The following is a 57,671-nucleotide window of genomic DNA, read 5'->3' on the forward strand; positions in this document are numbered from 1 at the left end:
GAAAAGATGGACGAGGTTCTGATCCCAGGTGCAATTGCCGAACTAGAAGCGCTCGGTTGTAGTGTATCGGTGCTTGGCAGCTATCCATATTATCATGAAATAGGGTAAAAAGAAAAGCGTAAGCGCCTTGCTAAGCCCCGACAAGCATAAGTCTAATCACGCAGGAAGGCCTGCCTTCTGGAGAGATTTGGCTTATGACCTAGGAATAATGGCTTTAAATTATTCCCTCGAGGGGCTAGGCGCTGGAGCTGGACAAAAAACCTAGTTGCTTTTACGAGCAACTAGGTTTTTTTATTTTCGATCAATGAGAAATCCGGATTTTCCCAGTGCTTCTTCGACTTGATCAAGGATTTGTTCAGATGGTGCGGAGATGGTGTGAATATGAATCCCTCCTGTTAACTCTGAGAGGTAGGAAGATTTGGTTGATTGCATCTTTTCTAAAAATTGCTTTACTTCTCTACGATTTGACACCATAATTGATGCTGTCAAATCGCCGTATATTGGATGTTCAATTCTTACGTCTTTGACAGTAACTCCATGATCAACGAGCAAATTTAATTCTTCTTCTGCCTGCTCAGGGGGATGTGAACAGGCAATGGTTCGGTAAATAGGAGCATCGTTCACTTGATTGGAAAGATATAAATAGCCCTGGCTCGTTGCCATAATTGGCTCGCCCTTCGCCTTTAAAAGCGTAATGTCCCCAACAATTACTTGTCTGCTAACATTCGTTCTTGTTGAGAGTTCCCCTCCAGTAATCGGTGCACCACTTGATTTTAGCCATTCAAGAATGAGCTCACGACGGTTTTCTCCTAATATCTTTTTCTCATTCATTTTAAACGTCTCCCTTATTGTCAACACTACGATTATTTTACCATACTTGTTATTTGATTATCACGCTGTGGTGCTTCATGGATGATAGCAATAATGGTTTGAGCCAATCCTTTCACATCCGCTTCAGTTGTATGAACCCCGAATGATATACGGATGAACTCTTTTGCTGACTTATCATCTATCCCTAGTGCGAGCATCGTTTTGGAGGGGGTAGTCAGTCCCACTTGGCAGGCACTTCCAGTAGAGATTGCGTATCCTTTACGGTTAGCCTCTAGCATTACCCATTGGCCTTCAAGTCCTTTTATTCGGAGACCTAGGATGGATGGTAGCTGTTCATCTACATTACCATGAATAATGAATTCATCTCTTACTTCCATTAGATGGGAGAGAAACTGTTCACGTAAAGATTTCATGTGTTCAAAATTATGAGTTAAGTTTCTTACACTTTTACTGGCAGCTGTAACCATGCTAACAATTGCAGGAATATTCACTGTTCCTGGTCTCATTCCACGCTCATGTGACGTGTTTGGGTAATAAGAATCAAATGGAATGGATGGTGAAACATATAGCGCGCCAATCCCTTTAGGCCCATATATTTTATGACCTGAGATCGCAAGGCTATCTACGAATGGAGAAATCGTTTTTACATCCAACTTCCCAAAGGATTGTACACAGTCACTGTGTAGGAGAATTCCATTTTCCTTACAAAGCGTACCAATTTCATTTAGTGGTTGTATCGTTCCAATCTCAGAATTAACATGTTGTATACAAGCAAGGACGGTATCATCACGAATAGCGGATTGAAACTGCTGTACATCAATCATTCCATTTTCCATTAAGGGCAATTCAGTTATCTCATAGCCTTTTAACATTTTTAAGGATGAATGGATAGAGGAATGTTCAGCAATATTCGTGATAATATGCTTGCCTTTTTTTGATGATTGGGATAAAAGAGATTGAATTCCAAGAAAATTCCCTTCAGAACCTCCACTGGTAAAATATACTCCTTCCTTCTTTACACCTAGTAATCTTGCAATTTCCTCCCTGCACCCTTCAAGTAAGGTGGATGCTCGACTTCCAATATCATGTAGGCTTTGAGAATTTCCATAATACTCTGTTGATGCCTTAACAAATACTGAGGCAGCTTCGGGGTCCAGTGGACAAGTAGCAGCATAATCAAAATATTTCATTGTTGTCCTCCAAACTACTAGATTTCCTTCATAAAACACTTGTCATAATTGTAATTGTATGTAAATATAAGTGTCAAGACACCTGTAAAATACGGATGGTGATAAAAATGATACACTCCGATGTTTTAATTATTGGAAGTGGAGTGGCTGCTTTGCAATTAGCAAAGAAGCTTAGCTGTGATATGAATGTGATTGTTCTCACAAAGTCACAAGCGGCAGATGGAAATTCTAATCTTGCTCAGGGGGGCATAGCGGCGGCAATAGCTATGGAAGACCATCCAGACAAACATTATCTTGATACGTTGGAGGCAGGAAGGTACACGAATGATCGAGAGCTAGTGAAAGAAATGACAGAAATGGCTCCAGACCTAATTAATGAAATGGTTTGTGATGGATGTACGTTTGACCGAGCGAAAGATGGCAGCTTACTGCTTGGATTGGAAGGTGCACATAGTCATAACCGAATCGTTCATAGCGGTGGGGATGCAACAGGGAAAAATGTAATGAATTTTTTTTTAAAGGAAACCATGCACGTACAAATAATCGAAGAAATGGTTGTTTACGAGTTATTGGTTATAGATGGAAAGTGTATCGGGGTAAAAGCTAAAAATAAACATGGAGAGACAAAAGTTTTTCTTGCAAACCATGTTGTTCTAGCAACAGGAGGACTTGGTCAGATTTATAGTTTTACTTCTAATGCAGAAACAGTAGTCGGGGATGGGATTGCACTAGCATACCGTGCAGGTGCGGAAGTGGCAGATTTAGAATTTATTCAATTCCACCCAACTCTTTTGTTTGTTGAAGGGAAGTGTCAAGGACTAGTTTCGGAAGCAGTTCGTGGTGAAGGGGCATTTCTAACTTTACAGGATGGAACAAGAATTATGAAAAATGTACATCCCATGGAAGACCTAGCACCAAGACATATTGTGTCACAAACGATATTTGATTATTTGCAAGCAGGTGAGCAAGTATTTTTAGATATTCGTAATATAAAAGAATTTACTAAAAAGTTCCCAACCATAACTAAAATGTGTGAGGAGAATCGAGTTGACCTTTCAAAAGGTATTATACCAGTTGTACCTGGCTGCCATTTTTTAATGGGTGGAGTGAAAACCGATCATTATGGACGTACAAGTATCCAGAACCTATATGCAATTGGCGAGGTAGCTTACACAGGAATACACGGTGCCAACCGATTAGCTAGTAACTCCTTATTAGAAGGTCTTTTTTTCGGGGAGAGGCTTGCCGGTATAATCAATCAAACAGTAAAGAAGGATTCATCATTATCTTCCTTCATCGAAAGAAGTTCAAGGAAGATGGGAACCGTTTCTCTCCCGGATAAGACAGTTATACAGGCAAATATGATGAAACATGCAGGGATTGTAAGAAACAAAAAAGATCTACAAGAGCATTTATCTTGGCTAGAGAGCTTCCAAATACAGGAGCTGATTAGTTATTCAATCGATGAAAAATCAAAGGAAGATATCCAAGTGATTTTTATGTTAATTACCGCTTGGTTAGTTACGAAATCAGCACTTCTTCGAGAAGAGAGCCGAGGTGGCCATTTCCGCGAGGATTTTCCATTTGAAGATAGCGGATGGTTAGAGAAAAAAATTATTTTAAAACATAGACAGGAGCAGGGAGATTCCTATGAACAAATTAAAGCTGCGTTTGCAACTTGAGCAATTTTTCCTGGAGGATATTGGGGAGAGAGATACAACAAGTGAATTGATTTTTGGCGATGATGAGCAAGGGGAACTTGTATTTATTGCAAAAGAGAATGGCATATTCTGTGGGGAAGAGATCATCCGGACAGGATTCACCCTTCTAGACAATGACGTGGTTATTGATCTGGAAGTAAGGGATGGAGAACGGTTTAAAAAAGGCCAGAAGCTAGTAACCATAACTGGTCAAGTAACCACGTTATTGAAGGGGGAAAGAGTGGTCCTTAACCTTGTTCAGCGAATGAGTGGAATTGCTACTCGAACAAAAGAAGCTGTAAATATAGTAGATTCTACTTCCACTAGAATTGTAGATACACGTAAAACGACACCAGGTCTTCGAATGCTTGAAAAATATGCGGTTCGATGTGGTGGAGGTTTTAACCACCGCTTTGGTTTATACGATGGAGTAATGATTAAAGACAATCATATCGCTTTTGCAGGCTCTATTTCAAAAGCGGTGGAAAATGTAAAATCCAATTTAGGGCATATGGTTAAAATCGAAGTGGAAATTGAATCGAGGGAGCAGTTGTTAGAGGCGATTGATGCTGGTGCAGATGTGATTATGTTTGATAATCGTACACCTGATGAAATCAAAGAGTGGATCACACTCGTTCCGGACGGAATCGTAACGGAAGCTTCTGGTGGCATTACGTTAGAGAACCTGTATAAGTACAAGCATACAGGAGTCGATGTGATTTCATTAGGATTTTTAACACATACGATTCAATCAATAGATATTAGTGCGAAAGTTCATGTGAAGTAAGAGAGGATGAATGGGATGAATTTATTTGAAGTGGTTGAAAAAAATAAGCTTCTGCCTGATTTATACAAAGAACTAACGAAGGATGAAATGGAAAACAGAGTACGAGCCATTAAAGAAAGATTAGGAAACAAACTATATATCCCCGGGCATCATTATCAAAAAGATGAAGTAATACAATTTGCAGATGATACGGGAGATTCATTAAAGCTTGCCCAGCTTTCTGCAGAAAATCAAGAAGCGGAATATATTGTGTTTTGTGGCGTTCACTTTATGGCTGAAACGGCGGATATTTTAACCAATGATTCACAAAAAGTGATACTGCCTGATATGCGAGCAGGGTGCTCAATGGCAGATATGGCCGATATTTACCAAACGGAACGAGCATGGGCAGAGTTGCAGGATGTATTTGGTGATACGATTCTTCCCTTAACCTATGTGAATTCCACTGCGGCTATTAAGTCTTTTGTTGGGAAACATGGTGGGGCAACAGTCACTTCGTCCAATGCTGAACATATGGTCTCATGGGCGTTTACTCAAAAGGATCGAATTTTATTTCTTCCTGACCAGCATTTAGGGAGAAATACGGCTTTTAATTTAGGTGTATCGTTAGATAAAATGGCGGTTTGGGATCCTATCTCCAATACTTTACAATACAAAGGTGATTTAGAAGAGGTAAAGGTGATTTTATGGAAGGGACATTGCTCTGTTCATGAGAACTTTACCGTTCAAAACATTGCGGATATACGTGCCAATAAGCCTGATATGAAAATTATTGTTCATCCAGAGTGTAAACGCGAGGTAGTGGAGCTATCTGATTTAGCTGGTTCGACAAATTATATTATTCAGCAAATTGAGGCATCACCTGCCGGTTCCGCTTGGGCCATTGGAACGGAGATGAATCTAGTGAATCGAATTATTCAGGACCACCCAGATAAACAAATTGTATCTTTAAACCCGCATATGTGTCCGTGTCTCACCATGAATCGTATTGATTTACCCCATTTATTATGGGCGTTGGAAAGTATAGAGCAAGGTGAACTTCATAATATCATTAAGGTCGAGGCTGAAATTGCAGAGTATGCAAAGCTTGCTCTAACAAGAATGCTCGACCAATCCTAAAATGCTAAAGTCCTCCAATCATTTGGAGGTTTTTTTTGTGAGAAAAAAGTGGACAATTCATATTCTTTTTTAAAATTTCATAAGTTTTTATGTAGATTGTTAGCAATTTGCCCACTCCGACATACAATATATGGACTTACGCATAGGAGGGAAATCAGAGTGAAAATCCATATCGTACAGAAAGGGGATACTCTTTGGAAAATCGCCAAGAAGTACGGCGTGAATTTTGAAGAGCTGAAAAAAATGAATACGCAGCTCAGTAACCCTGATATGATCATGCCCGGTATGAAAATCAAAGTACCAACCGGTGGTGGAATGATAAAGAAAGAAGCACCTATCACTGGAAAGCCGGAAGCGAAAATAAATATGGGTACAAAAAAAGAGATGCCTAAAGAACAGCCAATTGCTCTTGCACCAAAAGAAGCGCCTAAAAAAGAAATGCCGATTGAACAACCGCCAAAGATGGAGGAGCAAATCGAACCAATTGCTGAGGCTCCGAAGAAGCCGTTCAAGCCTAAAATGCCACAGCCAATGATACCTGAAATTGATATTAACAACTATTATATGATGAATATGGCGAATTTATCTGTACAACCGCAACAACCTGCAAAGCCAGTACCGAAGCCGCCGAAACCAGTTAAAGAAGAGGTAAAGCCAAAACAATTGGCGCCTGCCGAATTAAAATCTCAACCAGCACCACAATTTCCAATGCAACCCAAACAGCATCCTGCGGAAATGAAGCCTTTACCAGAGGTAAAACCATTGCCGGAAGTGAAGCCAATTAAAGGTGTGAAACCACTGCCAGAGGCCAATACTGACGTTCCAAACTTTACTCAAGGAGGGGGTTACGAACCCATGAATCCAATGTACCCACAAAATTTCTATCCGTATCCACAAGCTACTCCAGGATTTGGTCAGCCAACAGGTTTTGCTCCTCAAGCACCATATCCTCAGGTTCAAGGTGCAATGACAGGTGCGCCTGCAATGCCAACTATGCCGTATGGAATGATGCCAGGAGTTCCAGGAATGGGCATGCAACAGTTCGATGATGAATCATCATCATTTATGCCGCAGATGCCAATGATGCCAGGTCAAGTGATGGGCGTACAAGATACGCAAATGCCAATGATGCCAGGTCAAGTGATGGGTGCACAGAATGCGCAAATGCCGATGATGCCAGGTCAAGTGATGGGTGCGCAGGATGCACAAATGCCAATGATGCCAAGTCAAGTGATGGGTGCGCAGGATGCACAAATGCCAATGATGCCAAGTCAAGTGATGGGTGCACAGGATGCACAAATGCCATTAATGCCAACAGAAGTAGCTGGAGTTCAAGATACTCCAATGTATCAAGCTCCAATGTATCCTTATCCGCCATATCCTGCACCGCTATTTCATTGTGGACCAGTGATGCCTGGACCAGGATACTACCCACCAGGTTATCCATCTATGGGTATGCCACAACAAATGCCATATAGTCCAATGCCACAAGTGCAAGGGGTAATGGATCAAATGGAATCACCGAGTATGGGCAATCACCAAATGCCTTTAGCACCAAATTATCCAGCTCCAGCCGTACAAGGCGTACAGGATGATTGTGGATGTGGTGGTCCTGCCATGACGCCATACGGAATGGGAGCAGGCTTTGCTCCAGGTATGCCACCAGTGTATGCTCCATCCTACGGGCAACCCATGGCACAGCCGCCATATATGAATCCTTATGGGTACGGACCATCAGCATATGGAATGCCTAGAGGTCAAAATACGAATGATGGAAATGATGAATAATGTTAGTGGAGACGATTTAACTCTAAATCGTCTCTTCTCCTATTTACAGGAAGAGCTCGTCACTCCGATTGAATCCATTCAACCAATTAGGAAGAACGTATATCTGTTAGAAACGAGTAATCAACTTGTTGTGCTAAAGGGGTTTAGTCATTTAAGAAAACTGCAGATCCAAAAGGCTTTTGCTGCGTCTTTAAGACAAGAAGGGTTTAAGTACTCATACATTTTTCAAAACCTCGAAAAGGAATCACCACTTTACTTAGACGATATGTATTACGGATGTCTTGAGCACATACCACTATCCTCCAGCAGTCCTTTTTCTTATGAATCGGAAGAAGAAAGAAAAGATGGGCTTCGTCTCCTTGAAGAATTTCACCAGACTACAGGAAAGCTTTCAAGAAGGTATCAAACGGTACTAAAAGAATACAATCTTACGTTGAAATGGAGAGAACGTGCAGCTCGTTTTATTAATAATTTATCCATTATTAAATTTTTTGTGCAGCAAGAAATATTAAATGAAGTGATGGAATGGGCCGATTTTTCCTTAAAGGGGCTTGAGTTAGAAAATTCATTTTTGAACAATCATGATCAAGTGATTCTTCATGGCGATTTAGCACACCATAACTTTATTCGTGGTATAGACTCAGAACTATATTTAATTGATTTTGACTTAGTTTCAATCGGTAGTCCAGCCTGTGATTACTTACAATATTGCAATCGTATTCTGCCGAGTCTCGATTGGTCTTTACATGATCTTACTGAATACGAGCAGATACAACCCTATTTAAATAATCGTGGATTTTTGTATGCTTTATTATTTCCAACAGATATCTTTCGTGAATGGAATCGACTCATTAAAGATCGTCAATATTCAAGCACATTTCAAGTAAGACAGGTTCTTGATTTAACTGTACGGCAATTTTTTAGTCGGCAAAGCTTTGTAGAGCAGGTAAAGCTTTTACTTGAAGATTAATTGGTCGTAACTGTCAGGATTAAAAAGCCAGAACCCTCACACCCTATAAATGAGCATGATCATGCTCTCAAATAAGCGGAGGGGGTTATTCGCTTGAGTAAAAAGCTTGTTTTACTTCCAATTACTGCTGCCTTAACTTTTAGTTTAGCTGGTTGTAGCCAGGATGAAGCAACTGATGGCGATCAAGCAATAAGCCAACCATTTGGATACTACTCGAATGAAAATCATAACGGTGGTGGAAATGCAAGAATTTACAACGAAAATGATGGTCCATTGGTAGAAATAATGGATCACTCTCTTGGTGAGGAAGGACAGAGAAGCAGAGAGAATCGAAGACAGCATTTAATGCAAAAAGATGAAGCAGGAAATCCTGTTAATCCTACAGTCCCTCGAGCTAAACAGGATAAAAACTTTTTTGAAAAAGATAACCGTTATAGTCATGCAGATGCCAATTATCACGGGCATTTAGATGACCAAACCCGTAAAGCAAGAAGCTCCTATTACACAGCGTATGAAGGAGATTTAGCCGAAAAAATAGGTGATGTTACGGCGAAGGTTCCCAATGTGGAAGATGTTCGTTCCGTAGTATATGGAAGCAATGTATTAATTGCAGTTGATTTAACGAACTACGATCGTGATGTGGAAACAAAGGCAGATATCACTAGAGCGGTTCAACCCTACCTTCGAGGAAGATCGGTACAGGTAGTGACGGATGAAGGAACATTTAGCAGAATCAGAAATATTGATAATGACTTACGTGATGGTGGTCCACGTGAGACTATTGATGCAGATATAAAAGGGATGTTTCGAACATTAAAGGCCCGAATTCAAGGGAAAGAATAGGATTCGAAAGAGTTGATCGAAATGATCAACTCTTTCGTGCGTTAATGGGCATAAATTTGAAAAAAATGGTCATTATATAAATGGAATCATGAAATTAGCTCTTTATTGTAACTTTCAAACGAGGTGATCATTATGAGAACCAAATGGATCGGTTGTTTAGGGATATTGCTTCTCGTATTCGTTTTTCATACAAACTATGTCCTAGCAGAAGATTCAAAAACCACACCAAGATTAGAACCCATTGAAGTAAAGGTGATTCTTGAACGAGTATATCTAGACGGAGAAGTTAGTGAGGAGCAAATGGAGGAGAAGATTTGGTCAATGGAACAGTTCTGGTCAAAATATGATCAATGGCAGGTCGTGGATATGGATGATAAGTCTGTCGTGTTCCGTAAGCATGTAGACGACATTTCTCCACTATTAAAAGCTAATGGTTACTTCGGAATTACAGACGATGGTGTGCTAACGATCTATTACGGAAAACCACAAAAATATAATATTATTCAATCCTTCTTTCAATTGGATATTGGAAAATTAGAAAGTACGAGACATGAAGAACTAAAGGAAGGAATACCGATTAGGAATAAAGATCGGTATGTCGAAGTGCTTGAAACGTTTAAAAATTATACTGTTCAGGAAAAACAAGCGAACTAAAGGAGCCGGAATCGGTTCCTTTTTGTATTTTCATCCTACATTTAGCGGCATGTACTAACATATTGTGATACAATGAGGTACAGCAAATTTAGAGGAGTTTTAGCTACATGTATGATTATATTAAAGGAACGGTCGAATTTATTGGACCCGAATATATTGTTGTAGAGGCAGGAGGCATTGGATACCAAGTATCTACTCCGAACCCTTTTAGCTTTTCAAAGAATATTCACCAAACGATGCAAATTTTTACTTATCATTATGTAAGAGAAGATTTGATCGCTTTATACGGTTTTTCTTCAAGGGAGGAAAAAATTCTCTTTACAAAGCTCCTGAATGTATCGGGAATTGGGCCAAAAGGAGCGTTAGCAATATTAGCGTCTGGCGTACCAGAACAAGTGGTTCAAGCAATTGAAGAAGAGGATGAAGCTTTTTTAGTGAAATTCCCAGGGGTAGGAAAGAAAACTGCTAGACAAATGATCTTAGACTTGAAGGGGAAACTTCCACAAGCACTTCCAGATTATTTTCCTAATTTATTCAATGAGGAAATACATGTGGAACAACCAAAGTATTCAAATCTTGCACTTGAAGAAGCGATGTTAGCATTACTATCGCTTGGATATTCTGAAAAAGAAATAAAGAAAATTACTCCGAAGCTTGAAGTGGAAACACTAGAAACAGAGCAATATATTAAAAAAGCTCTACAGCTTCTTTTAAAATAGAGTTGGAAAAAGGGTGATTGAGTATTGGACGATCGGATTATTTCTGGTGAGGCAGATGTTCAAGATTTATCATTCGAACAAAGCTTACGCCCGTTAACATTAAAACAATATATCGGTCAAACAAAAGTAAAAGAGAATTTAGAAATATTTATAGAGGCTGCCAAAATACGTCAAGAAACGCTTGATCATGTTCTTTTGTATGGACCCCCAGGATTAGGGAAAACGACACTAGCAACGATTATTGCAAATGAGATGGGAGTTAACATCCGAACGACAGCTGGTCCAGCAATTGAGAGACCAGGAGATTTAGCGGCCATTTTAACAGCACTTGAACCTGGTGATATATTATTTATCGATGAAATTCACCGACTTCCAAGAGCTATAGAAGAAGTATTATATCCAGCCATGGAGGATTTTTGCCTTGACATCGTGATTGGAAAAGGGGCAACAGCTAGGTCTGTAAGACTTGATTTACCACCATTTACACTTGTTGGTGCCACAACTAGAGCAGGTTCTCTTTCAGCTCCACTTCGGGATCGATTTGGAGTTTTAAGCAGATTAGAATATTATAAAGAAGATCAGCTGATGGATATCGTATTACGAACAGCCGAAGTGTTCCAGGTAGACATTACAAAAGATGCGGCATTAGAAATTGCCAAGCGTTCAAGAGGGACACCACGTATTGCGAATCGCCTGCTCAGACGAGTTAGAGATTTTGCTCAAGTAAAAGGAAATGGAATGATTGACTATTCATTAGCCGTTCACTCCTTACAACTTCTTCAGGTAGACCCGTTAGGTTTGGATCATATTGATCATAAACTATTAAAGGGTATCATCGAGAAGTTTAGAGGAGGACCTGTGGGATTAGATACAATTGCAGCAACAATTGGAGAAGAATCACATACGATTGAGGATGTATATGAACCGTATTTACTTCAAATAGGATTTCTTCAAAGAACTCCAAGAGGCAGAATTGTTACGAATCTGGTTTATAAGCATTTTCAAATGGAGGTACCTTCAGAATGACTGGTGTTCCAAAGATTCTTATGACATTAGGGGCAATCATTTTTGTCGTTGGATTTCTCATGCAGTTTATAAATATCGGTAGACTTCCAGGCGATATTATTGTGAAAAAGGGAAACACGACTGTGTATTTCCCCATTGTTACCTCCATTCTTGTTAGTGTTATTTTATCTGCCATTTTTTATTTTTTAGGGAAATTTCGTTAATATTTGTAGTGTTTAAGAAGGGTGAAACAGCATGAAAGTAGACTTATTTGATTTTCATTTACCAGAGGAACTCATTGCGCAAACTCCTTTAGAGGAGCGAACAAACAGTAGACTAATGGTATTAGACAAGGAAAATGGAAAGTTAGAGCATACTATATTTAAAAATATCGTAGAGTATATTAGGCCAGGAGATTGCCTGGTTCTAAATGACACGAGAGTCTTGCCTGCGAGATTATTCGGTGAAAAAAAAGAAACCGGTGCCAAGATTGAAGTATTACTTCTCAAGCAGTTGGATGGAGATCGTTGGGAAACTTTAGTAAAGCCAGCGAAAAGGGTTAAGGAAGGAACAGTCATTTCATTTGGAGATGGACTCTTGACGGCCGTGTGTGTCGGGGAAGCCGAGCACGGAGGAAGAACTCTTGAATTTAACTATGAAGGAATTTTTTATGAGGTATTAGAGCAGTTAGGAGAAATGCCACTCCCTCCCTACATAAAAGAACAATTAGACGATCGAGAACGATATCAAACGGTATTTGCTAAAGAACGTGGTTCAGCTGCAGCTCCGACTGCGGGTCTTCATTTCACAGAAGAGCTTTTAGAAGAAATTCGCTCCCGTGGGGTTCATATCGCCTTTATTACACTTCATGTTGGACTAGGGACATTTCGACCTGTCAGTGTAGATGACATTTTAGAACATGATATGCATGCCGAGTTCTATCAGATGACAGAAGGAACCGCTCGATTACTAAATGATGTAAAAAAACAAGGTGGACGAATCATTTCTGTTGGAACTACCTCCACGAGAACATTAGAGACAATCGCGTCGAAGCATAACGGGGAGTTTGTCGCAGAAAGTGGATGGACCGATATTTTTATTTTTCCCGGATATACATTTCAAGGAATTGACGGGATGATTACAAATTTCCATCTTCCAAAATCCACATTAATCATGCTTGTAAGTGCACTTGCGGGAAGAGAAAATGTTATTCATGCATATGAAACAGCAGTAACTGAGAAGTATCGTTTCTTTAGTTTTGGCGATGCGATGCTTATTGTTTAATTACTTACTAGGAGTTGACTATTTTTGACGGCTATTCGTTACGAATTAATAAAGACATGTAAACAGACAGGAGCAAGGCTAGGGCGCGTACATACACCACACGGTTCATTTGACACACCTGTCTTTATGCCGGTAGGAACACTTGCAACGGTAAAAACGATGTCACCAGAAGAACTTGTTCAGATGGGAGCAGGAATTATTTTAAGTAATACCTATCATCTTTGGCTTCGACCTGGACACGAGATTATTAAAGAGGCTGGTGGGCTTCACAAGTTTATGAACTGGGATCGGGCCATTTTAACTGACTCTGGTGGCTTCCAAGTATTTTCTCTAAGCAAGTTTCGCCAGATTGAGGAAGAGGGAGTTCATTTCAGAAATCATTTAAACGGGGACAAGCTCTTCTTATCGCCGGAAAAAGCGATGGAAATTCAAAATGCATTAGGCTCGGATATCATGATGGCCTTTGATGAATGTCCACCATTTCCTGCTACGTATGAGTATATGCAGAAATCGGTCGAACGTACATCACGTTGGGCAGAAAGATGCTTAAGTGCGCATCAACGTCCGGAGGATCAAGGATTATTCGGTATTGTACAAGGTGGAGAATATGAAGAACTTCGGAAACAAAGTGCACGTGATCTAGTTTCTCTCGATTTCCCTGGATATGCAGTTGGAGGCTTATCTGTTGGTGAACCGAAGGATATTATGAATCGAGTTCTAGAATTCACAACCCCTCTATTACCATCGAATAAGCCAAGATATTTAATGGGAGTAGGTTCTCCAGATTCTCTAATCGATGGGGCTATTCGAGGAATTGATATGTTTGATTGTGTTCTACCAACTAGAATAGCTAGAAACGGAACATTGATGACGAGTGAAGGTAGATTGGTTGTGAAAAATGCGAAGTATGCAAGAGATTTTGGACCACTTGATCCAAATTGCGATTGCTACACTTGCAAAAACTATTCTCGTGCGTATATTCGCCACTTGATTCGTTGTGATGAGACGTTCGGAATCAGACTTACAACTTACCATAACTTATATTTTCTGTTAAAATTAATGGAGAATGTCAGACAAGCAATCAGAGAAGATCGCTTAGGGGACTTCAGAGAAGAATTTTTTGAGCAATATGGCTTTAATCAGCCGAATGCAAAAAACTTCTAAATTGATAAGACATTGAAAGGAGGTTAGACAATGGAAGGACTATTAGGTACATTAGGTCCATTAATCCTAATGTTTGCATTATTTTACTTCCTGTTAATTCGTCCACAGCAAAAGCGTCAAAAGGCGGTTTCGCAAATGCAAAGCGACCTGAAAAAAGGGGATAAAATCGTGACGATTGGTGGCCTACACGGAACAGTCGATGCATTAGACGAAGGCAAGGTAGTTATTAAATGTGGTGATGGAAGTCGTCTTACATACGACCGCGCTGCTATTAGAGAAGTAACCGAATCTAGCTCTGTAGCAAATGCATAACACATAAAAAGAGGCGAACCTTAACGGGTTTGCCTCTTTTATTTCCTATTTTATTATGCGGCTCTTTTAGAAGTGGTACTTATATTTACACCTAAAATTCCGCCCATCATGGCAGTTAAAATATAGCAAACATGATAAACGATTTCTTCAAAAGAAAATAAACTATCCATTCCTAAAAATTGGAATAAAAAAATGATTGTGGTGTAAACAATGCCAGTGAGGCCTCCGACTAACCAGCCTTTTTGTTTCCCTTTTCCCCCTGATACGAACCCACCTAAAAACAATGTGATAAATGAAACACCAGTAATAACAAATTGTAATGAAGATTCGCTAGTTGGTGTAAATCGGAGAATTAAGGAAAATATAACCGAACTAACAATTGCAAACAAAAATACAGTTATGACCCCGTATAGTACGGCGTTGCCAAAATTTTTCGATTCTTCGATTGGACCCCTCTCCCTTCTAACTTTTCTCAGTAATTGCTTAGTACAAGCATATTCATGAGCTTTTCTAAATAGAATCACATTTTGTTCATGTTTTCTGCAGATTTGCAAACAATAAAATGAATGAACATAAAGGGAGCGTTTCTTTTGGATCAATATTTTTTAATTGTTATTCGGACAATTATTTTATACGGTGTCATTTCTATTATTTTTCGACTAATGGGGAAGAGAGAGCTTGGAGAGTTAAACGTATTAGATTTGGTTGTCTATATTATGATCGCAGAAATAGCAGTCGTAGGCATCGAAAAGCCAGATGAAACAATAGTGAAAAATATTTTACCGATGGCTGTGCTCATGATTATTCAAATCACCTTGGCCTTTTTTTCCTTGAAAAGTAAAAAGGTTAGGGATATGTTAGATGGGAAGCCTTCCATCATAATTAACAATGGAAAAATCGATGAGCATGAAATGAGAAAACAACGCTACAATTTCGATGATCTCCTTTTACAGCTAAGAGATAAGGATATTCGTAATATTGCTGATGTAGAATTTGCGATACTTGAAACATCAGGAAAGCTATCTGTTTATGAAAAAAGCCGGAATCAAGGGGGGATTACGATCCCGTTAATATTGGATGGGGAGGTTCAAGAAAGTAATTTACAGCGCTTAGAAAAAAATAAATTTTGGCTTCTTCAGGAACTAAAGAAACTGGGATATACTCAAGTAAAAGAAATTTCCTTTTGCAGCTATCAAGATGGGAAATTTTTTGTGGATTTGATAGACATAAAAAAGAGGTGAGCAGTCGGTCACCTCTTTTTTAACGCATAATTAGTTTTGACAATACATTTCCAATGAAAGGTACTCGTATCATTTCTTCTTTTTTAATTTGTCCTGCAATGATAATAAATAGTGTGTAGCAGATAGTAATGGCCGCACAGCTTACGATCACGTTAAGTGATAATGGCAAGTCCCCTTTGAAGTAATTATAGGAGGATAAACCAGCCCATCCGGAAACGCCCATACTAGCAAAGGTTAGTAAATAATCCCAAATATAAAAGGTGAATGAAATCTTCTTCAGAACCGTTGCAAAATGGAGAAGAGTCACAACTAAAAAGCCGAAAACGATCCCCAAGGCCGCTCCTTTAATACCAAAGCTTGGCTGACTCGCTAATAAAAATATAACAGCCGTTTTTACAACGGAACCAAAGAGCGAGTTAATCATAGCGGCCCTTGCTAAATCAAGTGCTTGCAGAGTAGCTTGTAATGGACCTTGATAGTAATAGAAAAGGAAGAATGGTGCCATGATTTGAATAAAGTACGCTCCGCTTGAAGATCCATACATGACCTCCATAAGCGGTTCAGCTAAAACATAGAGTATCACAACCGATAATCCACCCGTTAAAAAAGCAAAGCGTAGTGCTTGTTGTAGTCGATATTCAATCAGCTTTTTATTGTTCTGTGAATTTGCCTCACTGATTGCTGGAACGAGCGACGTGGACAGCGATAAAGTTATAAACGATGGCAATAGTAAAAGCGGCATAGCAAAGCCTGTTAGTGCTCCATATTGCTTTGTTGCAGTGATGGCCGCAACACCAGCAATAGCTAAGCTATGTGAGACGACAATCGGTTCAAAAAACCACGCAATGGAACCAATCATACGGCTTCCTAACGTTGGTAAAGCAACGCCCATCAGTTCTTGAAATGTTGATTTTCCTTCTTGTACATGCTTGAAAAATTTCTTTCTTATCCGAAATTGTTTCTTGAGCTTAAATGAAGTAATTAAATAAATCAAGGAGATGAGCTCTCCAATTACAGATGCAACCATCGCCCCAGCTGCCGCGTATTCTACCCCATATGGCATAAACATACTTGTTAATACAGCTATCAATGTGATTCTTGCCGCTTGTTCAATCACTTGTGAAATGGCAGACGGTTTCATATTTTGTCGGCCTTGGAAATACCCTCTTAGCACGGAAGATAGTGCAACGATTGGAATGATTGGAGCAATCGCGAGCAATGGTAAATGTGTGCGTGGATCTGTAAAAAGAGTTTCTGATAAGTACGGTGCAAGCCAAAATAGAGCAGGAGTAAAGATAAGGGATAAAGTAAATGTTGTTGCTAAGGAAACAACAAGTATTTGTTTTATTTTTTTTGTATCACCTTTTGCCTCTGCTTCTGCTATATTTTTTGAAATAGCCACCGGTAGGCCTAGTTGTGTGAGAGTGACAACAAGAATAAGGGTCGGAAAGGCCATCATATATAATCCAACGCCTTCTTCGCCTATAAACCTTGCAATCACAATCCTATTAATAAAACCAAGAACTCTTGTTACAAAGCCGGCAACTAACAAAATTATTGTTCCTTTTAAAAACTTCGACATCTCGCTACCTGCCTTCTCAAAATAGGTATAATCATATACAATTAACTATATGCACCCATGTGGACAAAGCATGACAAGGTATTATAAATTTCTCTATAATTTATACTCTAGTATTAGGAGGCGGCTCGATATGGAAATGGACAAAAGTTACGATCGTTTTCGTAAAGAAGTACACCCAGCATTAATTAGTAAGATAGAAGAGTTTTCCCTTCTTGGATATGGGACGATCAGTCAAGATAGTCTTTGGGAGTTCTTAAGTAAGAAGAAGTGGAGAAAGCCGAAGGAGGACGTGAAGGTCTATGAGGTAGTCTCAGATATTCTTTCTGTAAATGTAGGAGAATATATGAATTATGCGACTGTTGAAGCATTTAAGTCGGATGAGTTTTCGCTTGCGAATGATGAAGAGAGAAGGGAATTATTAAAATAAGTACATACTCGTCCATAAATTGACACTATTTCCTAACTGTTTCATAATATTAGAATAAAAAATACAAGCAGGTAGCATGGTGTTACCTTGCCTGGGTTACATTTTAAGGAGGATTTATACATAATGGTCAAACGCAGTAGAATTGTGGCCTTTTTGTTATTGCTGCTTCTTTTTGCAAGTACAATTGGGACAACTACGAATAGTATTTTAAAAAATATTAAACTAGGTTTGGACCTTCAAGGAGGATTTGAAGTCCTCTACGAAGTGGAACCTGCTAAAAAAGGCCAAGAAATTGACCAAGAAGTTTTAAATAGTACGGTAGAGGCGTTAGATAATCGAATTAACGTGCTAGGGGTAAGTGAGCCGATTATTCAAATTGAAGGTGATAATCGGATTCGTGTTCAGCTTGCCGGTGTATCTGACCAGACTAAAGCACGTGAAATTCTCTCCACAGAAGCGAATTTAACGTTCCGAAATGCTAGTGATGAAATCATGATGGATGGTACTGATTTAGTTGAGGGTGGTGCGAAGCAAACCTTTGATGAAAACAACAAACCTAGCATCTCATTACAGTTAAAGAGTGCTGATAAATTTCGAGAAGTGACACAAGAAATCGTTGGAATGGCTCCCCAGAATCAATTAATTATCTGGCTAGATTTTGAAGAAGGGAAAGATTCCTACCAAGCAGAACTTGCCAAGGAAGAACCAAAATTTCTGTCCAATCCAAATGTAAATCAAGTGTTTAATCAAGATACGGTTTCCATTGTAGGGGATTTTGAATTAGAAGAAGCAAAGACGTTAGCTTCCTTGTTAAATGCAGGAGCACTGCCAGTTAAGCTTACCGAAGTGTATTCAACTTCTGTTGGTGCTCAATTCGGGGAAGAAGCATTAAATGAAACGGTGTTTGCCGGAATCGTAGGAATTAGTGTCATCTTCTTGTTCATGCTCGTCTATTATCGTTTCCCTGGATTTATTGCTGTTATTACACTCTCTCTTTATATTTACCTGATTCTACTGATCTTTGATTGGATGAATGGAGTGTTAACTTTACCAGGAATAGCAGCTCTAATCCTCGGGGTAGGTATGGCTGTAGATGCCAACATCATTACGTATGAAAGAATTAAAGAAGAACTAAAGGTTGGAAGAACGGTTAAGTCGGCGTATGAAGTGGGAAGTAAAGGTGCGTTTTGGACTATTTTTGACTCGAACATAACAACCATTATTGCCGCTGGAGTATTATTTGCCTATGGTACAAGCTCTGTTAAAGGGTTTGCAACGATGTTAATTATCTCGATATTAGGAAGCTTCCTTACTGCTGTTTTCGCATCACGTCTATTGCTTGGTCTGTGGGTAAAAAGTGGTTTCTTAGATCAACGTCCTACTTGGCTTGGTGTAAGAAAGAAAGATATGAAAGATATTTCTGAAGGTTACGATGCCATCGATTTACCTACCAGATTCGATCGATGGGATTTTGTGAAAAATCATAAAATCATCTTTACCATTTCAGGTGTTTTATTCTCAGTAGGGCTGGTCGTTCTTATCTTGTTTAAGCTAAATCTAGGAATTGACTTTGCAAGTGGAACGAGGGTGGAAGTACCGTCCGATAAGCCAATTGAAACCGAACAGTTAAAGGATGAGTTTGCAAAATTTGATCTTGAAGCTGAAAATATTGTCATGTCTGGAGACAATAGTGACGTTGCTGTGGTTCGCTTTTTAGGCGTATTACCAAAAGAAGAAATTGCTGAGCTTAAAGCTCATTTTAAAGAATTGTACGGTTCAGAACCGAATATCAGCACGGTTTCCCCAGTGGTTGGAAAAGAGTTAGCTAAAAATGCAATGATTGCTGTAGCCATAGCATCCATTGGAATTATTCTCTATGTGTCGATTCGTTTTGAGTGGAGAATGGCTCTTGCTGCAATTGTCGCCCTCTTACATGATGTTTTCTTCATTATTGTTTTGTTTAGTTTTACAAGACTAGAGGTAGATTTGACATTTATTGCAGCCGTCTTAACTATTGTCGGTTACTCAATCAATGACACAATCGTAACATTTGACCGAATGAGAGAAAACTTGGCTAAGAAAAAGAGAATTAAAACTTATGAAGAACTTGCTGATGTTGTAAATAGTAGTTTACGTCAAACATTAGGAAGATCAGTAAATACGGTCCTAACCGTAGTTATTGCTGTTGTTGCTTTACTGCTATTCGGAAGTTCCTCCATTCTTAACTTCTCATTAGCATTGCTAATTGGATTAGTTGTTGGTGTATATTCCTCTATTTTTATCGCTGCTCAACTATGGCTAGTGATGAAAGCAAAAGAACTTAAGCAAAAGGGAGTTCTGATTACTGAAAAAGTAAAAAGAGAAAGAACAGACGAGCCGCAGGTTTAATTCTAGAACCACAGGGAATATTTCTCTGTGGTTTCTCTTTTTGAATAGGATTTTTTGGTTAGACTAATTGGTAGTGAATGGGTTGAAGGAGAGTTAAGTATTGGAAAATCAAGAGCGATTTAAAAAAGCGGAATTTGTAGCAATCATAGGGATTATCGGGAATTTAATTTTAGCTGTCTTGAAATGGGTAATTGGTGTGTATGCAAACAGTCGGGCTTTAGTTGCTGACGCTGTTAATTCGGCTTCAGATGTAGCGGGCTCTTTAGCCGTTTTTATTGGACTGCGTGCTGCTAAACAGCCACCAGATGAAGATCATCCATATGGACATGGCAAGGCGGAGTCGATTGCTGCCATTATTGTGGCTGTTTTATTGGTTTTAGTTGGATTTGAGATTGGAAAATCTTCCTTTCAAGCGTTTTTCCAACCGATTGAAGCCCCTAAACTAATTGCTCTTGTGGCGGTGATTGTATCAATTGCCATTAAAGAGACTATGTACCGTTATACCTTCTCGATGGGGAAGAAGTTAAACAGTGATGCCTTAATTGTAACTGCTTATGATCACAGGTCAGATGTGTATTCGTCTTTAGCAGCGTTAGTGGGGATTGGCTGCGCGATTTTAGGGGAAAAGCTTGCTATCGGCTGGCTCGTGTATGCAGATCCTGTAGCTGGGTTATTCGTATCCATTCTTATATTAAAATTAGCATGGAAACTGGGGAGTGAATCGATTCACAATGCTCTTGATCATGTTTTACATGAAGAGGATACCATAGAGCTTCGAAAGATTGTTGAAAGCATACCAGAGGTCAAAAAAATTGATGAACTACACGCAAGGGAACACGGTCACTATGTGATTATCGATTTGAAAATATCTGTCGATCCCTATATAACAGTCGAGGAAGGGCACCGAGTAGGGAAAAAGGTAAAGCAAAAGCTAATGGAAGAAAGACATGTTGAAAATGTGTTTGTACATATCAACCCTTACAATCCGGATAATAGTGACATTACTTATGATTAATGAAGAGTCTGCTTAGAAGCGGGCTTTTTTATTTGCTAACTGGGGAAACCATTCCATTGAACAGTAGACAGCCTCAGGGTATAATAGAAAAGCTAAGGGGTGAAGGAATGTTAAAGCCAAAATCACGCTGGAGTGTTCAACAGCATAAAAGTGAAGACGATGTGAAAGAGCTTTGTAGCGAATTGAAGATATCTCCTCTTGTAGCTTCTTTGCTTGTACGAAGAGGATTAAATACAGCATCTCTAGCTAAAAAATTTTTGTATGAACATGAAGAACAATGCCATGACCCATATCTATTAACGGGGATGGACATTGCGGTTAATAGAATTCATCAAGCAATTGAAAACCAAGAACCGATTTTAATTTTTGGTGATTACGATGCCGATGGTGTAACGAGTACATCTGTCATGATGCTTACATTAAAGGAACTAGGTGCAATTGTCGATTTTTATATTCCGAATCGTTTTACAGAAGGGTACGGTCCAAACGAACCCGCTTTTCGTCATGCTCACGAAAGTGGAGTGAAACTAATAATTACTGTGGATACAGGTATTTCAGCTGTACATGAGGCAAGTGTCTTAAAAAGTCTTGGTGTCGACTTGATTATTACCGACCATCATGAACCAGGTCCAATCCTCCCTGAAGCATTAGCAATTATTCATCCAAAGCTACCGGGAAGTACATACCCTTTCAAGGAGTTAGCTGGGGTAGGAGTGGCGTTTAAGCTTTCCCAGGCCTTACTAGGACAACTTCCTGAGCATTTACTTGAGTTTGTAGCGATTGGAACGATTGCTGACCTTGTCCCTTTGGTTGATGAGAATCGCTATTTAGTAAAAAGAGGGTTAAAAAAGATAAGAAGCAGTAGTAGAACAGGGATCAAGGCCCTTTGTAAACAAGCTGGAATCGAACAACAAACCATAGATGAGGAAACGATTGGTTTTACGATAGGACCTCGAATCAATGCAGTAGGTCGGTTAGACTCAGCGGATCCAGCTGTACACTTGCTTTTATCCGAAGACGTGGATGAAGCGGAAATGCTCGCAGAGGAAATCGATTCGTACAATAAGGAACGACAACGCATTGTATCGAGCATTGCAGATGAAGCGATTCAACAAGTAAATGATTTCTATCCTATTGAAGATAATTCTGTTATTATCGTTGGACAAGAAGGCTGGAATGCAGGAGTAGTTGGGATTGTTGCATCTAGATTAGTAGAAGCATTTTACCGTCCTACGATTGTTTTAAGCTTTGATCGGGAGAAAGGTATTGCTAAAGGCTCGGCTAGAAGCATTGAAGGATTTGATTTATTTAAGAATCTATCCACATGCAGAGAGATTCTACCTCATTTTGGTGGACATCCTATGGCGGCAGGTATGACGCTAAAACTTGAGGATGTGGATGAATTAAGATCAAGATTAAATGAGCTGGCAGTAAATCAATTGTCTGAGGAAGATTTCATCCCAATCACGGTAGTTGATTTAGAAATGTCGATTAAAGATGTACAACTAAATGCTTTAGAAGAGCTACAACTTCTTGCACCGTTCGGGACAAGCAATAAAAAACCAAAGATTTTGTTAAGAGATGCGAATATATCGCAAATTAAGAAAATCGGTGCCAATCAAAGTCATTTAAAACTAACACTAGAACATGAAGGCGCCATCCTTGACGGAATCGGTTTTCATTTAGGTGAAAAGGTAGATCATATATCGCCACAATCGAAGCTCTCAGTCGTAGGTGAATTGTCTATAAATGAATGGAATAATATAAGGAAGCCCCAAATCTTTTTACATGATCTGGCCATAAATGAATGGCAATTATTTGATTATCGTGGAATAAAGCAGGTTGGTAAGCTGAAGGAAATGGTTCCTACTAGCAAGTGGATTAGCTTTAATAACCAGATTTCAGAGAAAATAAAACAGGCACTTTCGGATCGGTTACATCTTATTGAAACGGTTGAGCAAGCTAGAAATATGGATATTGATGATCAGTATGTAGTTTTATATGATCTGCCAACATCGAAGGAATTGTTGACATCATTACTGAATGGAAAGAAACCTGCTAGAATTTATGCCCATTTTTACAAAGAGGCAAGTGACTTTTTCAGTACGATCCCAACACGGGATCATTTCAAATGGTATTATGCGTTTTTATCAAAAAAGGCACCTTTTGATTTGAAAAAATACGGTGATGAGTTAGCTAAATACCGTGGCTGGTCAAGAGAAACAATTGATTTTATGTCACAGGTGTTTTTTGAACTAGATTTTGTTAAAATAAACAATGGATTTATTACACTTAACACTAGCAGTCATAAACGAGATCTAACGAGCTCTAAAACATATCAGAAAAAACAAGAAGATTTAGCGCTTGAACAAGAATTATTATATTCCTCCTATCAGGTACTTCACTCCTGGTTGGATGAGTGTATTCGAGGCTCGGTGGAAATTGAGGAGGAAGTAAAGTAATGGATTTAAAGAAATATGTAACGATTGTAGAAGATTGGCCAAAGCCAGGGATTAAGTTTAAAGATATTACAACATTAATGGATAACGGTGACGCGTATCGTTACGCAACCGATCGTATTGTAGATTATGCAAAAGAAAGAAATATTGATATCGTCGTAGGTCCAGAAGCACGTGGTTTTATTATCGGATGCCCAGTGGCATATTCTCTAGGGGTAGGATTCGCTCCGGTTAGAAAAGAAGGAAAACTACCAAGAGAAACAGTGAAAGTAAACTACGGTCTTGAGTATGGTAGTGACGTGTTAACGATCCATAAGGATGCAATTAAACCAGGACAACGTGTATTAATCACGGATGATTTGCTGGCAACAGGTGGAACGATTGATGCAACGATTAAACTTGTAGAGCAATTAGGTGGAGTTGTTGCAGGAATTGCCTTCTTAATTGAGTTAACATATTTAGATGGAAGAAACAAATTAGATGGATATGATATTTTAACTTTAATGGAATACTAAAATAGACAAAAAAGCGCAGCAATTGTTGCGCTTTTTTTCATATATTTGGATCGAAAATGACATGATTCGACATTATTTTTAATTCTCCCAGAAAAATAACAGGCTTTCCCTTTACATATCGAGTTTTTTTTTCGATAATAGTAACAATATTACTTTTATTTTTAATAAAAAAAATAATCCTCACATTCATGGGGTAACATAGAAAGTTAAAGGTGATTATATGGCGAATGATCAAGTGTTGACCGCCGAACAAGTCATCGACCGAACGAAAAAATATTTAAATGATGAAAATGCTGCATATGTGAAAAAGGCATATGAATTCGCAAAGCATGCTCATCGTGAACAATATCGTAAATCCGGTGAACCGTACATTATTCATCCCATCCAAGTTGCAGGAATATTGGCTGACTTGGAAATGGACCCAGCTACGGTTGCTTCGGGTTTTCTTCATGACGTCGTTGAAGATACAGATGTAACAATTGAAGATCTAGCAAAAGAATTTGGTGAAGAAGTTGCCATGCTTGTCGACGGTGTTACAAAACTCGGGAAGATTAAGTATAAATCTCATGAAGAGCAGCAGGCAGAAAATCATCGAAAAATGTTCGTAGCAATGGCCCAAGACATTCGGGTCATCTTAATTAAATTAGCTGACCGGCTCCATAATATGCGTACGTTAAAGCATTTGCCAGTCGAAAAGCAAAGACGTATTTCAAATGAAACGTTAGAAATTTTCGCACCATTAGCACATCGTCTAGGGATTTCTAAAATTAAATGGGAACTTGAAGATACAGCACTACGTTACTTAAATCCACAGCAGTATTACCGTATTGTAAATTTGATGAAGAAAAAGCGTGCAGAACGTGAGCAATACTTAGACGATGTTATTAAGGAAATGCGAGTTAGCCTGGATGAAGTTTCGATCAAAGCAGAAATCTCAGGGCGTCCCAAACATATTTATAGCATTTATCGAAAAATGGCGATTCAAAACAAGCAGTTTAACGAAATATATGATTTGCTTGCAATAAGAATCGTCGTAAATTCGATAAAAGATTGTTATGCGGTGTTAGGAATCATTCATACTTGCTGGAAGCCAATGCCTGGACGATTCAAAGATTATATTGCCATGCCGAAACCAAATATGTATCAATCTCTTCATACGACCGTTATTGGACCTAAAGGTGATCCATTAGAGGTTCAGATTCGTACATTTGATATGCATGAGATTGCTGAATTTGGGATTGCTGCACATTGGGCATATAAAGAAGGAAAATCAGTTAACGAAGGCTCCTCTCTTGAAGAAAAATTAACATGGTTTAGAGAGATATTAGAATTCCAAGATGATACAGCAAATGCTGAAGAGTTTATGGAATCCTTAAAAATTGATTTATTTTCCGATATGGTGTTTGTGTTCACACCAAAAGGTGATGTATTTGAGCTACCGTCTGGTTCTGTACCTATTGATTTTGCTTATCGTATCCACTCGGAAATCGGTAATAAAACAATTGGCGCAAAGGTAAACGGTAAGATGGTGACCCTTGACTACAAGTTAAAAACAGGGGATATCATCGAGATTTTAACTTCAAAACATTCATACGGTCCTAGTCAAGACTGGTTAAAGTTAGCTCAAACATCACAAGCCAAAAATAAAATTCGTCAATTCTTTAAGAAGCAACGTAAGGATGAAAACGTTGAAAAAGGTCGCGAGCAGGTTGAGAAAGAAATCAGAAGCATGGATTTTGATGTGAAGGAAATCTTAACACCTGAAAATGTGAAAAGAGTAAGTGAGAAGTTTAACTTTTTCCATGAGGATGACTTGTATGCGGCTGTTGGATATAACGGGATCACTGCTCTTCAAGTAGCCAATCGTTTGACTGAGAAATGGAGAAAGAAGCGAGATCTTGAACAAGTTAGCACAATTTCAAATGCAGTGTCAGAATTAAAGTCATTCCCTTCGACGAAAAAGAGGGAATCAGGTGTGAGGGTTACGGGAATAGATAATCTTCTTATCCGACTTTCTAGATGTTGCAGTCCTGTTCCAGGAGACGAGATTGTTGGCTTCATAACGAAAGGTCGCGGTGTCTCTGTCCATCGTGCGGATTGTTCAAACATCGATACTGAGGATGCAAAGGCTAGACTGATACCGGTTGAATGGGAAACAGGATTAAATAATAAAAAGGAATATAACGTGGACATTGAAATCAGTGGGTACGACCGACGCGGTTTATTAAATGAGGTCCTACAGGCTGTGAATGAAACGAAAACGAACATATCAGCGGTTTCCGGAAAGTCAGATCGAAATAAGATGGCAACAATCAATATGTCTATTGCTATCAATAATGTAAGTCATTTACAAAAGGTCGTGGAACGTATTAAGCAAATTCCTGATATATATTCTGTTCGCAGAGTAATGAATTAGAAAGTTAAGGAGTTTACTCTTATGAGAGTGGTTGTTCAAAGAAGCAAAGAAGCTAGCGTGACAGTAGACGGTAAAACGATAGGGGAAATTACAAAAGGATTCGTTCTTCTTGTCGGTATTACTCACAGTGACACAACGGAGGATGCAAAGTACGTTGCAGAGAAAATCGTCAATCTTCGTGTGTTTGAGGATCAGGAAGGGAAAATGAATTTATCCTTGTCTCAAGTGGAAGGAGAAATTTTGTCAATCTCTCAGTTCACCTTATACGGTGATTGTCGCAAAGGGAGAAGACCTAACTTCATGGAGGCTGCCCATCCAGATCATGCTAGTGTGATATACAATCAATTTAATCAATTGTTACGGGATCAAGGTGTAAAGGTTGAAACAGGTCAATTTGGAGCAATGATGGATGTAGCTCTTATTAACGACGGCCCGGTAACACTGATCATTGAGAGCAAGTAAAAAGCGAGTTCAATTGAACTCGCTTTTTTTATAAGATAAGAAAGTATAAGTTTTTGAACTTTGAACAGTGTCTAGCTCCAGCGCCTAGCTCCTCGGGGTCATAAGCCAAAGCCCTACAGAGGTCAGGACCTCTTTCGTTCTTCGTCTTATGCCTGTCGGAGCTTACCAAGGCGCTTGCGCTTTTCTTATTTAAAGTATTTTGCCAAACCTTGGTAAATTCCAGTTGCTGCATTTGCTTGATAGCTCCCCGAATTGACCAATGTTTCTTCAGCAGAATTACTTAAATAGCCTAATTCTAGAAGTACAGAAGCACGTTTATTTTCTCTTAACACATGATAATCACCGTAGCGAACACCACGATCTTTCAGCTTTGTGAAACTAGCAACCTCTTTGCCTACAGTAGTAGCTAAACTTTGCTGATAGTTATGATAATAATAAGAGGTCATCCCTCGAACCGAGGAGTCGAGGATGCTATCAAAATGGATCGAAACAAACGCATCAGCCGCATGTGTATGTGACATACCAACACGAGAGCTTAATGATAAATACGAATCCGTATTTCGAGTCATAACTACGTTTGCTCCTGCAGTTTTTAGTTTATCGTACAATAGTTGAGCGGTTTTCAACGTTAAGTTCTTTTCATAGCTGCCTTTAATACCAGTAGCTCCTGTATCTCGACCACCATGACCAGGGTCAATAACAATAACTTTATTTTTTAAGTATTGTTCTGCACCAGGTCTCTCAATTTGCTGAGAGGCTCCACTTACTGTTACTAGCCATCCCGCTACAAATCCCTTTGATCCATTTTTCAACTGAATTTCGTACCAGTCATTTTGCACAGAAAGAACGGTAAAGGTTTCACCGGCATTTGCTCTACTAATGACTGAACTGTTTGTTGTGGCAGACTTTCTGATGTTTGTTCCGTTATAAAGGATCGTTACAGTACTATTTTCATCAACATCCACCTTAGTAGTTGTTGAAGACTGTTCCTTGGAAAGATACCAACTAGCAACCCAACCGAATTGACCGTTTTTTAACTTAATTTTTGCCCAATTATTTTCTTCAGCTAAAATTTCAAATGCTTGTCCTTTTGAAACCGTTCCTACGATTTTGCCACTTAAGGAACCTGTGCTTCGAACATTCAGAGTAGTTGCCGTAATCGTCCCAATCAACCCACTAGAAGAATTCGTGTTTGTTTGATTGGGAACGGAAGGTTGAGAAGAAGTAGAGCTAATTTCTACAAACTCTTTACTAACCCAAGCAGTTTGTCCATTATATTGTATTTTTACCCAACTGTTTTCCACACTTAGGATCGAAACAGTGCTACCCTTTTGAAGCTTTCCAAGGATATTACCTGATGTGGAAGCGGTAGAACGAACATTTAGATTGTTTGCAGTTACCTTTCCAGTCTGTTGACTACTGCTTGAGCCTCCTGTATCAGATTTTATATCCTGGATAAATTCCGCTGCTACCCATCCTGTTACACTAGAGGTTTTAATTTGATGCCAGTTTGATTCTGTTTTGATAATCGTGACGGTAGCCCCTTGAGATAAAGTTGTTACTACCTTATAAGAGGTGCTAGGACCTGAACGAACACGGAGTTGATTCGCTGTTACGATTCCACTCTTTGACGACGAAACTTCATTTGCAGAATGTTTTTTAACAAGCCAAGCGGCTACCCATCCCTTTTTCCCAGAGGAATTTAAGGATACTTGAATCCAATCCGATTTTTCCTCTATCACAGAAAAACGGTCCCCTCGTTTCACCACCTCAATGACTTTATAACTAAGTCCTGGTCCCTCTCTTACATTTAACGTGTCAGTTGTAATTTCAACAGTTGATCCTTCAGCAAATGCTGAGTCAGGTTTGATGGGGAATGGACTGCATAAAAGAAGAAACGTCAGAAAAAACAATATGTATTTATTTTTGTACAAGTGTGAATCTCCCTCCCTGATAAATGGTAAGTAAGGGTATTGATGTATAAGTTTTAAGTACCAACCTCTATAATAAAGGAAGAATTTACATATGTTAATACGATGCGAGTAATTTTTCCCTATAAATTAATAAACAATGTTAATTAGCTGAAACTTTTTCTAAAAAAGGGACAAACTATAGGGGATACAATAGACGGGGTGATAACATATGAGATATAGTGATAAGGCGTTTTCTACACATGATGGAGATAACCAAATTTTTGGGGTCGATTTTCATGATTTTATCCAAAAAGAAAAAAACTCAAATATGGTAGAGTTAGCAAGTGAGTTTGGTCTATCGATTCGAGATGTGAAAAAGCTGAAAAAAAGATTAGAGAGATCGTAAGTTTTGTAATATATCTTGACATTCTGAATACTCGAACGTAATATATAAACTAATATTAAAAGACGAATAACCGTTTGATGGAGCAAAGTAGTTAAACTCCCACGTGAAAAGAGAGGAAATGTCGATAGGCTGAAAGCATTTCCGCATTGTGGCTTAATGAAAGAACACTCCGTAGGCTTCGCTTCGAACAATCATATGATTTAGTAGGAGAGGAACGTTGACAGGCGTTAACTGTAAAAGTGGAAGTGGCTTGTTCCTGAGTTGCTTCAATTAGGGTGGCACCACGGGATATTAACTCTCGTCCCTTGTATGTAATAGTACAAGGGACGGGAGTTTTTTGCATTCTTACGATTATATTTACAATAGGCTTTTTCGTAAAGATTGTTGTTAAAATCTTAAAGCCGATTTTAACGTAGAAATAGTTATTTTACGCTTAAGAATTTAGTTTGCAGGCTCTTTTCTTATTAAAATTATGCTATTTTCTGCGGAAACTTGGCACAATCATTAAAATAATGTTCCAAAAGCAACAAAGTTTAAGAAAAGAGCCTTTACATAAAAAAGATAGCTAGGAGGGGTTCCAAATGGCGTTAAAGCTACCAAGAGGAACACAAGATATTCTCCCAGGAGAAGTTGAAAAATGGCAATTTATTGAAACGGTTGCTAGAGATTTATGCGAGAGATTTCAATATAAAGAGATTCGTACACCGATCTTTGAACATACAGAAGTTTTTACGAAGGGTGTAGGCGATACAACGGATATTGTTCAGAAGGAAATGTATACGTTTGAGGACCGTGGAGGAAGAAGTTTAACTCTACGTCCAGAGGGAACAGCAGCTGCGGTACGATCTTTTGTCGAACATAAAATGTTTGGTTACGCTAACCAGCCAGTGAAACTTTTTTACATGGGGCCGATGTTCCGTTATGAAAGACCACAGGCGGGGAGATATCGCCAATTTGTCCAGTTTGGTGTGGAAGCTCTTGGCAGTGCAGATCCCGCTATTGATGCAGAGGTAATTGCTCTTGCAATGAGTATTTATCAATCATTAGGTCTGAAAAAGCTAAAGCTAATAATCAATAGTCTTGGTGACAAGGAAAGTAGAAACGCTCACAGAGAAGCTTTAATCAATCATTTTTCACCAAGAATTGATGAGTTTTGTGGCGATTGTAAATCAAGATTAGAAAAAAATCCTCTTCGAATTCTTGATTGTAAGAAGGATCGTGACCATGAGCTTATGTCTTCAGCACCATCCATCCTACAATATTTAAATGATGATTCTAAAAAATATTTTGATAAAGTTCAACAATATTTAACTGACCTAGGAATTGATTTTGAAGTCGATCCCAATCTTGTAAGGGGGCTAGACTACTACAATCAAACGGCTTTTGAAATTATGAGTGATGCTGAAGGGTTTGGAGCCATTACGACTCTTTGTGGCGGAGGACGTTACAATGGGCTTGTAGAAGAAAGTGGTGGACCAGAAACTCCAGGTATTGGCTTTGCACTTAGTATTGAACGCTGTTTGGCAGCACTTCATGCTGAAGGAATTGAACTTCCAGTGACACAGGGAATTGATTGTTTTCTCGCTTCATTAGGTGATGCAGCCAAGGACTATACAGTAAAGCTTTTACATGAGCTGCGTAAAGCAGGTTATTCTGCGGAACGAGATTATCTCGATCGAAAAATCAAAGCTCAGTTGAAGACAGCGGATCGCTTACAAGCCAAGTATGTAGCAGTACTCGGAGACGATGAACTTCAAGCGAATAAAATCAGCGTGAAGGACATGGAAAGTGGAAATCAAATTGAAGTACCGTTAGATACATTTATTGAAGAATTTTCAGCAATTTATAAAAAAGGGAGATAGGAACATGTACGGTAGAACGTATTTTTGTGGAGAGGTAACAGAACAGCATATAGGAGAAAGTATTACGTTAAAGGGATGGGTGCAAAGACGTCGCGATTTGGGTGGATTAATTTTTATCGACTTGCGTGACCGTACTGGAATTATCCAAGTGGTGTTTAATCCAGAGGTTTCACCAGAAGCTCTAGCTCTAGCAGAAAAAATTCGAAATGAATACGTTGTGGATATAGTTGGGACAGTTATTGCCAGAGAAGCTGGTACGATAAATGAAAACCTGCAAACAGGTCGAATTGAAATACAAGCAAAGCAGGTTACTATTATTAACGAGGCAAAAACACCTCCATTTACAATTGCAGACCAAACGGATGTATCCGAGGATGTTCGCTTGAAATATCGATACTTGGATCTTAGAAGACCTGCTATGTTTGAGACATTTAAAATGCGTCATCAAGTAACGCAAATTATTCGTAACTTCCTTGATCGAGAAGGGTTCTTAGATGTAGAAACTCCAATTCTAACTAAAAGTACACCAGAGGGTGCACGTGATTATTTAGTACCTAGTCGTGTCCATCCAGGTGAGTTTTACGCCTTACCGCAATCACCGCAAATATTTAAACAACTTCTTATGGTGGGTGGTTTTGAAAGGTATTATCAAATTGCAAGATGCTTCCGTGATGAAGACCTTCGTGCAGACAGGCAGCCTGAATTTACTCAAATAGATATTGAAACGAGCTTTATGAGCCAAGATGATATTATTTCCCTGATGGAAGATATGATGAGTGAAATGATGTCAAAGGTAAAGGGATTGCAAGTGGAAACGCCGTTTGCCCGTATGCCATATCAAGAGGCGATGGCACGTTTTGGATCCGATAAGCCAGACACTCGTTTTGGCATGGAGCTAGTGGATCTTTCAGAAATCGTTAAGAATTCTAGCTTTAAGGTTTTTGCAGGTGCGGTTTCATCAGGCGGCCAAGTAAAGGCTATTAATGTGAAGCAGGCTGCGACCAAGTATTCTCGTAAAGATATCGATGCATTAACTGAATTTGTAGCTGTCTATGGAGCAAAAGGTTTGGCTTGGTTAAAATCGGAAGAGGAAGGTCTAAAAGGACCAATCTCCAAATTTATTACCGAAGAAGAACAGACGGCTTTAAAGTCTGCGTTGTCAATTGAAACGGGAGACTTACTTCTTTTTGTAGCTGATAAAAAGAGTGTGGTGGCTGATGCATTAGGTGCCCTTCGATTAAAACTTGGGAAAGAGCTTGAATTAATCGATCAAAGCAAATTCAACTTCTTATGGATTACCGATTGGCCATTACTTGAGTATGATGAGGCAGATGGGCGTTATTATGCGGCTCACCATCCATTTACTATGCCAGTTAGAGAAGACCTTCACTTATTAGACGAAAATCCAGCTCTTGTTCGAGCACAGGCGTATGATCTTGTCCTGAATGGCTATGAGCTTGGGGGAGGATCTCTGCGTATTTTCGAAAGAGATGTTCAGGAAAAAATGTTCAGTATTTTAGGATTTACTCCAGAGGAAGCGAAAGCTCAGTTCGGTTTCTTGCTTGAAGCTTTTGAATACGGAACTCCTCCTCATGGTGGAATTGCTCTTGGGCTAGACAGACTCATCATGCTTTTAGCAGGCAGAACCAATTTAAGAGATACGATTGCGTTTCCAAAAACTGCTAGTGCAAGCTGTTTATTAACAGATGCTCCGGGTGAAGTTAGCGAGGCGCAGCTTTCTGACCTTCATCTGTCATTAAAACGTAATATTTCTGTCCAATAGAGTCATCTTGAAACTTATATAAAGGTGTGTTATAGTTTAATCAAACATAAGAATCCTGATGTGTTCGTGGTATTACCTAAAGTTTTGACCAACAGCTTTACTACGGGAGTTTGAGTTTTCGAGTGGCGTAAATGCCTATGGCTTAGGACTTACAAAAGCTTGGAACAGAACACCCACCTGCTTATGCGGGATCAAAACGAAGGCATCGAGCGACGGCACGATTGGGATTCTTACTTTATTTACATAACCTTACACCCTTATGCTACTATCAGCATAGGGGTTTTTTGATGTTCTGTATGGATCCATCCTAGACTTGTTTTTGTTTGTGAGTATGGTATAGTCATATCGAGAAAAATAAGTTAAGAAACCTATTACATAAATATAGATGCTGGAGTGATGAAGATGTTGCACCAATTTTCCCGCAATGAACTTGCGATTGGAAAGGAAGGAATTGATACATTAAAAGGAAGTACAGTTGCTGTATTAGGAATCGGTGGAGTAGGCTCGTTTTCTGCTGAGGCACTAGCACGGTCTGGCGTTGGGCGTCTCATTTTAATTGATAAAGATGATGTTGATATAACAAATGTGAATCGTCAAATCATTGCCTTACTTTCCACAGTGGGAAGGCCCAAAGCCGACTTGATGAAGGAACGCATAATGGATATTAATCCTGAGTGTGAAGTCATTTCATTAAAAATGTTTTATACAGAGGAGACGTATGAAGAAATCTTTCAATACGGACTTGATTTCGTAGTAGATGCTTCAGATACTATTTCGTATAAAATTCATCTAATGAAAGAGTGTTTAAAGCGAAATATACCAATGATCTCAAGTATGGGAGCAGCTAATAAAATGGACCCTACTCGTTTCCAAATTGCGGATATTTCAAAAACTCATACGGATCCGATTGCAAAGGTCATTCGCACCCGTTTACGTAAAGAAGGTATTAGAAAAGGAATACCGGTAGTTTTTTCAGATGAAAGCCCGATCGTCATTCGCGAGGACGTTCGAAAAGTAGTTGGGAAAGAGGATGCAGAGATAAGGAAGGCAAAGATGCCACCTTCTTCCAATGCTTTCGTGCCATCTGTTGCCGGTCTTATTATGGCAAGCTATGTCATCCGTGAGCTATTAAAAGACATAAAAATTTCTACGGTAAAAGATAGTGAATAGGTGAGTAAAAACGGACAAGCACACGCCTTGTCCGTTAATTTTTCATCAGCTTTTCATAGATGGAAGCAAGTGCTTGCTCAAACTTTCCGGTTTTTTTCGGCTTATAATAAACCTTCTTTTTTATTTTGTCAGGTAAGTACTGCTGTTTAACCCACCCGTTTTCATAATCATGTGGATATAAGTAATCAATACCTCTTCCTAGGGAGGTGGCTCCTTTATAATGAGCATCCTTCAAATGTAGTGGCACTTCACCGCTTAGACCCGCTTCAATATCAGCAATCGCAAGGTCTAACGCTTTATAGGCAGAATTAGACTTAGGAGAAAGGCATAGCTCAATAACAGCATTAGCTAGCGGAATCCTCGCTTCAGGAAATCCTAGACGTTCAGCTGTTTCGATGGCGGCCAGTGTTCTTGCACCCGCCTGAGGATTGGCAAGACCAATGTCTTCATAGGCAATAACGATTAATCTTCTGCTTATGCTTACTAAATCACCTGCGACAATGAGTCTCCCTAAATAATGAAGTGCTGCATTTACATCACTGCCTCTTATTGATTTTTGAAAAGCAGAAAGAACATCGTAATGAGCATCCCCATCGCGGTCATGTGAAAAGCTCTTCTTTTGTAAGCATTCCTCAGCAATCTCAATAGTAATGGTAATGACCCCAAACTCATTAGGTTCAGTAGAAATAATGGCTAGTTCAAGTGCATTGAGAGAACTCCTTACATCGCCGTTTGAAGCACTTGCAAAATGTTCTTTTGCTGGGTTTGATATGTGCACGTTGTAATTTCCCAATCCTCGGTCTTTATCATTCAATGCATGGTTAAGTGCTCTTATTATTTCGTCAGCTGTTAATGGCTTTAGCTCAAAGATTTGACAACGACTACGGATCGCTGGATTAATGGCATGATATGGATTGCTAGTCGTTGCCCCGATTAGGACAATGGCTCCATTTTCTAAATGAGGAAGAAGAAAATCTTGTTTTGCTTTATCGAGACGGTGAACCTCATCGAGTAATAGGATTACTTTGCCGGACATTTTTGCTTCTGCAGCAACCACCTCGAGGTCTTTTTTGTTATTTGTCACAGCGTTTAAGGTACGAAAGGCATATTTTGTACTACCTGCAATCGCGCTAGCAATGGATGTTTTTCCAACACCAGGTGGTCCATAAAGAATCATGGATGAAAGCTGTTTTGCTTTTACCATACGCTGAATAATCTTTCCTTCACCGACGAGGTGCTGCTGACCGATAATCTCATCAATCGTTCTTGGCCGCATTCGGAAGGCAAGTGGCTTCCCGTTCATATTCATCGCTCCGTTTATCATTTTACCTAAAGGTAACATACGTTCGTGTTATTTGCATACTATTATGCTATAATGTCAAATGTCTATCAAATAAGTCAGGATTTTGTTAAGATTTACAAGAAACCATTTTGTTTAGAGGAATTGATTGGTAATGGGTTTTAAAAAGACAGGACAAGTGGGTCCGAGATTTTTCATTTATTTTTTAGGTTTATTAATTATGTCCCTTGGAATTGTATTATTAATAAAGGCTGATATAGGAGCTACTCCATGGGATGTTCTTCATGTGGGCCTTCATTACCAATTTGGGCTAACGATTGGTACATGGTCAATTATTGTTGGGGTGGCCATCTTAACTTTAGCGACAATCATTTCTAAGGAATATCCGAAAATCGGTGCGTTTTTAAATATGCTATTAGTTGGCGTTTTTATTGATATGTATTTTCTGCTTCCGATCATTCAAACACCAGATGACTGGGGTGGAAAATCTTTGATGTTTGCCGCTGGTCTTCTATTAAATGGGTACGGAATGGGGTTATATATTTCTGCTTCCTTCGGTGCTGGACCAAGAGACAGCCTAATGATTGCTTTAACGGATAGAACAGGGTGGAAGGTTACCTATGTCCGGGCTTGTATAGAAATTATTGTACTGATTATTGGGTGGCAACTCGGTGGACCAGTGTTTGTTGGTACCGTCGTGTTCAGCTTTGTAATTGGACCTATCGTTGGCATTGCCTTACCACAGTGCCAAATACTAACGGATTATTTCCTTAGTAAATTACACACCGCTAAAAGAATGGCTGATCATACAAAAGAAGAAATTAGTAATCGAGGTGCTAGTTTATGAAAATATCAACAAAAGGTCGCTATGGATTAACAATCATGATCGAGCTCGCCAAAAAACACGGCGAAGGACCAACATCACTTAAAACGATCGCTCAAGCAAATGATTTATCTGAGCATTATTTGGAGCAGTTAATAGCTCCTCTTAGAAACGCTGGATTTGTTAAGAGCATTCGTGGTGCATATGGTGGTTATGTTCTAGCAAAGGGACCAACGGAAATTAGTGCAGGTGATATTATCCGAGTGTTAGAAGGTCCTATCAGTCCCGTTGAAGGGATTGAGGATGAAGAGCCTGCAAAGCGTGCATTATGGATGAGAATCCGTGATGCTGTGAAAGGTGTTTTAGATAATACAACACTAGAAGAATTAGCAAACCACACAGATGACGGAGAGTCAGATTCCTATATGTTTTACATATAGGAGAAAAGGTAAAGCTAGTTTCAAGTGGATATTTTTAAGTAGGTGAACATGTTGAATCATATATATTTGGATCATGCAGCAACGGCTCCTGTTCATACGGATGTCATTGAGACGATGGCCGTGGTGATGAAAGAGCAATTTGGGAATCCGTCTAGTATTCATTCTTATGGAAGGTCGGCAAGATCTATAGTAGACGAGTCTCGTTCAAAAATTGCGAAGAGCATTGGAGCAAAAACGGAAGAGATCATTTTTACAAGTGGAGGCACCGAGAGTGATAATCTTGCCATTTTAGGAGTGGCGAAATCTTATCAAAAGAATGGTAACCATATTATTACTACCATGATCGAACATCATGCCGTTTTACACGCTTGTAAAAGTCTTGAAAAGGAAGGCTTTGAAGTAACTTACTTACCAGTTGATGAACATGGGCAAATTTCGGTCGAAGACTTTAAGAAAGCACTCCGAGATGAAACGATTCTCGTAACCATTATGTACGGAAATAACGAAGTGGGTGCTGTTCAACCGATTAAAGAAATTGCCAAGCTATTAGAAAATCATCAAGCAAAATTTCATACAGATGCTGTTCAAGCCTTTGGTTTAATTGATTTGGACGTAACTGAGCTTGGCGTGGACTTGTTATCCGTCTCAGCACATAAAATTAATGGACCTAAAGGGATTGGGTTCCTATATGTAAAGCAAAATACTGCATTAACGCCACTTTCCTTCGGGGGAGAACAAGAACGAAAAAGACGTGCGGGAACAGAGAACGTAGCGTCTATCGCTGGTTTTGCTAAAGCGGTTGAAATAGCTTCGATTGAGAGAGCTGAAAAGGTCGAGCAATTTATCGAGTTTAAAAAGTTGCTGCTTGAATCTCTTCAATCGAAAAATATTACTTTCTCAGTAAACGGATTGCTTGAAAATACCCTCCCACATGTACTAAACTTAAGCTTTCCAGGCACAGATGTCGAATCAATGCTTGTGAATCTGGATATGGAAGGTGTGGCTGTATCGAGTGGTTCTGCTTGTACAGCTGGTTCAATTGATCCTTCTCATGTTTTAGTGGCAATGTTTGGTCAAGAATCAGAACGAGTGAGAAACTCAATCCGATTTAGCTTTGGCCTTTATAATACAAAAGAGCAGGTCTTAAATTCAGCTGAAGTTACGGCGAAAATAGTAACTAGGCTGACACGATAAAGCTTGCGAATGAGGTGAAGAAAGTGAAAAAAGACAACAAGGACATACGTGTTGTCGTAGGTATGTCTGGGGGAGTAGACTCATCTGTAGCAGCCTTACTCTTAAAAGAACAAGGGTATGATGTGATTGGAATTTTCATGAAAAACTGGGATGACACCGATGAGTTCGGTGTTTGTACGGCTACCGAGGATTACGAGGATGTTATTCGAGTATGCAATCAAATTGGTATACCTTATTATGCAGTGAATTTTGAAAAGCAATATTGGGATAAGGTGTTTACTTACTTCCTAGAAGAATATAAAGCAGGTAGAACTCCAAATCCCGATGTGATGTGTAACAAGGAAATTAAGTTTAAAGCATTTTTAGAGCATGCTATGAAGCTAGGTGCGGACTATTTAGCAACCGGTCATTACGCAAGAGTCGAATACCGTGATGGGGAATACAAAATGTTACGTGGAGTAGATGAAAACAAGGATCAAACGTATTTCTTAAACCAGCTTTCTCAAAACCAACTTGAAAAAGTGATGTTTCCAATAGGTGATATTGAAAAAGCAAAGGTAAGAGAGATTGCTCAGAAAGCAGACTTAGCAACTGCGACAAAAAAGGACAGTACGGGAATTTGCTTTATTGGCGAGCGTAATTTCAAAGAATTTCTAAGTAATTATTTGCCAGCTCAGCCTGGGAATATGGAAACACTTGAGGGAGAAGTTGTCGGTAAGCATGATGGGTTAATGTACTATACAATCGGTCAGAGACATGGCTTAGGAATTGGTGGTGCGGGCGACCCTTGGTTTGTCATCGGTAAAGACCTTGAGCGCAATGTACTTTTCGTAGGACAAGCATTTCATAATGATAAATTGTACTCTGATTCAATCATTGCTGTTGATGTTAGTTGGGTTACCGGCAAGGAAGTGATGCAGACTTTTGAGTGTACGGCTAAATTCCGCTACCGTCAGCCTGATAACAAAGTAACTGTTCATAGATTAGATGATGGGACAGTAAAGGTGATATTCGCTGAGCCAATCCGAGCCATTACACCTGGTCAATCGGTTGTCTTTTATCAAGGGGATGAATGCCTTGGCGGAGGAACAATTGACAAAGTATTCCGTGATGAAAAGCAATTAACTTATGTAGGGTAACGAGAAAACCTCGATTCATATGGTCGAGGTTTTCGTATGTATAAAAAGGACAAAACTAGATGAAAAGAAGTTATAATAAAAAAAGAAAATAAATAATGGAGCGTGTACTATGGATAAAAATGAAAAAGGGATTCAATTGATGAAGGAGGGAAAGTGGGAAGAAGCTGCTGGATTGTTTATGAAGGCAATTGAGGATAATCCGAATGATGCGGTATCGTATATAAATTTCGGAAACGTATTATCGGCAGTTGGAGAAAATGAGAAGGCACTCAAATTTTTTCAGAAAGCGATAGAAATCGATGAAAATGCAGCAACGGCTTATTATAACGCTGGAAACCTATATTTCGAAAATGAACAATTAGAAGAAGCAAAAAATATGTTTGAACTGGCAATGAGAAAGGGACTGCATTCTAGTGATAATTATTTTATGCTTGGACTTACGCTTATTCAGTTAGAACAGCCTAAGCTTGCCTTACCTTATTTGCAAAGAAGTGTGGAGCTAAATGGAGATGATGCAGAAGCTCGTTTTCAATTTGGATTATGTCTAGCAAATCAAGAATTACTTGACGAGGCGATCAAGCAATTTAATGCATGTGTAGAGTTAGATCCGTCACATGCTGATGCTTATTATAATCTTGGTGTTGCATATGGTTTTAAGGAAGATGGAAAAAAAGCACTTGATATGTTTGAAAAAGCATTGGAATTACAACCTGATCATCTGCTAGCAGGTTACGGAAAGAAATTAATCGAGAAAAGTTAATCTTCATTCGTAGCGGATTTTTATGTAAGGAGGGGAGTTCTTTGGAGGGACAAGAAACGCTCGATTTGTTTAAGGATCAAGGAAGATTTATAAAAGGAAAGCATCTTGTCACAATCTTTCATAATGAACAAAATTTGTACACCGTTCTAAGAATTCGCGTGGAAGAAACGAATGAGAATTATGAAGATAAAGAAGCTGTTATTACCGGTTATTTTCCAAAAGTTCATGAACAGGAAACGTACATATTTTATGGAGAGTTAAAGGACCATCCGAAATTTGGTCAACAATTTCATGCAACACATTTTCGAAAGGATATACCCCAAACGAAGCAAGGGGTAGTGAGCTATTTATCAAGTGAGCTTTTTAAAGGAGTCGGAAAGAAAACCGCTGAAAAAATCGTTGAAGTTTTAGGGGAAAATGCCATCTCTAAAATTATGCAACAACCTTCTTTACTTGATGAAATACCAAAGCTTCCCCCGGATAAGGCAAAGGAAATTTATGATACCCTTATTGAGCATCAAGGGTTAGAGCAGGCGATGGTTGCTTTAAATCAATATGGATTTGGTCCTCAAATTTCTATGCGGATTTATCAGGCGTATAAGGACCAGACAGTAGAAGTGGTTCAGTCGAATCCTTATAAGCTTGTTGAAGATATTCAAGGTATTGGGTTTACCAGAGCAGATGACCTTGGGTTTCAACTTGGAATTTCCGGTCATCACCCTGACCGTATAAAAGCGGCCTGCTTATATACGCTTGAGGTTGAGTGTATGCAAAATGGCCATGTATACATGGAAACAGAGTTATTGCTCGATAAGGTAAAGACATTATTAGAAGAAAACAAACGTGATGAAATTGACTTTTCACCTATTGGAGCAGAAGTAGTCAAGCTTGAAGAAGAAGGGAAAATCATCGTTGAAGAAATGAGGGTGTATTTACCTTCCCTTTTTTTCTCCGAAAAAGGTCTTGTTACAAGCATCAAAAAAATCGTCTCTCAAACACAGTATGAAAATCAGTTTCCGGATTCTGAATTTTTACTCGCCCTTGGAAATCTAGAGGAACGACTAGGAGTTCAGTATGCGCCGACTCAAAAAGATGCGATTCAGACGGCTTTGATGTCACCAATGCTGATCTTAACAGGTGGGCCAGGTACAGGAAAAACAACGGTTATTAAAGGGATTGTTGAGCTATATGCTGAATTGCATGGCTGCTCTTTAGATCCAAATGATTATAAAGGAGACGAGCCCTTTCCATTTATATTAGCAGCGCCAACTGGCCGTGCAGCAAAACGAATGACGGAATCTACGGGACTTCCTGCGGTTACCATTCACAGGCTTTTAGGATGGAATGGGGTTGAAGGGTTTAGCAGAAATGAAGACAACCCGTTAGAAGGGAAAATTTTGATTGTAGATGAGACGTCAATGCTTGACATATGGCTTGCTAATCAGCTTTTTAAAGCTTTGCCTGAATCCATTCAAGTCATATTGGTTGGGGACGAGGATCAATTACCTTCTGTAGGTCCGGGGCAAGTACTAAAGGATCTCCTAGAATGCGGTGTTCTTCCCGTCGTTAGGCTCACAGATATTTATCGCCAAGCGGAAGGATCCTCTATTATTGAGCTTGCTCATGAAATTAAGTCGGGACGTTTACCTGCCAATATAAGTATGCAACAAAAGGACCGCTCCTTTTTTAGATGTAACGCAAACCAAATTGCGGATGTAGTTGAGAAGGTCGTCCGAAATGCGAAAAGTAAAGGTTATACAGCAAAAGATATACAGGTGCTTGCACCGATGTATAAAGGACCTGCTGGAATCGATCGCTTGAACACGTTAATGCAAACCATTTTTAATCCCAACCCTGATGGGACGAGGAAAGAAATAAAGTACGGCGATGTGACTTATCGTGTCGGGGATAAAGTGTTACAGCTTGTGAATCAGCCGGAAAATAATGTGTTTAATGGCGATATAGGTGAAATTGTATCCATCTTCTATGCAAAAGAAAATACGGAAAAAGAGGATATGATCGTTGTATCCTTTGAGGGTGCGGAAGCTACATATACCAGACAAGACCTTCAGCAAATAACCCATTCTTATTGCTGCTCTGTTCACAAATCTCAAGGGAGTGAATTTCCAATTGTAATCCTCCCAGTAGTAAGAAGCTATTATCGAATGCTGCGAAGAAATCTTTTGTATACAGCTATTACGAGAAGTAAACAGTTTTTGATCCTTTGTGGAGAAGAAGAGGCTTTAAGGGTCGGTATTTCAAGATCGGATGAACAAGAAAGATTGACCACCTTACGAATGAAATTGGAAAAAGCCATTGCAAGCAATAACGAGAGCAACGAAAAGGGTACATTACAAAATGCGGAGGAGTACTTGCTGTCTATAGACCCCATGATTGGTATGGAAGGAATTACTCCATATAGCTTTATGGGAAGCTGATCATTACATTTGGAAATCGTTTCACGTTATGATTTTTTGCTTCGTCGTGAACAATAGTAATGTTCGAAAGAGGTGGTATCTTGCGGACATTTACATTGCTAAAGGGAGTTAGTGTGTACGAGAAAGAAAGCGGATCAAAGGTTGGTGAAGTCAATGACCTCATCATTTCTGCGACTAGTGGCTCGGTCCAATCCTTGCTAGTAAAGCAAGGAATGCTTGTTAAAAGAACCGCACTGCTTGATATTCAAGACGTCACTTCCTTTGGCTCGGATGGAGTAATGATTGAAGACCGAACTTTGCTTAGACCAATCAAAAGGGGCAGTGATTCTTCCGTTGCATTTTGTCGAGGTCTATCCGGGAACATGCTGTTATCTAGTGACGGAGAGCAGCTCGGGTTGATTGAGGATGTATATTTTAAGGAAGAATTGGGCACAATCGTAGGGTATCAATGTTCGGATGGCTTTTTTTCAGACATCAAAGAAGGAAAGCGTGTCATCAAAACGGATGAACCCCTCCAGTATGGAAAAGACGCCATCATCGTGAACGTAAAAAAATCTTAGAGCACATGCTTTAAGATATACCTATACGTGAGGTGTCTACGATGTTAAAATGCCCAAACTGCCAAAGCAAAGATATCGGGAAAATTGGAATTAACCAATACTATTGCTGGAACTGCTTCATTGAACTAACTTTAGCAAAAGGAATCATTAATACTCACCAAGTTGAGGAAGACGGTACATTAAGCTCATTAGACGATCTTTTTGGAGAAGATGAACGCCGATATAGCTCATAAATCTATTAAGAGGTGAGATAAATGAATCGAATGGTAACTTCTGCAATTGCAATTGGAGCAGGTGTTGTTGCATATAATTACGCTCGTAAAAACAAAATGATGTCAGGGCGTGGAATGAAAAAAATGCAGCGTAGAATTTCGAGAATGTTTTAATACAAAGAAAAGTCCCTGTAAAAAAGGGGCTTTTCTTTTTGTATATTTCTTACTGTTCCACTTTAAACTATAGACAAGGAGTGGATACAATGGACATTCGTTTAAAATGGTATTACCGACTTGGTTTTTTGCTTTTGTTATTCATTGTATTATTTGTTTTTCTGAAACTACAGCCAATCTGGTTGCCCATTTTTAAAATCACAATGATCGTCGTACTCCCATTTATCATCGCAGCATTTATTTCTTATTTACTACATCCTGTCGTTGAAACACTTCATGAAAATTATTTACCAAGATGGTTAGCCGTTTTAATAATATATACACTGTTTTTTGGAAGTATAAGTGTGGCACTGTATAATGGTGTTCCTGCGGTTATACACCAGCTTCGAGATTTGACTGAAAACGCACCAAGCTTTGCCAACCAATACAGAGAGTGGATCGATGAGATTCAGGATCAAACCTCTACCTGGCCTGAAGCCTTTCAAGAAAGGGTAGATAGTAGTATTGTGGCCATTGAAAGAATGCTTGATAACACTCTAACAAGAGCCGTTAATTTAGGGATGGGAATCATCAATTCAGCCCTGCTCTTTGCTATCATCCCTTTTATCGCTTTTTACATGTTAAAAGATTATGAAAAAATAAAGAAGGCTGTATGGTATATTACACCGAAAAAATGGCGGAGTGGGGGAACTCTGTTTTTAAGAGATGTGGACAAATCACTAGGCAGTTATATTAGGGGACAACTATTAGTATGCGTGATGATTGGTACGATTTCTGCTTTATCCTTTTGGTTTATCGACTTACGGTATCCGCTGTTACTCGGATTAATTGTAGGGGTTACAAATATTATCCCATATTTTGGACCTGTTATCGGTGCTGTGCCAGCTGTTATCATCGCTGCTACGATTAGTGTGAAAATGATCGTTTTTGTAGTGATTATCATCGCTCTACTTCAATTTTTAGAGGGGAATATTTTATCGCCCTTTATTGTTGGAAAGAGCTTGCATATGCATCCTTTAGTAATTATGTTCGCGCTTTTAGCAGGTGGAGAAATTGGTGGAATACTAGGACTGATCTTAGCTGTACCAATTATGGCCATTCTCAAGGTGAGCCTTCTTCATGCAAAGCAGCACTTTTCAAAAGATGTATCCGATAATCAATTGGTGTGACAACGTTGACAAATATTAAAGCATATCAGTATAATTCGTACTATAAAGTTCAAAATACACGAAAACATGTTGAAGGAACAAGTATGTGATAGACCGTCTGTAGAGAGGAATTTCCTTGGCTGAAAGAAATTCTAGACGAAGGATGACAGAAAGCTATTCCGGAGTGCAGCTAATTCCTGCCGTTAACCTGCGTTAAAGGTCTTTGAGAGATGAGTGCTTTTTTGGCATTCATAATCAGGGTGGTACCGCGAGCAAGCTCCTCGTCCCTGTTTTGGGATGAAGGGCTTTTTTTGTTGAAAAAAATGTTGGAGGGAAAATAAATGAAGCAGCTTACAGGCTCAGAAATTCGTAAAATGTATTTAGACTTTTTTAAAGAAAAAGGACATGCAGTGGAACCAAGTGCACCCCTCGTTCCTCATGATGACCCATCTTTGCTTTGGATTAACAGTGGGGTAGCGACGTTAAAAAAGTATTTTGATGGACGAGTCATTCCTGATAATCCAAGAATCACAAATGCACAGAAATCGATTCGTACGAACGATATTGAAAACGTTGGAAAAACAGCAAGACATCATACGTTTTTTGAGATGCTTGGGAACTTCTCTATCGGAGAATACTTCAAAGTAGAAGCAATCCATTGGGCATGGGAATTTTTGACTGATGAAAAATGGGTAGGGTTTGATAAGGAAAAGCTTTCCGTTACGATTCATCCAGAAGACGACGAAGCGTTTGAAATTTGGAGCAAAGAAATTGGGGTGCCGGAAGAGCGAATTATTCGCTTAGAGGGGAACTTCTGGGATATCGGGGAAGGACCTAGTGGACCAAATACGGAAATTTTCTATGATCGTGGACCTGAATATGGAAATGATGAAAGTGATCCGGAGTTGTATCCTGGAGGAGAGAATGACAGATATTTAGAGGTTTGGAACTTAGTTTTCTCAGAATTTAATCATAATCCGGATGGTACATATACTCCACTACCAAAGAAAAATATTGATACAGGAATGGGACTTGAAAGAATGGCTTCAGTTGTTCAAAATGTTCCTACTAATTTTGATACTGATTTATTTATGCCAATTATTCGTGCAACAGAAGAGATCTCTGGAGCAAAGTATGGGAATGGTAAAGAGTCTGATGTGGCATTTAAAGTCATTGCTGACCATATTCGTACCGTGGCATTTGCTATTGGTGACGGCGCACTTCCTTCCAATGAGGGACGAGGGTATGTGTTAAGAAGATTGCTTCGTAGAGCCGTACGTTTTGCTAAGCAAATTAACATAAACCGTCCATTTATGTTTGAACTGGTTCCTGTGGTAGGGGAAATCATGGTTGATTTTTACCCAGAAGTAAAGAATAAGACCGACTTTATCCAAAAGGTGATAAAGAATGAAGAAGAAAGATTCCATGAGACTCTGAATGAGGGGCTTCAAATTCTCGCAGCGGTTATCAAAAAAGAAAAGGAAGCTGGAAGTGATACGATTCAGGGAGCAGACGTTTTCCGTCTTTATGACACATACGGTTTCCCTGTCGAATTAACAGAGGAGTATGGTGAAGAAGAGGGAATGAAGGTTGACCACGCTGGTTTTGAGAGCGAAATGGAGCTTCAGCGTGAACGTGCACGTAAAGCAAGACAAGATGTAGACTCTATGCAGGTTCAAGGTGGAGAACTTGGTGAGATTAAAGTAGAAAGTAAGTTTGTTGGTTACGATCAGTTACAGGTTGAATCAAAGGTTCTTGCTATCGTACAAAATGGTGTAAAAATCGACAGGGCAAGTGAAGGAGAAGAAATCCAATTAATACTTGATGTCACTCCATTCTATGCTGAGAGCGGTGGACAAATTGCTGACCTTGGTACACTATTTAGCGATGGTGTAAAAGCGGCGGTAAAAGATGTACAAAAGGCACCAAACGGACAAAACCTTCACCGTGTACTGATTGAATCTGGTGAATTGCAGGTTAATGACCAGGTAGTTGCGGTTGTTGATGAGAACAATAGAGGAAAAATTATTAAGAACCATACGGCAACCCATTTATTACATCAAGCATTAAAAGATGTTCTTGGAACACATGTAAACCAAGCTGGTTCTCTAGTAGAACAAGATAGACTTCGTTTTGACTTCTCTCATTTTGGACAAGTAAAACCAGAGGAATTAGAAGAAATAGAGAAGATTGTAAACGAAAAAATTTGGCAATCTCTATCTGTTCAAACAGACTTTAAGGCAATTGCTGATGCAAAAGCGATGGGAGCTATGGCTCTATTTGGTGAAAAATATGGTGATATCGTACGTGTGGTTCAAGTCGGAGATTATAGTTTAGAACTTTGTGGTGGTTGCCACGTTCCTAATACTTCAGTCATTGGACTCTTTAAAATCATATCTGAAAGTGGAATTGGAGCAGGAACTCGTCGTATAGAAGCGGTGACGGGGGAAGGTGCATTTAAGCAAATGCATAGCCAAATCCAGATTTTAAAAGATGCGGCAGGAAAATTAAAAACGAACCTAAAAGATGTACCATCTAGAATCGATGCACTGTTAAGTGAACAAAAACAGCTTCAAAAAGAAAATGAGTCTTTAGCAGCTAAGCTAGGGAATATTGAAGCTGGTAATTTGGTTAATCATGTGAAAGAAGTGAATGGTGTTCAAGTTCTGGCTGTTCGAATTCAAGGTGCTGATATGAACGGACTTCGAAACATGGTGGATGATTTGAAGCAAAAGCTTGGATCTGCAGTAATCGTACTTGGAAGTGTAAACGAAGAAAAGGTAAACTTAATTGCCGGTGTAACAAAAGACTTAATTGAAAAAGGCTATCATGCCGGGAAAATTATTAAAGAAGTTGCTACTATTTGCGGAGGTAGCGGTGGTGGACGTGCAGATATGGCCCAAGCAGGAGGAAAAGATGCTGGGAAGTTGGATTCCGCACTAAGTTTTGTAGAAGAATGGGTCAAATCCGTTTGATATTCAAGAAAAGTAGTGTAAAATGAAGGAGATTAGACTACTAAATATTTCTTCCATTGGATAGATTTGATGATAGATACTTCTATAAGAGCGGAAGTTAGCCAGCGATTACTAGATAAAGCGAGGTGCAAGAGAATGAGTACATTTGATAAAACAATGAGGTTTAATTTTCCAGAAGAGCCAATCGAACATGACGTGAAGGAAGTCCTTTTTCAAGTACATGAAGCTCTTCAAGAAAAAGGATATCATCCGATTAATCAAATTGTAGGTTACCTGCTTTCTGGAGATCCTGCTTATATTCCTCGTCATCGTGATGCTCGTAACATTATTCGAAAGCTTGAACGAGATGAAATTATTGAAGAGCTTGTCAAAAGCTATTTAAAAACACAACGAGAGGGCTCTTAACGTATGCGAATTCTCGGTCTTGACGTCGGCAGTAAAACGGTCGGCGTTGCGCTCAGCGATGAATTTGGCTGGACAGCGCAAGGATTAGAAACAATAAAAATTAATGAAGATGAAAGAATGTTTGGTTTTGACCAGATTGGTCAAATAATAGAAAAGTATGAAGTAGGAAAAATAGTAGTAGGGCTGCCTAAAAACATGAATGGAACCATTGGACCTAGAGGGGAAGCGAGTCAATTTTACGCTAGTGAGCTAGAAAAGAGGTTTTCCTTGCCTGTATTCCTATGGGACGAGCGTCTAACTACGGTTGCTGCGGAACGTGTCTTACTAGAAGCGGATGTTAGTAGGAAAAAACGTAAAAAAGTAATCGACAAAATGGCAGCAGCTATGATCTTACAAGGCTTTTTAGATAGTCAAAAATAACTTGAGGTGATTTTTCGATGCAACATGGAGAAAACAATATTACAGTAATTGATGAGGATGGTAACGAGCAACTTTGTGAGGTGCTTTTTACTTTCGATTCTGATGAATTTGGTAAGTCTTATGTTCTTTATTATCCAATTGGTGCAGATGAAAACGATGATGAAGAAATTGAAATTCATGCGTCTGCTTTCGTTCCAACCGAAGATAATAATGATGGTGAGTTAATGCCTATCGAGACAGATGAAGAGTGGGACCTAATCGAAGAAATGTTAAATACATTCCTAGAAGAGCAAGACGAAGAATAGAAAGATAAAAAGCGGATAGCATAGGCTATCCGCCTTTTTTTTGCAATTTTTTACTTCTATTGTCGAAAAATATAGTATAATGATTCGAGAATAGTTATAAGGGAATAGTAAGAATGAGCCCTGTGAATTGGAGGGGAAACTTTGTCAACGGAAGAGAAGCAAAAGAAAGAGAATACAGGTAACAAGCCTGATACAAAAGCAATAATCCGAGAAAAGATGATTGAAAGGGAAGGCGAGGCAAGAGTCGTAAGGAAAATTGTCTTTACCATTTCAATCATATTATTCCTACTGGTAGCAATTACGGCTGGTGGCGGATATTTTTATATTAAATCAGCATTAAAGCCCGTAGATCCAGAGAATAAAAAAGAAATGACAGTAGAAATTCCAATTGGTTCTTCAGTAACTGGTATTGCAAACATATTAGAGGAACATGGGATTATTAAAGATGCACGAGTATTCAAATACTTTGTTAAGTTTAAGAACGAGTCAGGGTTTATGGCTGGTAACTACGAACTTTCACCTTCTATGACCTTGCCAAGTATCATTGAAAGCTTAAAAACAGGTAAAGTGGAGCAAGAAGTGGTGTTTCAAATTACCATCCCTGAAGGAAAACAGCTAAAAGAAATTGCAAAAATCATCGCAGAAAAAACAAATCATACAGAAGAAGATGTATTTGCAAAATTAAATGACCGTGAATTCATACAAGCGCTTATGAATAAATACCCTGATGTATTAACAGAGGAAATTCTCGCGGAAAATGTCAAATACCCATTAGAAGGCTATTTGTTCCCTGCAACATATCCTTTCTATAAAGAAGACACAAAAATGGAAGAAATTATTATGGCCATGTTAGATCAGACGAAAAAGGTAATTAGTGAGTATGAGGGCGATATGGCTGAGAGGCAATATACTGCTCACCAACTACTAACATTTGCCTCATTGGTAGAAGAGGAAGCAACTGAGAAACTTGAGCGTAACCAAATTGCCAGCGTCTTTTATAATCGTATAGATACGGGGATGCCGTTACAAACAGATCCTACCGTTTTATATGCTCATGGAGAACATAAGGACAAGGTGTTGTATAAGGATTTGGAAATTGATGATCCATACAATACTTACAAATACCAAGGATTAACACCAGGTCCAATAGCTAATGCAGGTACTGTATCAATTGAAGCTGTTTTACATCCTGCTGAGACGGACTTCCTATACTTTTTAGCAACGGCATCTGGTGATGTATTATTCTCGAAAACTCTTGAGGAGCATAATGCAAAAAAGGCCGAGCACATCAATTAATCTGCTTCAAGGAGAAATGTTCGCATTTCTCCTTCTATTATGATAAAATAGTTCAAGTGTTTTTAAATAGCGTCAACCACAGAAGACCATATTTAGCTGTGCTGAATCCCTGTGAATTGCTGTGAACGCTATTTTTTCATGTCTAAACAAAAGAGGTGACGCAGCTTGGAAACGGAGAAGCTGCATTCTTATATAGAAGAGCTCATTCTAAATAGATCAGATCTACTAGAAGAAATGGAGCAATACGCGAAAGCTCATCATGTTCCCATTATGGAACTGTCTGGAATCGAAACGATTCTTCAAATACTGAGAATTGCTCAACCGAAAAAGATTCTAGAGGTGGGTACAGCTATAGGATATTCTGCCTTACGAATGGCCACTGTTCTTCCTGAAACGAACATCGTCACAATTGAACGAGACAGTGAGCGCTATACGGCCGCGGAGGAATTTATTAAACGTGCAAACAAAGAACACCAAATTTCGATCATCAAAGGTGATGCGCTAGAAGTAGAGTCACTTATAGAAAACTTGGGTTCTTTTGATGCCATTTTCATAGATGCAGCCAAAGGGCAATATAAGAAGTTCTTTGAAATATATTCAAAGTATTTAGGAGACAAAGGGATAATTATAACAGACAACGTCTTGTTTAAAGGACTAGTCTGTGAGGATACAATTGAGAGTAAAAGAGTAAGAAGCATGGTTACAAAAATTAAAGATTTTAACAAATGGCTAATGGAACATGCAGAATACGATTCGGTCATTATTCCTGTTGGCGATGGAGTAGCAATTAGTAAAAAGAGGTGAAGAGAAAATGAAAAAACCAGAACTATTAGTCACACCAAAAACGATTGAAGATATAGAAGCATTATGTAAAGTTGGAGCGGACGCTTTTGTGATCGGAGAGGAACGCTTTGGTCTTCGTTTAGCTGGAGAATTTTCAAGAGAAGATGTAAAGAAGGCTGTAGAAATTGCGCATTCTTTTCAGAAAAAAGTGTATGTAGCGATGAATGCGATCTTCCACAATGAAAGCATTGACGCTTTATATGACTATGTAAGGTTTGTAAAACAAGCAAACGTGGATGCAATCATTTTTGGTGATCCAGCGGTTTTAATGGTAGTGAAAGAGGCTGCACCTGATATGCCACTTCATTGGAATACAGAAACAACTGCAACGAACTGGTATACATGTAACTATTGGGGTAGAAAAGGGGCTAAACGTGCGGTCCTTGCTAGAGAAATCAATATGGATGCGATTGTCGAAATGAAAGAGCATGCTGACGTGGAGATCGAGGTACAGGTGCACGGGATGACAGCCATGTTCCAATCCAAACGTTCACTATTAGGGAACTATTATGAGTATCAAGGAAAAGCACTAGTGGTTGAAAATCGCACCCAAAATGCGAACATGTTCCTTCACGATAAGGAAAGAGAAAATAAATATCCGATTTTTGAGGATGCGAACGGAACACATATTATGAGTCCGAATGATATGTGTATGATTGATGAGCTAACAGAGCTCATTGAAGCAGAAGTTGATTCTCTAAAGATTGATGGTGTATTACAAACATCAGAATACATTCTAAAGGTAACAGAACTATATCGAAAAGCAATTGATCTATCTGTCGAAAACCCTGATCAGTACGAAGAAGTTAAGGATGACTTATTACAGGAAGTAGAAGAGATTCAGCCAAAGAATCGTCCGTTAGATACTGGATTTTTCTTCAAAGAGACCGTTTATTAATAAAAACATGTGTTAAGGAGGGAAAAAGATGTCTATCCTATTAAACGATAAAATCTCACAGATTGTGAATGGAAAGCGAGTAATTGTAAAAAAACCAGAATTACTTGCTCCTGCTGGAAATCTAGAGAAATTAAAAATTGCTGTCCAATACGGGGCAGATGCTGTATTTATCGGTGGACAAGAATACGGACTTCGCTCAAACGCAGGGAACTTTACTTTTGATGAAATGAAAGAGGGAGTAGAGTTTGCTAAGAAATATGGTGCGAAGATTTATGTAACAACAAATATTTTTGCTCATAATGAAAATATAGATGGATTAGAAGATTATATTCTTGGTTTAAAAGGAGCTGGGATTGCAGGTATTATTGTTGCTGATCCTCTTATTATAGAAACATGCCGTCGATTAGCGCCTGAAATTGAAGTGCATTTAAGTACACAACAGTCTTTATCCAATTGGAAAGCTGTCCAATTCTGGAAGGAAGAAGGATTAGAACGTGTGGTACTTGCACGTGAAACTAGTGCGGAAGAAATTAGAGAAATGAAAGAGAAAGTCGATATCGAAATTGAAACATTCATCCATGGTGCAATGTGTATTGCTTATTCTGGACGCTGTACATTAAGTAATCATATGACAGCTCGAGACTCAAACCGCGGTGGATGCTGTCAGTCTTGCCGATGGGATTATGACCTCTATGCGCTTGATCAACAAGATGAAGTAGCTCAATTTAGCGAAGGTGATGCACCGTTTGCGATGAGCCCAAAGGATCTTAAATTAATTGAGTCCATTCCTCAAATGATTGAGCTCGGTATTGATAGTTTGAAAATCGAAGGACGTATGAAGTCCATTCACTATGTGGCAACCGTTGTTAGTGTGTACCGTAAAGTGATTGATGCTTATTGTGCGGACCCTGAGAACTTTGTCATTCAAAAAGAATGGTTAGAAGAACTTGATAAATGTGCAAACCGTGACACGGCTCCTGCTTTCTTTGAAGGAGTTCCTGGGTATAAAGAGCAGATGTTTGGAAATCATAGCAAAAAGACAACTTTTGACTTTGCTGGATTGGTGTTAGACTATGATGCTGAAAATCAAATGGTAACACTTCAGCAGCGAAACCACTTTAAACCTGGTCAAGAAGTAGAGTTTTTTGGACCTGAAATCGAGAACTTTACAACTGTCATTGAAAAAATTTGGGATGAGGATGGCAATGAGCTAGATGCGGCAAGACATCCATTGCAAATCGTAAAGTTCAAGTTAGACAAGCCGGTTTACCCAAACAACATGATGCGGAAGGAGATTTAAACTAGCATGAAACGCAAACCCGTTGTTATTGGTGTAGCCGGTGGCTCCGGCTCCGGGAAAACGAGCGTAACAAAATCTATATACGAATCGTTTAAAGGGCATTCAATTTTAATGCTCGAGCAAGATTTTTATTATAAAGACCAATCGCATTTACCTTTTGAGGAGCGTCTAAAGACGAATTATGACCACCCACTAGCATTTGACAATGACTTACTAATTAAGCATATTGAAAGTCTTCTCCGCTACGAAGCGATTGCTAAGCCTGTGTATGACTACAGTGTTCATACCCGTTCAAGTGATGTAATCCATGTTGAGCCCAAGGATGTAATTATTCTTGAAGGGATCCTCGTATTAGAAGACGAAAGACTTCGTAACTTAATGGATATTAAGTTATACGTAGATACAGATGCGGACCTTCGTATTATTAGACGATTGGTAAGAGATATAAAAGAACGCGAGCGCTCAATGGATTCAGTCATTGACCAGTATGTAAATGTGGTGCGGCCAATGCATAATCAATTTATTGAACCAACGAAACGTTATGCAGATATTATTATCCCTGAAGGTGGCCATAATTTTGTCGCAATTGATTTGATGGTCACAAAAATTCAAACAATTCTTGAACAAAAATCATTTTTATGAAACAATAAAAAGCAGTAATGCAAATGTTTCCCAAAATAAGTCCAGTTGGACGTTTCATGCGCGCCCTTTTTATAAGGACGCGCTCCTATGCATTTACCGTAAGAAATAACTACATAAGAAGAATACACAATCTATTTGGGGGTTGTGAAACTAGAAGGAGTGAAGGGTTTTGGCTACAGAAAAGGTTTTCCCGATGACTTTAGCTGGTAAAGAAAAATTAGAGCAAGAATTAGAACATTTAAAATCAGTAAAACGTAAAGAAGTTGTAGAGCGTATTAAAATTGCTCGTAGCTTTGGAGACTTATCTGAGAACTCAGAGTATGACTCGGCTAAAGAAGAACAAGCATTTGTTGAAGGTCGTATTACAACGATTGAAAATATGATAAGAAACGCAAAGATTATTAAAGAGGATGAGCTTGCTACCGATGCGGTTGCTTTAGGCCGTTCTGTTACGTTTATTGAGCTTCCTGGAGGCGACGAGGAAACGTATTCAATCGTAGGAAGTGCAGAAGCAGATCCATTTGAAGGCAAAATCTCAAACGATTCTCCAATTGCCAAAAGTTTGATGGGTAAGAAGGTTGGAGACGAAGTAACGGTTCAAACGCCTGGTGGAGAAATGAATGTTCGTATTACAAATATTAAGTAAATTGGTTTGAAATAAGAAAACCTCGTCAACACTTTTGACGAGGTGTTTTTTATTATGTGGAGAAAACGAGCAGTGGTATGGTTAATTATTTGTATAACAGCAATTAGTCTCTTAATAGGAAGGCTTGTTCAAGTGCAGCTCGTTTCAACAGAAAACTTTACAAAACATAACATTAATCTCCTTGAGGCGAGTGTTGTTCAACGTTCACAGCAAATGGTGATTGATAATGGGAGAGGCGGGTTTCTTGATCGCAATGGAGAGTCACTTGTTCACCGTAAGATTCCGGTTCTCATCCTCTTTCCTTTTTTGAAGAATATGGAGTGGGATAGTGAACAGATCGCAGACATAATAAATGTTCCTGTTGAATCGATTGAATACAGAGTGAAACAAGCGGAAGATCCGTTCGCCTATGGTGATCCGAATCCACTGAAACTAACAGATGCACAAATGGAGAAAATTAATGCACTGAAAATACCAGGAGTGTTTGCCGTAGAAAGGAAGTACTCGCTTACTGAGTATCCAGCTGAGCAACTTATCGGTATTACGGGACAAAATACAGTTGAATTACAAAAACGATATCCTGATAAAGACTTACTAGAACAGACAGTAATCGGTTTAACCGGATTAGAAAAAAGCTTTGATGAATTTTTGCTTCCTGATGGAAATTCCAAGCTTATTTACCATGTTGATGCAAAGGGTGGACCGCTGTTTGGGATTGATGTGAAATATGTCGAACCAGCCAATCCGTTCTATCCAGTCAATATTAAAACAACGATAGATAAAGACATTCAGGAAATGGCTGAAAATCTAGTTGACCAATATCAAATAAGTAAAGGTGGACTTGTCCTTCTAGACTTAGAGACGAATGCTGTCCTTGCTATGGTATCTAGACCCAACATTAATAAGGAAAAGCCGTTTGAGGATGGTTCAAGCGGTCTGAAGAATATGATGATTTCTGAGCAAATTATTGGGTCTGTTTTTAAAACGGTTGTGGCTGGAGCCGCCATTGATTATGAACTAGATGATCCCACTCGAATGTATGATTGTAGTAAAAAAATAAATGGCCAACCAGACTTAGTGTATGATCATGGAATGTTAAACTTTACGGATAGCTTTGCAAGAAGTTGTAACAATACTTTTGGTACGATTGCAAAGGAATTAAAGGAAATTGACCCCAATATACTCGAGGAGTACGCAAATAAATTATCTCTTGTAGGTTCTGTTGGGTGGAATGGTGATATCTATCATTTCTCTAATTTTAGGCAGCTTCAAGAAGAACAAAAAGGCCGTGTGTTTTTATCAGAGAATGCTAAAAATGATAAGAACTTTGTTGCTTTGACAGGAATCGGTCAGCATGAGGTACGTGCAACACCATTGGCCGTTGCCAATATGATGGGGACCATTGCGAAAGGTGGAGTAAGGGAGAGTGTCAGAGTCGTTTCAGAAGTGGAATATAAAAACGGGAACTCACTACTACCATTCGAAAAGCAAGCTCTGCCTGGCGAATCGATTTCTCCTTATACCGCAATGAAGCTTCAAAAATTATTGCGTGAAGTGGTTGTAAATGAAAATGGAACGGGGAGATGGTTTCAAGAACTGCCATATGCCGTTGCTGGGAAGTCAGGAACAGCTGAAACGGGAATTTTTAAAGATGAGAAACAATTGCATAATAAATGGTTTGCCGGTTATTTCCCATACGATAACCCTAAATATGCTCTAGTAACAGTAAATTTAGGGGTTTATGGGGATGAAGGAGGAGTCAACGGTTTATTTGCCGATATGGTAAAAAACGTATATAACTTTGATCATAATGAGCCTCTGTCGAAACGTTAATGTATTTGTAACGTGATTGTCCTTTTCGATTTCCGGGTTAAATGGTAGAATGTATAGCGAGTTCGCTCTTAAAAGGATGTTCAAAAGAGGTCTAGGAGGTTCGTATGATGCAAGATGATTATCAGCAATCAAGGTTCAATCAAAGGTCGAAGCGTCGTAAAACAAATCTGATTTTAAATGGTCTCATTGGAATAGTATTGGTTTTAATTATTGTTGTTTCCGGGGTTATTTTTTTGGGAAACGATGATAAAGCTACGACAGAAAAAGAGCAGGAACAAAGCGTAGAAGCTTCAAATGAAGCGAATGAAGGAGAAGAGTCCTCGAAGGAAGAGACAGAAGGATCTGACTCAGAAACGGATGAGGAAGATTCGTCTACTGATTCTTCGTCCTCAAATGAAGACTCAAGCGAGGAAGCTAGCTCTAGTGATAACGAAGAGGCAATTGTGACAGAAGGCGGAGCGGATTCTAACGTAGTCAGAACCATTGTTAACCCAAATTGGGAGCCAATCGGAACGAGCCAAACAGGTGAACATACTAACGTGTATGAAGGTTTGGATTGGGATGAAATGGTTTCTGCCATTGAATATGCCACTGGGTTGTCAGAGGATAATATGACTATTAAGTTTCTTGGAAATGATGGTCATAATAAATCAAAAGGAACAGTCTTTTCAAAGGACAGAACCCAAATTTATCGCGTTTCCATTGAGTGGGTTGATGGTGAAGGTTGGAAGCCTACATTAGTGGAAGAGCTAGCGTCGATAGAATAAACAATAGAGAGAGGTCTTTATAAGTGAAAATCGCAATTATTGGTGCAATGGAAGAAGAAGTAGCTTTACTAAGAGAAAAAATCAGCAATCAGGAACAAGAAACTATTGCAGGATGTGAGTTTACAACAGGTAGTATGGATGGTGCCCAGGTAATCCTATTGCGCTCAGGGATAGGGAAAGTAAACGCAGCAATGTCCACAACGATACTATTAGATAGATTTAAACCTGATTATGTTATTAACACAGGTTCAGCAGGAGGCTTTCATCCTGATTTAAATGTAGGAGATGTTGTTATCTCTTCTGAGGTTCGCCATCACGATGTAGACGTTACAGCATTTGGATATGAGTATGGTCAAGTACCACAGCTTCCTGCAGCGTTTGAGGCCGATTCCGGGCTTGTTGAGATAGCAGAAGCAGCTGCAAAGGAAATTGGTAGTGTGCAAGTTGTGAAAGGATTAATCGCAACGGGCGATTCTTTTATGAATGATCCAAAGCGGGTAGATGCTATCCGTGATAAATTTCTTAATTTACAGGCGGTCGAAATGGAAGCAGCTTCCATTGCCCAAGTTTCCTATCAATTTGGAATTCCATTTGTTATCATTCGTTCATTGTCTGATATCGCTGGAAAAGAATCAGATGTTTCTTTTGAACAATATTTAGAAAAAGCAGCTCTTCATTCAGCTTCTTTGGTTATGAAAATTGTTGAAAAGCTTAAAGGCTGATTGAACTACTTAGAAAAATTGCTATTAATTACATCCTCACTAACACAGCGTTCTATGATAAAGTAGTTTCATAGAACAAGAGAAGGTTGCAGGTGAGTGTAGTGAAAGATAGCAGCACAGGAAAAATGCTTGAAGAGAAAATGATTGACTTTAAAAGGTTTGCGGTTGTTTTACTTGCCGTAGGAAGCTTCTTTTACCTAGGTGTTATCATTCCATCAGGTGAAAAAGTGCTAACCGATTTATATATTATGATGTGCTCATCTATGCTGTTTTTAGCGGGTTCTATTTACTTTTTTACTTTATCGAAGCAAATAAAAACAAAGCTTGATGACATAAATGAATAGAAAGATAGCTCTCAGTCTCCCTGAGGGCTATTTTTTTTTAGAAAATCTTTTTAAAAAAGGGTTTACAGAAATGGTAATAGTG

At 39.0% G+C, this 57,671-nt stretch carries 55 protein-coding genes, 1 other RNA gene and 2 other annotated features; of the genes, 50 read left to right on the plus strand and 6 right to left on the minus strand.

All coding sequences use genetic code 11. From position 1 onward, the window contains the following. Positions 1-291: 291 nt before the first annotated feature. Together ACRX5O_RS01405 and ACRX5O_RS01410 are read right to left on the minus strand one after the other, a co-directional pair. On the minus strand, positions 292-831 hold the full coding sequence (locus ACRX5O_RS01405; protein WP_433904305.1) for a transcription repressor NadR: 540 nt from the start codon (positions 829-831) through the stop codon (positions 292-294). 32 nt (positions 832-863) lie between these two features. Beyond that, on the minus strand, positions 864-2,021 hold the full coding sequence (locus tag ACRX5O_RS01410) for an IscS subfamily cysteine desulfurase (protein WP_433904306.1): 1,158 nt from the start codon (positions 2,019-2,021) through the stop codon (positions 864-866). 107 nt (positions 2,022-2,128) lie between these two features. Here ACRX5O_RS01410 and nadB point away from each other — a divergent pair, with 107 nt between their 5' ends. The 13 genes from nadB (at position 2,129) to yajC (ending at position 14,366) form a co-directional block, all read left to right on the plus strand. After that, on the plus strand, positions 2,129-3,703 hold the full coding sequence (gene nadB, locus ACRX5O_RS01415) for an L-aspartate oxidase (protein WP_433904307.1): 1,575 nt from the start codon (positions 2,129-2,131) through the stop codon (positions 3,701-3,703). Beyond that, positions 3,672-4,508 carry a carboxylating nicotinate-nucleotide diphosphorylase gene (gene nadC, locus ACRX5O_RS01420; RefSeq protein WP_433904308.1) on the plus strand — a complete coding sequence of 279 codons (837 nt, stop codon included), beginning with the start codon at positions 3,672-3,674 and terminating at the stop codon, positions 4,506-4,508. The genes nadB and nadC overlap by 32 nt, the downstream gene beginning before the upstream one ends. A gap of 15 nt (positions 4,509-4,523) precedes the next feature. Continuing rightward, positions 4,524-5,627 carry a quinolinate synthase NadA gene (gene nadA / locus ACRX5O_RS01425; protein WP_433904309.1) on the plus strand — a complete coding sequence of 368 codons (1,104 nt, stop codon included), beginning with the start codon at positions 4,524-4,526 and terminating at the stop codon, positions 5,625-5,627. Between the two features lie 159 nt (positions 5,628-5,786). Continuing rightward, entirely contained in the window at positions 5,787-7,415 is a 1,629-nt protein-coding gene (safA, locus tag ACRX5O_RS01430) for a SafA/ExsA family spore coat assembly protein (protein ID WP_433904310.1), read from the plus strand. Then, a complete protein-coding gene (locus ACRX5O_RS01435; RefSeq protein WP_433904311.1) occupies positions 7,396-8,385 on the plus strand; it encodes a phosphotransferase in 990 nt (329 codons plus the stop codon). The genes safA and ACRX5O_RS01435 overlap by 20 nt, the downstream gene beginning before the upstream one ends. Positions 8,386-8,478: 93 nt before the next feature. Further along, positions 8,479-9,228, plus strand: a complete 750-nt coding sequence (locus ACRX5O_RS01440; RefSeq protein WP_433904312.1) for a YhcN/YlaJ family sporulation lipoprotein — start codon at positions 8,479-8,481, stop codon at positions 9,226-9,228. A gap of 132 nt (positions 9,229-9,360) precedes the next feature. Continuing rightward, positions 9,361-9,882: a BofC C-terminal domain-containing protein gene (locus tag ACRX5O_RS01445; protein ID WP_433904313.1), complete on the plus strand. Its 522-nt coding sequence runs from the start codon at positions 9,361-9,363 to the stop codon at positions 9,880-9,882. 107 nt (positions 9,883-9,989) lie between these two features. Next, positions 9,990-10,601, plus strand: a complete 612-nt coding sequence (gene ruvA / locus ACRX5O_RS01450) for a Holliday junction branch migration protein RuvA (RefSeq protein ID WP_433904314.1) — start codon at positions 9,990-9,992, stop codon at positions 10,599-10,601. A 24-nt stretch (positions 10,602-10,625) separates the two neighbouring features. After that, entirely contained in the window at positions 10,626-11,627 is a 1,002-nt protein-coding gene (gene ruvB, locus ACRX5O_RS01455) for a Holliday junction branch migration DNA helicase RuvB (protein ID WP_433904315.1), read from the plus strand. After that, on the plus strand, positions 11,624-11,830 hold the full coding sequence (locus ACRX5O_RS01460; RefSeq protein ID WP_433904316.1) for a DUF2905 domain-containing protein: 207 nt from the start codon (positions 11,624-11,626) through the stop codon (positions 11,828-11,830). Before ruvB ends, ACRX5O_RS01460 begins: the two co-directional genes overlap by 4 nt. Before the next feature lie 31 nt (positions 11,831-11,861). Then, a complete protein-coding gene (gene queA / locus ACRX5O_RS01465) occupies positions 11,862-12,890 on the plus strand; it encodes a tRNA preQ1(34) S-adenosylmethionine ribosyltransferase-isomerase QueA (protein ID WP_433904317.1) in 1,029 nt (342 codons plus the stop codon). Between the two features lie 24 nt (positions 12,891-12,914). Then, the gene (gene tgt, locus ACRX5O_RS01470) at positions 12,915-14,054 is read left to right on the plus strand and encodes a tRNA guanosine(34) transglycosylase Tgt (RefSeq protein WP_391560266.1); all 1,140 of its coding nucleotides are present in this window, start codon (positions 12,915-12,917) and stop codon (positions 14,052-14,054) included. A gap of 30 nt (positions 14,055-14,084) precedes the next feature. Further along, a complete protein-coding gene (yajC, locus tag ACRX5O_RS01475) occupies positions 14,085-14,366 on the plus strand; it encodes a preprotein translocase subunit YajC (RefSeq protein ID WP_251514071.1) in 282 nt (93 codons plus the stop codon). A gap of 53 nt (positions 14,367-14,419) precedes the next feature. Here yajC and ACRX5O_RS01480 read toward each other — a convergent pair whose 3' ends face one another. Beyond that, positions 14,420-14,842 carry a TIGR04086 family membrane protein gene (locus ACRX5O_RS01480; protein ID WP_433904740.1) on the minus strand — a complete coding sequence of 141 codons (423 nt, stop codon included), beginning with the start codon at positions 14,840-14,842 and terminating at the stop codon, positions 14,420-14,422. Between the two features lie 114 nt (positions 14,843-14,956). On the opposite strand from ACRX5O_RS01480, the gene ACRX5O_RS01485 reads away from it, so the two are divergent. Then, on the plus strand, positions 14,957-15,607 hold the full coding sequence (locus ACRX5O_RS01485; RefSeq protein WP_433904318.1) for a DUF421 domain-containing protein: 651 nt from the start codon (positions 14,957-14,959) through the stop codon (positions 15,605-15,607). A gap of 19 nt (positions 15,608-15,626) precedes the next feature. Here ACRX5O_RS01485 and spoVB read toward each other — a convergent pair whose 3' ends face one another. After that, positions 15,627-17,189: a stage V sporulation protein B gene (gene spoVB, locus ACRX5O_RS01490; RefSeq protein ID WP_433904319.1), complete on the minus strand. Its 1,563-nt coding sequence runs from the start codon at positions 17,187-17,189 to the stop codon at positions 15,627-15,629. A gap of 130 nt (positions 17,190-17,319) precedes the next feature. Between spoVB and ACRX5O_RS01495 the strand changes: the two genes are divergently transcribed. From ACRX5O_RS01495 to dtd, 7 genes are all read left to right on the plus strand, one after another. Further along, the gene (locus ACRX5O_RS01495; protein ID WP_433904320.1) at positions 17,320-17,616 is read left to right on the plus strand and encodes a post-transcriptional regulator; all 297 of its coding nucleotides are present in this window, start codon (positions 17,320-17,322) and stop codon (positions 17,614-17,616) included. A 123-nt stretch (positions 17,617-17,739) separates the two neighbouring features. After that, entirely contained in the window at positions 17,740-20,004 is a 2,265-nt protein-coding gene (gene secDF / locus ACRX5O_RS01500) for a protein translocase subunit SecDF (RefSeq protein ID WP_433904321.1), read from the plus strand. 100 nt (positions 20,005-20,104) lie between these two features. Next, positions 20,105-21,019 carry a cation diffusion facilitator family transporter gene (locus tag ACRX5O_RS01505; RefSeq protein WP_119709241.1) on the plus strand — a complete coding sequence of 305 codons (915 nt, stop codon included), beginning with the start codon at positions 20,105-20,107 and terminating at the stop codon, positions 21,017-21,019. Positions 21,020-21,126: 107 nt separating this feature from the next. Next, positions 21,127-23,481 (plus strand): single-stranded-DNA-specific exonuclease RecJ, encoded by a 2,355-nt coding sequence (gene recJ / locus ACRX5O_RS01510; protein WP_433904322.1) that lies wholly within the window; start codon positions 21,127-21,129, stop codon positions 23,479-23,481. After that, positions 23,481-23,993 (plus strand): adenine phosphoribosyltransferase, encoded by a 513-nt coding sequence (locus tag ACRX5O_RS01515; protein WP_119709239.1) that lies wholly within the window; start codon positions 23,481-23,483, stop codon positions 23,991-23,993. Before recJ ends, ACRX5O_RS01515 begins: the two co-directional genes overlap by 1 nt. A gap of 220 nt (positions 23,994-24,213) precedes the next feature. Further along, entirely contained in the window at positions 24,214-26,409 is a 2,196-nt protein-coding gene (locus ACRX5O_RS01520) for a RelA/SpoT family protein (protein WP_433904323.1), read from the plus strand. Positions 26,410-26,430: 21 nt separating this feature from the next. Continuing rightward, the gene (dtd, locus tag ACRX5O_RS01525; RefSeq protein WP_433904324.1) at positions 26,431-26,871 is read left to right on the plus strand and encodes a D-aminoacyl-tRNA deacylase; all 441 of its coding nucleotides are present in this window, start codon (positions 26,431-26,433) and stop codon (positions 26,869-26,871) included. A 185-nt stretch (positions 26,872-27,056) separates the two neighbouring features. Here dtd and ACRX5O_RS01530 read toward each other — a convergent pair whose 3' ends face one another. After that, positions 27,057-28,805, minus strand: coding sequence for an N-acetylmuramoyl-L-alanine amidase family protein (locus tag ACRX5O_RS01530; RefSeq protein WP_433904325.1), 1,749 nt, complete (start codon positions 28,803-28,805; stop codon positions 27,057-27,059). A 208-nt stretch (positions 28,806-29,013) separates the two neighbouring features. Between ACRX5O_RS01530 and ACRX5O_RS01535 the strand changes: the two genes are divergently transcribed. From ACRX5O_RS01535 to ACRX5O_RS01555, 5 genes are all read left to right on the plus strand, one after another. Then, entirely contained in the window at positions 29,014-29,190 is a 177-nt protein-coding gene (locus tag ACRX5O_RS01535) for a hypothetical protein (protein WP_162927792.1), read from the plus strand. 64 nt (positions 29,191-29,254) lie between these two features. Next, positions 29,255-29,499: a binding site (T-box leader), on the plus strand. Between the two features lie 272 nt (positions 29,500-29,771). Further along, positions 29,772-31,052 (plus strand): histidine--tRNA ligase, encoded by a 1,281-nt coding sequence (gene hisS, locus ACRX5O_RS01540; protein ID WP_433904326.1) that lies wholly within the window; start codon positions 29,772-29,774, stop codon positions 31,050-31,052. Positions 31,053-31,056: 4 nt separating this feature from the next. Then, a complete protein-coding gene (aspS, locus tag ACRX5O_RS01545) occupies positions 31,057-32,835 on the plus strand; it encodes an aspartate--tRNA ligase (RefSeq protein WP_433904327.1) in 1,779 nt (592 codons plus the stop codon). Between the two features lie 49 nt (positions 32,836-32,884). Beyond that, a non-coding RNA gene (ssrS, locus tag ACRX5O_RS01550) (6S RNA) lies at positions 32,885-33,067 on the plus strand. Positions 33,068-33,237: 170 nt separating this feature from the next. After that, complete coding sequence (locus ACRX5O_RS01555; protein ID WP_119709233.1) at positions 33,238-34,005, plus strand: tRNA threonylcarbamoyladenosine dehydratase; 768 nt, start codon at positions 33,238-33,240, stop codon at positions 34,003-34,005. A 34-nt stretch (positions 34,006-34,039) separates the two neighbouring features. On the opposite strand, the gene ACRX5O_RS01560 is transcribed toward ACRX5O_RS01555, so the two are convergent. After that, a complete protein-coding gene (locus ACRX5O_RS01560) occupies positions 34,040-35,308 on the minus strand; it encodes a replication-associated recombination protein A (RefSeq protein WP_433904328.1) in 1,269 nt (422 codons plus the stop codon). Between the two features lie 151 nt (positions 35,309-35,459). On the opposite strand from ACRX5O_RS01560, the gene ACRX5O_RS01565 reads away from it, so the two are divergent. From ACRX5O_RS01565 to ACRX5O_RS01680, 24 genes are all read left to right on the plus strand, one after another. Further along, positions 35,460-36,152: a YczE/YyaS/YitT family protein gene (locus ACRX5O_RS01565; protein ID WP_433904329.1), complete on the plus strand. Its 693-nt coding sequence runs from the start codon at positions 35,460-35,462 to the stop codon at positions 36,150-36,152. Next, entirely contained in the window at positions 36,149-36,568 is a 420-nt protein-coding gene (gene cymR / locus ACRX5O_RS01570; RefSeq protein WP_251514095.1) for a cysteine metabolism transcriptional regulator CymR, read from the plus strand. The genes ACRX5O_RS01565 and cymR overlap by 4 nt, the downstream gene beginning before the upstream one ends. Positions 36,569-36,619: 51 nt before the next feature. Further along, positions 36,620-37,762, plus strand: a complete 1,143-nt coding sequence (locus tag ACRX5O_RS01575; RefSeq protein ID WP_433904741.1) for a cysteine desulfurase family protein — start codon at positions 36,620-36,622, stop codon at positions 37,760-37,762. A gap of 23 nt (positions 37,763-37,785) precedes the next feature. After that, complete coding sequence (gene mnmA, locus ACRX5O_RS01580) at positions 37,786-38,901, plus strand: tRNA 2-thiouridine(34) synthase MnmA (protein WP_433904330.1); 1,116 nt, start codon at positions 37,786-37,788, stop codon at positions 38,899-38,901. A 109-nt stretch (positions 38,902-39,010) separates the two neighbouring features. Further along, positions 39,011-39,661, plus strand: a complete 651-nt coding sequence (locus ACRX5O_RS01585) for a tetratricopeptide repeat protein (RefSeq protein ID WP_433904331.1) — start codon at positions 39,011-39,013, stop codon at positions 39,659-39,661. Between the two features lie 41 nt (positions 39,662-39,702). Continuing rightward, on the plus strand, positions 39,703-42,099 hold the full coding sequence (recD2, locus tag ACRX5O_RS01590; RefSeq protein WP_433904332.1) for an SF1B family DNA helicase RecD2: 2,397 nt from the start codon (positions 39,703-39,705) through the stop codon (positions 42,097-42,099). An 80-nt stretch (positions 42,100-42,179) separates the two neighbouring features. After that, positions 42,180-42,659: a PRC-barrel domain-containing protein gene (locus ACRX5O_RS01595; protein ID WP_433904333.1), complete on the plus strand. Its 480-nt coding sequence runs from the start codon at positions 42,180-42,182 to the stop codon at positions 42,657-42,659. A 41-nt stretch (positions 42,660-42,700) separates the two neighbouring features. After that, the gene (locus ACRX5O_RS01600; RefSeq protein ID WP_066049968.1) at positions 42,701-42,892 is read left to right on the plus strand and encodes a YrzR-like zinc ribbon domain; all 192 of its coding nucleotides are present in this window, start codon (positions 42,701-42,703) and stop codon (positions 42,890-42,892) included. A gap of 21 nt (positions 42,893-42,913) precedes the next feature. Continuing rightward, positions 42,914-43,045, plus strand: coding sequence for a YrzQ family protein (locus tag ACRX5O_RS01605; protein WP_433904334.1), 132 nt, complete (start codon positions 42,914-42,916; stop codon positions 43,043-43,045). A gap of 89 nt (positions 43,046-43,134) precedes the next feature. Next, positions 43,135-44,214 carry an AI-2E family transporter gene (locus ACRX5O_RS01610; RefSeq protein WP_433904335.1) on the plus strand — a complete coding sequence of 360 codons (1,080 nt, stop codon included), beginning with the start codon at positions 43,135-43,137 and terminating at the stop codon, positions 44,212-44,214. Positions 44,215-44,274: 60 nt separating this feature from the next. Next, positions 44,275-44,485, plus strand: a binding site (T-box leader). 49 nt (positions 44,486-44,534) lie between these two features. Then, on the plus strand, positions 44,535-47,168 hold the full coding sequence (gene alaS / locus ACRX5O_RS01615; RefSeq protein WP_433904336.1) for an alanine--tRNA ligase: 2,634 nt from the start codon (positions 44,535-44,537) through the stop codon (positions 47,166-47,168). 135 nt (positions 47,169-47,303) lie between these two features. Further along, the gene (locus ACRX5O_RS01620) at positions 47,304-47,573 is read left to right on the plus strand and encodes an IreB family regulatory phosphoprotein (protein ID WP_119709221.1); all 270 of its coding nucleotides are present in this window, start codon (positions 47,304-47,306) and stop codon (positions 47,571-47,573) included. Between the two features lie 3 nt (positions 47,574-47,576). Next, entirely contained in the window at positions 47,577-47,993 is a 417-nt protein-coding gene (gene ruvX, locus ACRX5O_RS01625; protein WP_119709220.1) for a Holliday junction resolvase RuvX, read from the plus strand. A 17-nt stretch (positions 47,994-48,010) separates the two neighbouring features. Further along, on the plus strand, positions 48,011-48,298 hold the full coding sequence (locus tag ACRX5O_RS01630) for a DUF1292 domain-containing protein (protein WP_119709219.1): 288 nt from the start codon (positions 48,011-48,013) through the stop codon (positions 48,296-48,298). A 141-nt stretch (positions 48,299-48,439) separates the two neighbouring features. Continuing rightward, positions 48,440-49,594 carry an endolytic transglycosylase MltG gene (gene mltG, locus ACRX5O_RS01635; RefSeq protein WP_433904337.1) on the plus strand — a complete coding sequence of 385 codons (1,155 nt, stop codon included), beginning with the start codon at positions 48,440-48,442 and terminating at the stop codon, positions 49,592-49,594. Positions 49,595-49,759: 165 nt separating this feature from the next. Further along, complete coding sequence (locus ACRX5O_RS01640; protein ID WP_433904338.1) at positions 49,760-50,398, plus strand: O-methyltransferase; 639 nt, start codon at positions 49,760-49,762, stop codon at positions 50,396-50,398. Between the two features lie 7 nt (positions 50,399-50,405). After that, complete coding sequence (locus tag ACRX5O_RS01645) at positions 50,406-51,335, plus strand: peptidase U32 family protein (RefSeq protein ID WP_433904339.1); 930 nt, start codon at positions 50,406-50,408, stop codon at positions 51,333-51,335. A gap of 28 nt (positions 51,336-51,363) precedes the next feature. Further along, positions 51,364-52,635: a peptidase U32 family protein gene (locus ACRX5O_RS01650; RefSeq protein ID WP_433904340.1), complete on the plus strand. Its 1,272-nt coding sequence runs from the start codon at positions 51,364-51,366 to the stop codon at positions 52,633-52,635. Positions 52,636-52,641: 6 nt separating this feature from the next. Then, positions 52,642-53,277 carry a uridine kinase gene (gene udk / locus ACRX5O_RS01655; protein ID WP_433904341.1) on the plus strand — a complete coding sequence of 212 codons (636 nt, stop codon included), beginning with the start codon at positions 52,642-52,644 and terminating at the stop codon, positions 53,275-53,277. A gap of 169 nt (positions 53,278-53,446) precedes the next feature. After that, positions 53,447-53,923 carry a transcription elongation factor GreA gene (gene greA / locus ACRX5O_RS01660; protein ID WP_119709214.1) on the plus strand — a complete coding sequence of 159 codons (477 nt, stop codon included), beginning with the start codon at positions 53,447-53,449 and terminating at the stop codon, positions 53,921-53,923. A 54-nt stretch (positions 53,924-53,977) separates the two neighbouring features. Next, a complete protein-coding gene (locus ACRX5O_RS01665; protein WP_433904342.1) occupies positions 53,978-55,756 on the plus strand; it encodes a peptidoglycan D,D-transpeptidase FtsI family protein in 1,779 nt (592 codons plus the stop codon). 104 nt (positions 55,757-55,860) lie between these two features. Further along, on the plus strand, positions 55,861-56,523 hold the full coding sequence (locus tag ACRX5O_RS01670) for a YrrS family protein (protein ID WP_433904343.1): 663 nt from the start codon (positions 55,861-55,863) through the stop codon (positions 56,521-56,523). A 23-nt stretch (positions 56,524-56,546) separates the two neighbouring features. Then, positions 56,547-57,245 (plus strand): 5'-methylthioadenosine/S-adenosylhomocysteine nucleosidase, encoded by a 699-nt coding sequence (gene mtnN, locus ACRX5O_RS01675; RefSeq protein WP_433904344.1) that lies wholly within the window; start codon positions 56,547-56,549, stop codon positions 57,243-57,245. Positions 57,246-57,337: 92 nt separating this feature from the next. Continuing rightward, positions 57,338-57,589 (plus strand): YrhC family protein, encoded by a 252-nt coding sequence (locus tag ACRX5O_RS01680; RefSeq protein WP_433904345.1) that lies wholly within the window; start codon positions 57,338-57,340, stop codon positions 57,587-57,589. Positions 57,590-57,671: the final 82 nt, after the last annotated feature.

The sequence above is a fragment of the Robertmurraya mesotrionivorans genome (assembly GCF_050971805.1).
In the GTDB taxonomy this organism is placed as follows: Bacteria; Bacillota; Bacilli; order Bacillales; family Cytobacillaceae; genus Robertmurraya_A.

What these genes read in the sequence shown, in the direction of transcription:
- ACRX5O_RS01600 (WP_066049968.1), top strand. Translation starts at nt 42,701, where the DNA reads ATGTTAAAATGCCCAAACTGCCAAAGCAAAGATATCGGGAAAATTGGA.
- ACRX5O_RS01560 (WP_433904328.1), bottom strand. Translation starts at nt 35,308, where the DNA reads ATGAACGGGAAGCCACTTGCCTTCCGAATGCGGCCAAGAACGATTGAT.
- ACRX5O_RS01650 (WP_433904340.1), top strand. Translation starts at nt 51,364, where the DNA reads ATGTCTATCCTATTAAACGATAAAATCTCACAGATTGTGAATGGAAAG.
- ruvX (WP_119709220.1), top strand. Translation starts at nt 47,577, where the DNA reads ATGCGAATTCTCGGTCTTGACGTCGGCAGTAAAACGGTCGGCGTTGCG.
- recJ (WP_433904322.1), top strand. Translation starts at nt 21,127, where the DNA reads ATGTTAAAGCCAAAATCACGCTGGAGTGTTCAACAGCATAAAAGTGAA.
- ACRX5O_RS01405 (WP_433904305.1), bottom strand. Translation starts at nt 831, where the DNA reads ATGAATGAGAAAAAGATATTAGGAGAAAACCGTCGTGAGCTCATTCTT.
- ACRX5O_RS01520 (WP_433904323.1), top strand. Translation starts at nt 24,214, where the DNA reads ATGGCGAATGATCAAGTGTTGACCGCCGAACAAGTCATCGACCGAACG.
- nadA (WP_433904309.1), top strand. Translation starts at nt 4,524, where the DNA reads ATGAATTTATTTGAAGTGGTTGAAAAAAATAAGCTTCTGCCTGATTTA.
- ACRX5O_RS01565 (WP_433904329.1), top strand. Translation starts at nt 35,460, where the DNA reads ATGGGTTTTAAAAAGACAGGACAAGTGGGTCCGAGATTTTTCATTTAT.
- spoVB (WP_433904319.1), bottom strand. Translation starts at nt 17,189, where the DNA reads ATGTCGAAGTTTTTAAAAGGAACAATAATTTTGTTAGTTGCCGGCTTT.
- ACRX5O_RS01555 (WP_119709233.1), top strand. Translation starts at nt 33,238, where the DNA reads ATGTTGCACCAATTTTCCCGCAATGAACTTGCGATTGGAAAGGAAGGA.
- udk (WP_433904341.1), top strand. Translation starts at nt 52,642, where the DNA reads ATGAAACGCAAACCCGTTGTTATTGGTGTAGCCGGTGGCTCCGGCTCC.
- ACRX5O_RS01665 (WP_433904342.1), top strand. Translation starts at nt 53,978, where the DNA reads ATGTGGAGAAAACGAGCAGTGGTATGGTTAATTATTTGTATAACAGCA.
- alaS (WP_433904336.1), top strand. Translation starts at nt 44,535, where the DNA reads ATGAAGCAGCTTACAGGCTCAGAAATTCGTAAAATGTATTTAGACTTT.
- yajC (WP_251514071.1), top strand. Translation starts at nt 14,085, where the DNA reads ATGGAAGGACTATTAGGTACATTAGGTCCATTAATCCTAATGTTTGCA.
- ACRX5O_RS01610 (WP_433904335.1), top strand. Translation starts at nt 43,135, where the DNA reads ATGGACATTCGTTTAAAATGGTATTACCGACTTGGTTTTTTGCTTTTG.
- queA (WP_433904317.1), top strand. Translation starts at nt 11,862, where the DNA reads ATGAAAGTAGACTTATTTGATTTTCATTTACCAGAGGAACTCATTGCG.
- ACRX5O_RS01445 (WP_433904313.1), top strand. Translation starts at nt 9,361, where the DNA reads ATGAGAACCAAATGGATCGGTTGTTTAGGGATATTGCTTCTCGTATTC.
- ACRX5O_RS01435 (WP_433904311.1), top strand. Translation starts at nt 7,396, where the DNA reads ATGATGGAAATGATGAATAATGTTAGTGGAGACGATTTAACTCTAAAT.
- ACRX5O_RS01460 (WP_433904316.1), top strand. Translation starts at nt 11,624, where the DNA reads ATGACTGGTGTTCCAAAGATTCTTATGACATTAGGGGCAATCATTTTT.
- ACRX5O_RS01585 (WP_433904331.1), top strand. Translation starts at nt 39,011, where the DNA reads ATGGATAAAAATGAAAAAGGGATTCAATTGATGAAGGAGGGAAAGTGG.
- ACRX5O_RS01645 (WP_433904339.1), top strand. Translation starts at nt 50,406, where the DNA reads ATGAAAAAACCAGAACTATTAGTCACACCAAAAACGATTGAAGATATA.
- dtd (WP_433904324.1), top strand. Translation starts at nt 26,431, where the DNA reads ATGAGAGTGGTTGTTCAAAGAAGCAAAGAAGCTAGCGTGACAGTAGAC.
- aspS (WP_433904327.1), top strand. Translation starts at nt 31,057, where the DNA reads ATGTACGGTAGAACGTATTTTTGTGGAGAGGTAACAGAACAGCATATA.
- hisS (WP_433904326.1), top strand. Translation starts at nt 29,772, where the DNA reads ATGGCGTTAAAGCTACCAAGAGGAACACAAGATATTCTCCCAGGAGAA.
- secDF (WP_433904321.1), top strand. Translation starts at nt 17,740, where the DNA reads ATGGTCAAACGCAGTAGAATTGTGGCCTTTTTGTTATTGCTGCTTCTT.
- ACRX5O_RS01515 (WP_119709239.1), top strand. Translation starts at nt 23,481, where the DNA reads ATGGATTTAAAGAAATATGTAACGATTGTAGAAGATTGGCCAAAGCCA.
- ACRX5O_RS01670 (WP_433904343.1), top strand. Translation starts at nt 55,861, where the DNA reads ATGATGCAAGATGATTATCAGCAATCAAGGTTCAATCAAAGGTCGAAG.
- ACRX5O_RS01535 (WP_162927792.1), top strand. Translation starts at nt 29,014, where the DNA reads ATGAGATATAGTGATAAGGCGTTTTCTACACATGATGGAGATAACCAA.
- ruvA (WP_433904314.1), top strand. Translation starts at nt 9,990, where the DNA reads ATGTATGATTATATTAAAGGAACGGTCGAATTTATTGGACCCGAATAT.
- nadC (WP_433904308.1), top strand. Translation starts at nt 3,672, where the DNA reads ATGAACAAATTAAAGCTGCGTTTGCAACTTGAGCAATTTTTCCTGGAG.
- ACRX5O_RS01630 (WP_119709219.1), top strand. Translation starts at nt 48,011, where the DNA reads ATGCAACATGGAGAAAACAATATTACAGTAATTGATGAGGATGGTAAC.
- ACRX5O_RS01410 (WP_433904306.1), bottom strand. Translation starts at nt 2,021, where the DNA reads ATGAAATATTTTGATTATGCTGCTACTTGTCCACTGGACCCCGAAGCT.
- ACRX5O_RS01605 (WP_433904334.1), top strand. Translation starts at nt 42,914, where the DNA reads ATGAATCGAATGGTAACTTCTGCAATTGCAATTGGAGCAGGTGTTGTT.
- ACRX5O_RS01495 (WP_433904320.1), top strand. Translation starts at nt 17,320, where the DNA reads ATGGAAATGGACAAAAGTTACGATCGTTTTCGTAAAGAAGTACACCCA.
- ACRX5O_RS01620 (WP_119709221.1), top strand. Translation starts at nt 47,304, where the DNA reads ATGAGTACATTTGATAAAACAATGAGGTTTAATTTTCCAGAAGAGCCA.
- cymR (WP_251514095.1), top strand. Translation starts at nt 36,149, where the DNA reads ATGAAAATATCAACAAAAGGTCGCTATGGATTAACAATCATGATCGAG.
- nadB (WP_433904307.1), top strand. Translation starts at nt 2,129, where the DNA reads ATGATACACTCCGATGTTTTAATTATTGGAAGTGGAGTGGCTGCTTTG.